Raw genomic sequence first — 57,671 nt, forward strand, 5'->3', positions numbered from 1 at the left:
TCAGGGCAAAAGCAATTTGCTCTTCAGTACAGCGGATCTTTTTCATGGCCGGATTGCCTCTTTTTTAAGGAAAAGAAGGGCAGAAAACTCCAGTTTAGCCTGGTCCTGTTTAATGGGAAGAGATCAGGATACAAACGTATTCAACTTTAACTTCATGATTAGAATAAGCAGGAAAAAAATCCCGACACAGACAATAAATAAAGGCATATCAGTAACTCCGGGTTTTTATATTATTAAAGGTAAGATAGTTTTCTATTACTTATGATTTTCCCTGATAATTAACCCTACGACTCCTGCAATAACATTTATTTCTTACAAACCTATCCCATTTATTTAAAGTTGCAGAAAGACGACCAACATCCCGGCAACTTTAAAATTAAATATATAAAAATAAATCGCATGAAAAATAGAAGACAACACCTACCCGATGGCTATTACCGCTTGTTTAATTAAACCAAGCGGTAATGCACCACATTATTTCCAGTCAGATAATTATCTTTTTTATTTTTGGCTATTCGATATTATTTATTTAATGCTTTTACACCTGCCTGTAATACTTCGATAATTTTATCGGTATCATAAATACAGCCTTTCCAGGTTCCGCCGCTGGCCGCCTGTAGCGCCGCCCATAAACGCGTGTCATCAGGCAGTTCCGGATGGGGGCTCAAATCAGGATGGGCCTCGCGTTTCGCCAGCACCTCAGCCGCTTCATCCGGCGTCAGAGGGTGTTCCTCGCTGCCGATAAAATTAATCGATCCCGACAATTCCCGACGATCGATGATAATTTCAATCATATCGCCATCGCGCAGCTTGCCAATCGGCCCACCGACCAACGCTTCCGGCCCGACATGCCCGACGCAGGCGCCGGTAGAGACGCCGGAAAAGCGGGCATCGGTAATCAGCGAAACATATTTGCCGTAAGGTAAGTGCTTCAGCGCCGACGTCACCTGATACGTCTCCTCCATACCGGTTCCCGACGGCCCGCCGCCGATGATCACCATGATGTCGCCCTTGTGCACATGGCCTTGTTTAATGGCTTTAATCGCCAACTCTTCCGATGTAAAAACGCTGGCTTTACCGGTATGCCGGTAGATACCATCCTCCCCGACCACCGAGTCGTCTATTGCCGTCGATTTAATGACCGATCCTTCCGGGGCGATATTGCCCACCGGAAAGGTGATCGTCGACGTCAGGCCTCGGGTACGAGCCTGCGCCGGGCTCATGATCACCTCATCAGGGTGAATGCCGTCCAGCTCTTGCAAACGTTCGCGGAATATTTGCCGCCGCGCCGAATTTTCCCACCATGCCAGGTTATCACCCAAGGTTTCCCCGGTAACGGTCAGCACATCTTCATGCAACAGCCCTAATGCACGCAGGTGCAGCATCACTTCGGGTACGCCGCCGGCAAGAAACGCGCGCACGGTCGGATGATAAACCGGGCCGTTAGGCAACACGCTGACCAGCCGCGGTACTCGGCGATTGATGGCGGTCCATTGATCGACGCCAGGGATCTGACACCCCGCGGCATGTGCAATGGCGGGAATATGCAGCAGTAGATTGGTTGACCCGCCAAAAGCGGCGTGCACCGTCATCGCATTCTCAATCGCCTTGTCGGTCAGAATATCCCGGGTCGTCAACCCCTTACGTTCCAGCGTCAGTACCGCGCGCGACGACTGACGCGCAATTTCCAGCCAGACCTCCTGCCCAGAAGGCGCCAGCGCGGAATGCGGCAGCGCCAGCCCCAGTCCTTCGGCCACCACCTGTGACGTACCGGCCGTACCGAGGAACTGGCATCCGCCGCCCGGGGAAGCACATGCCCGGCAGCCGAGCATCGCGGCTTCTTCCAGCGTCAGATCGTGATTGGCAAACCGCGCGCCAATCGTCTGCACTTTGCCCGCGTCCTCACCGTGCGTCGGCGGCAGCGTGGCGCCGCCGGGAACGATGATCGTCGGCAGAGAGTGCATGGATGCCAGCGCAATCATCATCGCCGGTAGTCCTTTATCGCAGGTCGCGACGCCAATTACCGCCTTACGGGTGGGGAGGGAACGGATCAGACGACGAAAAACCACCGCCGCATCATTGCGGTATGGCAGAGAGTCAAACATCCCGGTGGTGCCCTGAGAGCGCCCGTCGCACGGGTCGCTGATATAGCCGGCAAACGGTACGCCGCGATGAAGCGCAATTTCCTCGGCGGCGGCGCGCATTTGCAAACCAATTTCCCAGTGACCGGTATGGTAACCCAGCGCCACCGGCGTGCCATCCGCATCGCGGATGCCGCCCTGCGTGCCAAGAATCAACACTTCACTACCCAATAACTTGTTCGGATCCCACCCCATGCCGGCGTTGAGCGTCAGACCAAAAATATGGCCGCTCGGCGAATCGATCAGCATTTCCGGCGTCAACGGCAGCGCCCCCTGTGGCCCCGCCGCGTGGGTATGAATGTCATAGACCTGCGCATTGTCTTGATTAAAAATAGTATTAATAGACATGGCTTCTTCACTTATTCAGTAGAATTAAAATCACTGTATCCCTTGGGGAACAGCGGTAACCTATTCTATCCGTAGCGTGCGTTATTCCTGTGGAAATAGAGCGGCGTCAATCAGCGTTTGCCTGACCTGCGCTTTCTGCCTGTCGTTCAGAGGCTGAGTGGGCGGCAGACAGACAGTCGAAATATCCAACCCCATCAACTTCATCGCCTCTTTCACCACATTGACGAATGGGCTGTCGATTTGATAAAGCCTCGGCAATTGCAGAATAGTTTTATGCAGCGCGGCGGCCTGCGCCAAATCGCCGGCGGATACCGACTGATACAGGCCGACAGACAACGCCGGCGCAAAGTTGGCACTGGCGGAAATCGCGCCATCCCCTCCCAGCAGTAGTGTATTCAGCAAATGATCATCAAACCCGCAGAACACGCTGAAATCAGGATGGGCAGACTTCACGGTGGTAATCATGTCGCGTAAATGGGCGACCGAGTCGATGGTGTCTTTAATCCCCACAATATTGGCATGTGCATCGACGAGGCGTTTCACCAATTCAGGATAGAGATCCTGCCCGGTCAGTTTTGGGAAGTTGTACAAAATCACGGGTAGCGCGACCGCCTGTGCAATGGCGCCGTAGTAGCCGAACAGATTTTCTTCGGTGATTTGCCAGTAATACGGGTTAATGGCCACCACCGCATCCGCGCCTGCCGATTGCGCATGCTGGCTTAGCGCCACCGCTTCCCGTGTATTGGTGCTGCCAACCCCGATCAATACAGGAACGCGCCCGTCCACCAGGCGAATAGCCGTTTCGGTCAACCGCATCCGCTCTGTCGCCGACATTTGCGAAAACTCGCCGCCCGTACCGAGGAAAAACAAACCATTCACGCCAGCCGTAATCAGATAGTCGATCACACGCCGCATTCCGGTCTCATCCAACGAACCATCGGCAGCAAAGATCGAAGATACCGGAGGAATGATCCCGGAAAATTTTGTGCAAAACCCCATGAACGTCTCCTTACAACACCAAGAGAGGAAGGCCCTTGTCTTTCGACGACGTTAATCGCGATGATTGAGAACCTATCGATAATTTGTTTTACATTATAGAACTAAGTTCTACATTGCATAACAGGATGCTAGCACCGTTGTTTATGGCGAGTAAATAACCGGCTTAGGACATCCTTTAGAAATGGTTTGTGGATCACAAAATCAACGGCAGGAGATAAAAATCTGAATAAAGTAAGGCGGCATTCCTGCGAGGGAAAGCAGTCAGAGCGGGCAGTCTTTGAATATGCGGGGCGGATGACTCACGTGCAGTGGTGCGATGCCGCACCGCTCCACAGATAAAACATTTATAAAGCGGAGATGCCTTGTTACACCAACGTCAAATTAAACGGCTGCGCCTTAAGCTGAGCCTGAGCTTCCGGCGGTAATCCGCCGTCGGTGACGATATCCGAAAGATCGGATAAGGGCGTGACGCAAAATAGTGAATAAGCGCCGTACTTACTGCTGTCCGCCAGCAAAACCCGGCGGCTGGCGTTGAGGCCGAGATCCTGCTTCACGCCGGCTTTTTCCTCGGTCGGCGTGGTGATGCCTTTTTCCAGACTCCACGAGTTGCAACTGATGAACGCGATATCCGGGTAGATGCTGCGTAATAAACGCCGGCCGTGTTCGCCGATGCATGACTGGCTGCTGTCATCAATCCGCCCGCCGATAATCGTCACTTCAATCTGTTTGAATTCGGACAAAAACAGGGCGATTTGCAGATCGGCGGTGATCACCCGCAATGGCAGGTGCGTCAGATTGCGCGCCAGCTCCAACATGGTAGTGCCCGCATCCAGCACCACCGCGCTGCCCGGTTTCACCAGCGTCGCGGCATAGCGGGCGATGGCCTGTTTTTCCTGTAAATTACGTTGAAGCTTTTCATTAGTGGTCGGCTGGGAGGGAATAAACCGGTTAAGCGTGACGCCGCCGTGGCTGCGGCTGATAACGCCCTGCTCATCCAGTTTGATCAGATCGCGGCGAATCGTCGCCGGGGAAGCATCAATGACAGTAACAAGTTCATCCACCGTCACCAGATTATGGCTTTTCAGATAATCCATAATCTGATCAAGACGGCTTTGACCTCTCACTTTATCCCCGCTTACGCGGAAAGCATCACTCAATGTTTGCCCCACGACGATATCCATTTATTTAATTAAAAACTCCCGTCAGCCATAGAAAATCTCCCGATATTACGCAAGCTGCATGGCCAACTTGATTGAGATCGCCATGCTCTCAGACTTCGCTTTTCCTGTCCAGGCAATATCAAACGCGGTGCCATGATCGGCGGAGGTACGAATAAAAGGTAATCCGGCGGTAATATTGACGCCATCATAAAAGCCCAGCAGCTTCAGCGGAATATGACCCTGATCGTGATACATCGCCACCACCATATCATACTGCCCTTCATACGCCTGTAAGTAGACGGTATCGGGCGGGCATGGGCCGTATACGTCAATCCCTTTGGCTTTCATCGCTTCAACCGACGGCGAAACAATCTTGATTTCTTCATCGCCAAACAGGCCGTTTTCTCCGGCGTGCGGGTTTACCCCGGCAACGGCAATGCGCGGATGGGTGAAACCAACCCGTTTAAGGAAAGTATCCGCCATCGCAATCACCGTTTCAACGCGGTCGCGGTTAAGCGTATCCAGGAATTTACGCAGCGCGATATGCGTTGAAACATGGATCACTTTCAGTTTATCGGTATACAGCACCATGGCGTAGTCGCGGCTGTGGGTGAGCTTCGCCAGTAATTCCGTATGCCCCGGATAGAGATGTCCCGCTGAATAGAGCGCTTCCTTGTTCAGTGGCGCGGTGGCGATGGCATGAACCTCTTCCGCCATCGCCAGCTCCGTGGCCCGTTTAACGCAGCGGTAGGCCAGATCGCCCGCCTGAGCCTGAACGATGCCCGGCTTAAGCGTCAGCGGATCGGCCAGCGGTTCGTCGATGATATTCACCACGCCGGGGGTAAAAACCGCGTCGGCGGGCTTATTGATAACCTTTAATTCAACCGCCGGCACCGCATTCAGCGCCTGAATACGGCGCAGCGTCTGCACACAACCAATCACCACTGCCGGGGCGCCAGAGAGTTCTCCCTCAGCCAGCGACTTGATAATAATTTCCGGACCAATACCTGCCGGGTCGCCCATGGTTACCGCAATAATTTTACTCACTGACTTTCTCCTCAATAAAACGCAAAACGTCCAGCAAAGTGGTTTCGTTACCAAATCCCCCCGCTTTAGTCATAACGGGGATATCGCCGACCACGCTGTCCAGCAATCGCCCCCAGGGCACGCACGCGGCGATTTGCCCCTTGATCTGAAAACCGCTGGCGCCCAGCGCGGTCGCCACCGCAATCGCAATATCACCGCCGGATAAATACAGCCCTCCCGGCAACGGACGCTTAGCCATGCTGTTCGCCATGACGATATTGCGCGTCAGCTCCCCCAGCGCATGGCTGATGGTGTCGCCAAGCTGTTGCCGACTCAGCCTATGCTGTTGACACAAGTTGTTGATTTCAAAACGTTGGTTATCGTGATGACAGGTTCGAATGATGCAATGGCGTCCCTGTTCCAGCGCGGTGAGCGCTTCATCGCGCCAGCGGGTCATCGCCGTCAGAACAGACTGAGAAAGTAATTCATTGATATTGATATCAACGATCTGCACATTACGCCGCTGACTGATGGCGATAATCTGTTTTTGAGCGATATCGCTCATCGAACCCACCACCGCCAGCAGCGGTTTACTGGTTTCCGGCTGAAAATTCAGGGTCTGCGCCAGTGCTTCACTCAACCCGGCCGAGCCCACCAGCAAGGGACGGAAAGCCAATGTATCGGCGGCGTTGACGATGTTTTCCAGGTCGTCCTGATGCTCGGCATCCAGAATCACCAGACGCACGCCCGACTCGGCCAAATGATGAAAACGTGCGCCCAGATCGGCCCGACGGATGTCGGCTAAATGAATTTCCGCCATCGGCAGCGTCGTCTGTTCCGCCAGGCGGCTGGCAATCGACGCCGAGCTAACCGGGGTTTTCGGATCGCTGGCAAACTCGGTGTCCGTCAGCAAACGCCCATGCACCCAGACCTGACCGGCACGGGTAACCCGGCCCTGCGCCGGTGAGGCGGGAGCAACCAGCGCCAATGGCGCCTGCATGGCCGCCAACGCCGCCTCAATTTCCGCCCCTATATTTCCCCGCAAGGTGGAATCGATCTTTTTAACTACCCATCCCTGCCCGCCGGCGTCATACCACGCGTTCACCGCTTGTGTGGTGCGATGGGCCGCCGCCTCCGCGTTCACGGCGCGGCTACCGGTATTGATCACCACGGCGTCACCCAGCAGATCCATATGCAGCTTATCGACTTCGAACATCACGCTAACCTGAGCGCCATTTCGCGACAGGCCGACGCCGGCATCATTTGCCCCAGTGAAATCATCCGCAACGACCAATACCCGATCCGCTGTCTGCTGCTCTTTCGGCATACTCCATCTCCGGCTTATCGATTACCTGATAATGATTATATTAAATCATATTTGATTATATGTGAGCAATCTCAAATTATTTGAAATGAATTTAACCTATAAATTGTCCCTACAATGTGGCAAATGGCTTTTTACATTGATTGACCTCAAGCCATTTGACTGAAACAAATCATCGGCATTGGCTGGATTCTGGAAGAAAAGGCAAGGTAATAGCATGAACATCAATAGCACCATCATCAGCGGCTATCGGGTACTACAGGACATTCGCCATCTTATGGCAGGCAAACAGCACGTATTGTTTGTCACTGATAAGAACATCGTCGGCCTGTCCGATGTACAGGCGCTGATCGAGCAAGTCAGGCAGACAGTCTCTCAGGTAGTCGTGGTGGACAATGTTCCCGCCGAGCCCAGCCAGCATGATGTGGCGGGAATATTGGCGCACTTGCCTCACACCTATACCGATATGGTGATTGGGATTGGCGGCGGCAGCGTGCTGGACGTCGCTAAGCTGCTTTCCGTACTGTGCGCCGGCGATGATGCCGTCACGCTCGACACGTTGCTGGCCGGTGAAAAGCCGACGCGGCGAACACCGTCGCTGTTAATTCCGACCACTGCGGGCACCGGCTCGGAAGCCACGCCCAATGCGATTCTGGCTATTCCTGAAAAAGAGACCAAGGTCGGCATCATTACGCCGGTGATGCTGCCGGACTATGTGGCGCTGGTTCCCGAATTGACCACCAGCATGCCCGCTCACATCGCCGCCTCCACCGGTATTGATGCGTTATGCCATCTGATTGAGTGTTTCACCTCCACCGCGGCAAACCCGGTCAGTGATAACTACGCCTTAATCGGTCTGAAAAAACTGTTCGCCAATATTGAGACCTCGGTGAGTGAGCCGGGCAATCTGGAAGCCAGGCTGAATATGCTGTGGGCGTCTTACTACGGCGGCGCGGCCATTGCCCATTCCGGGACCCATCTGGTGCATGCCATGTCCTATCCGCTGGGCGGCAAATACCACATCCCGCATGGGGTGGCGAACGCCATTCTGCTCGCCCCCTGTATGCGGTTTGTACAGACGGCCGCGCAGGAGAAGTTCGCACAAGCCTACGATCTGCTGCCGGATGCCGAGCTGACGCTCGGTCGCGCGGAGAAAGCCCAGGCGCTGGTAACGTATTTCACCGCGCTGGTGAAGCGGCTCAACCTGCCCGATACGCTGCAACAGCTTGGGGTTGAAAAAGCGCATCTGCCTTATCTGGTCGATGGCGCGTTACAGGTTCAGCGTCTGATGAAAAACGTGCCGGCCCCGGTGAGTGCCGATGACGTACGCAAAATTTATTTAACGCTGTTTTAAGTTTTCATCTTTTGATAACGAATCCACGAGGAAATGATGAGTAAAAACATTACCGGCGTACTGACAGCCATCGTGACGCCCTTTGACACCCAGGGTGAATTTAATCCAGTCGCTATGCGTCGACAGGTACAGCGCCAGATGAAATATGGCAACGGTATTTTCTGCAACGGCACCAACGGCGAGTTTTTTGTTCTGCATACCGATGAAAAAATTGCCGTAACGGAAGTCTGCGTCGATGAAGCCGCAGGCAAGGTGCCGGTGGTCGGTCACATCGGCGAAATCTCCACTCGCGAAACCATCAAACTCGGTAAACGTATCGCTGCGCTGGGGGTCGATGCAGTCTCCGTGATCACCCCCTATTTTGTGCCGCTGAAACAGAAAGAGCTTATCGCACACTATTGGGCCATCGCCGATGCGCTGACCGTACCGGTATTTCTGTATAACATTCCGGCGCGCACGGGCAACACGCTGGAGCCAGAAACCGTACGTATTTTGGCCGAACATCCCAACATCATCGGTATTAAAGACAGCGCAGGCAGTTATGAAAGCCTGAGCGGCTATTTACAAGCGGTGAAAGGCTTGCCGAACTTTGATGTTCTGAACGGACCGGATTCGCTCATCCATCAGGGATTTGTTGACGGCTGTTCAGCCTGTATCTCCGGGCTGGCCAACGTCGCGCCCGAGGCCGTCAGCCAGATCTGGCATCGCTTCCATGCCGGCGATATCGAGGGGTCGCGGCTTGCTCAGGAACAGGTCAGCGAATTGCGTAATACCTTATATGCCATTGCTTTCTCACCAGCCGCAGTGAAAAAAACCATGACCCTGATGGGAGAAGACGTTGGCGTAAGCCGATATCCTGTTGAATTTGACGATAACATGAACGCTTCCATTAAAAATATTATTCAACATCATCGTTTATGCTAATTCATTTTTCGTCAGATAATCGTCAAGCAATAGAAGGGATATACAATGAATATTTCCTCTGTGATTAAAAACGGTTCTCCGTACAGTGCATTATTAACAACCCGGGTGACGGCTGCCACGGTGAAAATTATTCCCCAGGAGCCAGGAGGTAGCAGGTATCCCTATAATTCAGCATTTGGAAAAATAATCACTGATTAAACCAATAAAGAAATATCGTCTAATGTAAATTTACCAAAGCTGTTACACGATAAAAAATAAAGAAAAACTTATCTTTCAAAAATGATACGGGGGAATAAAAATGGCTACAAAATTACCGAGTGTAAGACAATCAGAACCAAATGGCGTCGTGTATCGTGATGAATTTTTAAATGTGGATTTTGCTTTAATTCCAACAGGTGGAAATAACACGGCCCATGCGCCGGCATTAATCGAAACGCAAGACGGCGGTCTATTATGTGCTTGGTTTGCCGGAAGTTTTGAAGGAAGCGGCGATATTTCCATTGCGGTATCTAAATTAGTCCCGGAAACGCAACTCTGGTCAGTTCCGGAAATAGTATCTAAAGGCGTTGATCGCAGTGAACAAAACCCTGCATTTTTTAGAGCGCCTGATAGTCAAATTTGGCTAATTTATACTTCGCAATTAAGCCGGCAAGAAGGCAAGGACAACATGCAGTTTACTTCGATCATTATGGTTCAAAAATCCAATGACGAAGGTAAAACCTGGGAAGAACCTGAAGTATTGTTTGCCCGTGAAGGGACTTTCTCAAGACAAGCGATTCAAATTTTAAGCAATGGACGCTGGATTTTCAGTACTTGGTTATGTGAGGACTCACCGGAGGGCTTGAAAAATGATCCAACCGAATTTCAACTCTCTGATGATAAAGGAAAAACGTGGAAATCTGTACGTATGCCAGAAAGTAGTGGCCGCGTTCATGCGAATGTTATTGAAGTACAAACCGGTCATTTAGTTGCTTTCATGCGCAGCCGTTTTGCCGATCGTGTGTATACAAGCGAATCTCATGACTTTGGGGATACGTGGAGTGTTCCAGAAGCCAATGTGTTACCAAATAACAACGCTAGTATTAGTGCTATCAAATTGCAATCTGGAGAAATCGCTTTAGCTTACAATGTTAATTCAGCCAATAATGCTGAATTTGGGAAAGTAGCTTGGCCAGGTCTGCGTAATCCTGTCGCTGTTTCTGTAACAGAAGATGTTGGCAAAACATGGCCAATCGGTAGAGTTTTTGAACCCGCAGAAGGCTATATTGGAATCGAAAACAAAACAAATAATTCACAATATGAATATCCGACGATTTATCAAGACAGCAATGGCGTGTTGCACTTGGTGTATGCCTACAAGAATAGACTTTGTGTTAAATACCTCCGCTTTACCGTAGAAGATTTATTTGGTGAAAAACGCGAAACAGAAGGCCTGTACAATCCAACGTCAGGTGAAGGAATAGATAAATAATCAGCGAATTGGATTTTCGCTAAACGGGGTAACAGGTTTTATAACGAGAAATAAATGTTGATTTAATTCAGCATCACGTCAGGCATTTTATAACGCGGTGCTAATGTGAGCAAAATTCAGTATGGATAGGTCAGATGGGAATGGTCAAACCATACAGAATATCTAATGTAATCGTATTCAAAGGTATTTTTTGAATACCAGAAAGAATCAACATAAACCTGTTAATTATGTTATGAAAGAAAGCGGAGAAACAACAATGACAATGGAAATGATTCACGCTCTTGTTATTTTGATTCTAATGATTGTAATGATTATGTGCGACAAGTTTGCATTTGGCGCACCGCCCATTATGGCTTGCCTTTTACTTGTAGTCACTGGTTTATCTACTGTTCAGGAAGCATTCGCCGGATTTATCAATTCAAGTGTGATTATGGTTGCAGGCTTCATGGTGGTGATGGCGGGGCTAATGAAGACGAGTTTAATTGGCAGGGTTCAGTCGGCTATGGTTACTTTAGTAAACAGGGGCGGATATAAAAGCTATGCCCTTTTACTAATCGTAGTCATGCTTGGCGCCAGTTTAACCGGTTCTGGTTCCACGGGTTATTATGTCCTTATTTTATCTTTAGTATCGACGATTCCTTATAATAAAAAAATGCCGACCTCTAAGCTGATGATGCCTTTAGGTTTTGCAACTAACCATCCGCTGGTTCCTTTTAATGTCGCACTTTTCTACGGAGTGACCGTCAGTGTTCTGGAAACAGCCGGTCACCATGTTTCACTATCGATGCCAAGATTCGCTATAGTAAATTTTATTTTGGCGCTGGGTTTCTTAATATGGGCTTTAGTTGCTTACCGTCTTTTACCGGATCATGCAATTAATGAAAATTCCGGAGACGATGAAATAGTAGAAAAAAGCGCAACGTCGACCCTGCCTAGATGGAAAGAAAATTGTACGATCGCATTATTTGCTATTAGCGTAATAGGAATGATGCTTATGAGCACCATTGGCGAGCCGGCTTATGTCATCCCGGGCATCGCCGGAGCAATCATGATGATCATCAATGTGATTGATTTCAAAGAAGTTCGCGATAATATGGGAGCCCCTGTAATTCTGATGATGGCTGGCGTCATTGGTGTAGCAGATGCGTTGGCTAATTCTGGCTTCACAGTGATGATCGGTGATGTTGTGGCTGATGCATTAGGGGCTAATATCCATCCATTTATCCTTATTTTCATTTTCGCACTTTTAACCAGTACCTGTGCTACCTTCACGGGATCAAATATGGGTTCTGTTTACATTTTTGCACCCATTGCCATCATGACTTTCTTAAGCCTGGGACTTAATCCTGTTGCTGCTGCAACCGCAGTAGTTATCTCTGGATGGAACGGTGGCTACATGCCGGTTGATGGTATGCCTGCCATGATCTTAGGGATGGGTAAATATAAGCTTCCAGAGTTCTGGAAATTCACTGTACCGATGTACTTGATTCGTATTTTCGCCCTGTGTGTCGGAGCGGTGATTATGTTCCCGTTACATTCATGATGGGATCGGGAAAAAAGACTATCAAAGCACGACCGGCATTTTTTAACTGTTCAGAATGTTAAACCTGAAGAAGCGGATCATTGACGGTCAAAAACGTTTAAAGTTTATATGAGAAGTTTGTTCTGGGTATTATCTCATTGAATGGCCTATGGTCAACTTTCGAAATTTTCAGGAACTTCGCCTCTCAGGCATTGAATGTTAATTAACAGCTCTTAAATGGGGTAAATAAATTACCCCATTTTTATAAACCATCAACTGTTTCACACTGACGAAAAAGAAACAAAGAGGAAAAAAGATGTTTATGTGGATGGCAGATCCCAATGCCTGGCTGACACTGAGTACATTAACGATCCTCGAGATTGTACTGGGTATTGATAACATTATATTTTTATCATTGGTGGTGGCGAAACTCCCTAAAGAGAAACAGAATATCGCCAGAATAACCGGATTAACGGCGGCCATGCTGATGAGGCTCTCATTACTGGCCTCGATTTCCTGGCTAATGCACCTGAACCACCCTTTATTAACGATTTTCAATCATAGTATTTCCGTCAGAGATCTGATTCTCTTTTCCGGTGGGCTTTTTCTTATTATTAAGTCAATGAAGGAAATAAAAGCATCGCTAATAACAGAAGAACATCAAGTCCATAGTCGTGTGACTTCTTTTTTCGGCGCAATCATTCAAATTATGTTACTCGATATTATTTTCAGTCTTGATTCCGTTATCACTGCCGTGGGACTGTCAGAGCATCTGGCGATTATGATGTTGGCCGTCATTATTGCAGTTCTGGTTATGATGCTGGCCGCAAAGCCGATAGGAAACTTCGTTGAAAATCATCCGTCAGTGAAAATGCTGGCGTTGGCTTTTTTAATTTTAGTCGGGTTCACCCTGGTTCTCGATGGTATTCATATCCATGTCCCTAAAGGATATATCTATTTCGCCATGTTTTTCTCTATTTCCGTCGAGACATTAAATCTAATAAGAAATAAGAGTGAATATCAACTTTCAAGGAGAATATAATGATCGCAGGTAATCTCAGCCATCTGAAACTGGCCACTTTGCCCATACCATTATGGAATATTCTGTCTGCGCCGGGCATGACGCTGACGGAACTGAACGCATTGCCGGAAGGCCGCTATCAACCTGAAGGCGCTGACTGGTTCTACAGCATCGGCACCGTGAGTACCGCGCCGCAGACGGAGCGGCACACCGAATTTCATAGCAACTATCTCGATATCCAGTTGATTTTGGCAGGAGAGGAAATCATCGGCTATGGCCTGAACGACGTACACGGCCAGGCGGCGACGGAGCGCAAACCGGATTTGTACATTCTTGATAACCCAACCGTTCCCCACAAAATACATCTCCGTGCGGGTGATTTTGCGATCTTTTACCCCGGGGAAGCGCATCAGGCCTTGTGCGCCGTTAATGACCGCCCCGCTCCGGTAAAGAAAGCGGTGTTTAAAATCCCGGTAGCCCGGTTAAATACGCACTAAGAAGATAATCGCATTCCAGTAACAATACCAAAGCATGCGCTGATTACCGGAAGCCGTTCGGGCATTGGCGCGGCGATCGCTCAGACATGACTAACATCATGCTGTGTTAATCAATGGGGAACAGGTCACAACCAAAACCCGGCTCAGCGTTGCTGTACAAATTCCCGGTATTTCGCCGCCAGATCGAGAAAATCTTCCAGGCCGCAGAGGGACAAACTTTCTTCGTCGTAATAGCTCATTCCTTCTTCCATCTCATCGACCATAAATTCAAGCTGGTTCGCCTGGATCATCACTTCCTCACCGTCCAGCAACAGCGTGTATTCATGTCCGACTTTTCGCCACTGGCGCTCACTGCCGATCACCGAACGGGCCGCCTCCACGACCTCATCCAACACCGCCAGTTGGCCCTTTACTTCTTCATTTAACCAGTGGCCCACTGCTTCATGTCCCATCGACATCCGTACAATTACCTGACCGGTAACGTCGCGCAAGAATTCATAGTCCATGATGCCATCCTCTGTGATAGTGCTTAACGCTCAGTTTAACTGCCCTCCTGCAATACCACCGTGATAGTTCGCATAATTGGAAGCAAAAAAGGTCTGCCGGTCTGATAGAGGTCACGTAATCTTACTGCCGGATGAAACGCGGGGATAAGGTTTTCGCTTCGCCACGCTCACCCCGTGCTTTCGAGGGGCGGCACGGGGAAATTAATTTTCAGTATCTTGCGCTATTAAAAGCGATAATTGCGCCATCTCTTGATCGGAAAGCTGAGTCACCTGCTGCACCATGGTTTTATCCAGCCCATTGAGCAACAACTGGCGAGCTATCTGTCGCGCGCTGGTTTTCATACCCTGTTCCATTCCTTGTTCTAAACCTTGTATTACCCCGGCCTGCATGCCCTCTTCAAATCCCATTTGTTTCAGTTGCTGAGCAATGGTCATAATCTCCTCCCGATCCACTGACAACGGCGCTGCCACTGCCTCGATAAAGTCGGCTGGTTTGGATGTATTGCCGGTCTGGGCAATATAGTGCAGCAATGCCCGTTTCTGCATTAGCGGCACCTGCCAGCGCTCAAATAATACCCCGATATCTTGCGCCAGTTCCAGCATATCCCGTGTGCGGATATGTTTTTGCACCAGTGACAGCAGCGCCGCTCGCCGATGCGTTTTGATTTCCTCATCTGGAATAACAGTGAGATCTATCAATGGAAAAGCATTACTGTATATTTGCGCCGCCAAATCCGGATCATCAAAGCCGTCCAGCCAGCGCATACTGTACGGATACGGACAGCGTTCCCCCTGATAGAACAATAACGGCACGACCAGCGGCAGTTGCTTATTCCCCTGCTCAAGATGTTGCTGCATCGCCGCCAGGCAGTAGCGCATCAGTCGGAATGCCATCATTTTGTCCGGCTTGCTCTGGTGCTCAATTAAACAGTAGATATAGCCCGTTCCGCTGAGGGTATGCAGCGAATAGAGCATATCGGAAATCCGGGCGCGCAGCGCTTCATCGACAAATGAAGCGGATTGAAGTTGCAGTGTGCTGAAATCGCAGCGTTCACGAATATCCGACGGCAGGTGGATAGTGAGAAAATCCCGAGCCACATCGATATCGCTGAGGAATATTTTGAATACATTATCGTGTGATTGCATGTCATCCCTGACGGTCATGTTCCTTTGACCTAAGGGTAATCAGTCGTGATAGCGCGTAAACATAATTTCACGCGGTCTGCAAACAGGCTCGAAAGAAAAAAACCTAAGAACGGCGGAAAAACATTTTCCTGTGCGCGATGCCGCACGGTAGGCATCGGCGTGATGGGTCTCCCATATTGAACGGCCCCATAGCCATAGTCTGAGGCCGTCCCCTTACCGGGAAACAGGAAGGTTATTTATTTGTCAGCCAGCGCCGGGTAGTCGGTATACCCTGTACCGTCAGAGCTGTAGATGGTATCGCTATTCAGCGCATTTAACGGCGCCTGGCGGCGGAAGCGCTCCACCAGATCCGGATTGGCGATATACAGTCGGCCGAAAGATACCGCATCGGCTTCCCCCTCGGCAATCAGCTGCTCGGCGGATACCTGCGTCAGGCCGTCATTGGCAATGATCGCACCGGTGAAACGTTGGCGGATCAGCGGCAGAATGCGATTCGGCGTCGTCAGCGCCTCACGGACGAAAATAAACGCCAGATGACGCTTATCCAATTGTTCGGCTACGTAACTGAACAACGCCTGCGGATCGGAGTCCTGCATCGAGTGGGTATCAGACATGGTATTCAGGTGAACGCCCACCCGATCCGCCGGCCACACGTCCAGAATGGCATCCACCGTTTCCAGCAGGAAACGCGTCCGGTTGGCGATGGAGCCGCCATATTGGTCGGTACGTTTATTGGATCCGTCATGCAGGAACTGATCGAACAGATAACCGTTGGCGGCATGGATTTCCACCCCGTCAAAACCGGCGCGCTTTGCGTTTTCCGCCGCCTGGCGGAAATCCGCCACCAGCCCGGCCACTTCCTCCGTTGTCAGCGCCCGCGGCACGACATAAGGTTTATACGGACGGATGGTGGCGATATGGCCTTCCGGCGCAATCGCGCTGGGCGCCACCGGCAGTTCGCCATCCAGATAAACCGGGTCGGAAATACGCCCGACGTGCCATAGCTGGATCACTACTTTTCCCCCAGCTTGATGCACCGCGTCATTAATCTTTTTCCAGCTTGCAATCTGCTCTTCCGACCAGATGCCCGGGGTATTGGGGTAACCCACCGCTTTCGGCGTGACGGCGGTGGCTTCAGTCAAAATCAAACCGGCGCCGGCCCGCTGGACGTAATATTCCAGCGACAAGGCGCTGGGAATGCGTTGTTCAAAAGCATGCATACGGGTAAGCGGAGCCATCACAATACGATTGGATAATGGGATCGCGCCAATCTTGATAGGATCAAACAAACTAGGCATAGCATTTTCCTTAAGACTTAACACCCTATGAATTACAGGAAGCCTATCGATAATTTTTATCGATAACCCAATGATATCATGCGCGAATCAACGCAGCGTTATAGCGCATTATGTGTGATTGCGTCATACGATTAGATACTAAGTCGGTAGCAGAAAGTTATATGCCGATGCGCCGGCACAGCGGCAACCTGCAAGAAGAAAAATGAAGAAGGAGGCCAATACCTCTGTATCGGATTTGTGAATGGTTCCGTTATTGAATTACCCATAAAAAATGCACAAAATCCGCCCTGAGGTTCAGTGAAAATGTCATACGGCACTCACCCTGAATATCATCATGGTGTATTGATAATAAAGGGGGCGTCAGATCTGACGCCCCCTTTCCGGCAAAAAACAAACTATTTTAAACCGTGGTCTGGAAGATCACGCCGTCCGCTTTATCTGTATATTGATCCAGACGATCAAAGTTCAGATAGCGGTAGGTATCCAGCGCGGTTTTATCCACCTGCTCCATATAGGCCTGATATTCATTCGGCGTCGGCAGACGACCCAGCAGCGAAGCCACCGCCGCCAGTTCAGCGGAAGCCAGATAAACGTTGGCGCCGGTCCCCAAACGGTTCGGGAAGTTACGGGTAGAGGTTGATACCACCGTCGCGCCGTCGGCCACCCGCGCCTGGTTGCCCATGCACAGTGAACAGCCGGGGATCTCAATGCGCGCACCGCTCTTGCCGAACACGCTGTAGTAACCTTCTTCGGTCAGCTGGGCCGCGTCCATTTTGGTCGGCGGCGCAACCCACAGGCGGGTCGGCAGTTGCCCTTTGTGGCTATCCAGCAGTTTACCCGCCGCGCGGAAGTGACCGATATTGGTCATACAGGAACCGATAAACACTTCATCGATCTTCTCGCCCTGCACATCGGACAACCAGCGCGCATCATCCGGATCGTTCGGCGCGCACAGGATCGGCTCTTTGATTTCAGCCAGATCGATATCGATCACCGCGGCGTATTCCGCATCGGCATCGGCTTCAAGCAGTTGCGGATCGGCCAGCCATTTTTCCATACCCTGAATACGGCGTTCCAGCGTACGGCGATCGCCGTAACCTTCCGAGATCATCCACTTCAGCAGCACGATGTTGGAATTCAGGTATTCGATAATCGGCGCTTTATCCAGCTTGATGGTGCAACCCGCGGCCGAACGTTCCGCCGAGGCGTCGGTCAGTTCAAAAGCCTGCTCCACTTTCAGATCCGGCAGACCTTCGATTTCCAGAATACGACCGGAGAAAATGTTCTTTTTGCCTTTCTTCTCAACGGTCAGCAGACCTTGTTTAATGGCGTACAGCGGAATGGCGTGAACCAGATCGCGCAGCGTGATGCCCGGCTGCATTTTGCCTTTGAAACGAACCAGCACCGATTCCGGCATATCCAGCGGCATGACGCCCGTGGCGGCGGCAAACGCCACCAGCCCGGACCCCGCCGGGAACGAGATGCCGATCGGGAACCGGGTATGGGAGTCCCCTCCGGTGCCCACGGTATCCGGCAGCAGCATACGGTTCAGCCAGGAGTGAATAACCCCATCGCCCGGACGCAGGGAAACTCCGCCGCGGTTCATGATGAAATCAGGCAGCGTATGGTGAGTCGTGACGTCAACCGGCTTCGGATAGGCCGCGGTATGGCAGAACGATTGCATCACCAGATCGGCGGAGAAGCCCAGACAGGCCAAATCTTTCAGCTCATCGCGAGTCATCGGCCCGGTGGTGTCCTGAGAGCCGACAGAGGTCATCTTCGGCTCGCAGTATTCGTTCGGACGAATACCGGCGACGCCGCAGGCGCGGCCGACCATTTTCTGCGCCAGTGAGAAACCTTTGGCGCTGGCCTCCACGGCTTTGGAAATACGGAACACTTCGCTGTGCGGCAGCCCCAGCGACTCGCGGGCCTTGGCGGTCAGTCCGCGGCCGATGATCAGCGGAATACGGCCTCCGGCGCGAACCTCATCCAGCAGCACATCGGTTTTCAGCGCAAAGGTCGCCAGCAATTCGTTGGTATCATGACGGCGAACCTCCCCTTGGTAGGGGTAGATATCAATCACATCGCCCATGTTCAGGTCGTTGACATCCACCTCGATCGGCAGCGCGCCGGCATCTTCCATAGTGTTGAAGAAGATTGGCGCAATCTTGCCGCCCAGCACCACACCGCCGCCGCGCTTGTTCGGCACATGGGGAATATCATCCCCCATAAACCATAACACGGAGTTGGTGGCGGATTTACGGGAGGAACCGGTTCCGACCACATCGCCGACATAGGCCAGCGGGAAACCTTTCTTGTTCAGTTGTTCAATCTGTTTGATTGGCCCAACCACGCCGGGCTGATCGGGCTCAATACCTTCACGGGCGTTTTTCAGCATCGCCAGCGCATGCAAGGGGATATCAGGACGCGACCAGGCATCAGGCGCGGGAGACAGGTCATCGGTGTTGGTTTCACCGGTGACTTTAAATACGGTGACGGTAATCTTTTCCGCCAGTTTAGGACGAGACAGGAACCACTCGGCGTCAGCCCAGGATTGAATGACCTGTTTGGCGTAGGTATTGCCTGCCTTCGCCTTTTCTTCCACGTCGTAAAAGTTATCAAACATCAGCAGCGTGTGCGACAACGCTTTTACGGCAATCGGCGCCAGCAAATCACTGTCCAGCGCGTCAATCAGCGGATGAATATTATAACCGCCCTGCATGGTGCCCAGCAGTTCGACCGCTTTTTCGGGGCTGACCAGCGGGGAAGAAGCCTCGCCTTTCGCGATGGCGGCCAGAAAACCGGCCTTAACGTAGGCGGCTTCATCAACACCCGGCGGGACACGGTTAATCAGCAGATCCAGTAAAACGGCCTCTTCGCCAGCCGGCGGATTTTTTAATGACTCAACCAGCGCCGCCATCTGCGTGGCGTCCAACGGCTTAGGAACAATCCCCTGTGCAGCCCGCTCGGCCACGTGCTTACGATATTCTTCTAGCACGACTTTCTCCTCGCTCTCATTGTCTTCGTTATGCCCGGCGCTCTTGTTCCTGATTATAATGTCCATGCCGGCATGTCAGCATGTGGGGGTAAGGTAAGAGAGTGCCCGGTCCAGCCTCGTCAGCATATCAGGATTTGAATCGATTGTTAATTCGTTCACATAATAGCAACATTAAAACGCAGTTAACCCACAGCTAACGTTTCTATCCAATAGCGGCCAACGCCGGAAGATTAACATGTTAGCGGCAAAATCGACCACAGATTATGATCCCGCCGCGGTTAAGGATAGCGCCGCCCCCCCGTCTCCGTCTGACGCCTCCCCGCGGCTATCTTTATGAGATCCATAATAAATCAATATGCAAGCAACCCTCAGGATTGCCGATAGGCTATTAATAGTTAGGATGATCTTGATGCCATCTGGAGTCGCTATGTCTTTTTTGCGGAATATTACAATCAGGAAAGTGTTGTTGACGATTCTAAGTCTTTTCCTGCTGTTATGGGGTGGAGTTTCGTGGTTTACGCTGTCCTCGCTCAATCAGGCGACCAACGTCCTTACGCTCGGTAATACACAAATAGAGGGATTGAATACCCTAACGGATGGCAACAACCAGGCGCTGCGTGCGGCGATCCGGCTCAATCAGGCGATGACGTTGATGCAAAGCGGGAAACTGGACGATATCGATACGACCATCTCGTCCGCCGTCGATGCGCTGCAAAGCAGCCGGGATAATCTGGAAAAATTCAAAAATCAGCCGCATCCGCAGATCGATCGACCCACTGTCGATAATGTGATTACTACCTGGAGTCAGCTTATTGATCGCGGATTACAACCGATGCTGACCGCCTTGCAAGAGAAAAGATTCGCCGAGTATCGCCGCCTGTTCCGCGATGAATTCCAAACGTTGAATGAGACATCCATAACAGCATTAAATCATTACCAAACGCTATCGGCGGATAACCCTACGCTGCAACAAATATATACGCTGGTTGACTGGTGCAAAAGGATCCTGATTGCCGCCATGGCGGCGGGCGCGATCATTTTACTGCTGACCGACCGCTATCTGGCGGGCTATGTGGTAAAACCGCTAACCATCATCAAAGCGCACTTTCGAACCCTGGCGGCGGGAAAGCTCGATCATTCACTGGATGAGTTCGGCCGTAACGACGCCGGTCAGTTGATCCCTTATCTGAAGGAAATGCAGGAAAGCCTGAAAGCAACGGTGATAGCCATTCGCAGCAGTGCGGATTCTATCTATCAGGGAACGGCGGAGATCAGCGCCGGCAACAACGATCTCTCTTCACGTACCGAACAGCAGGCGGCGGCGCTGCAACAGACAGCCGCCAGCATGGAGCAGTTGGGCACCACGGTAAAACATAACACCGATAATGTTCATCAGGCCACCAGGCTGTCGGAAAAAGCGGCGACGGTCGCCAGGCAGGGTTGGGAGATGGGGCGTGAGGTCGGTGCGATCATGGACAGCATTGCGGCCAGTTCGCGTAAAATCAACGAGATCACCGGAATGATCAACAGTATCGCCTTCCAGACCAATATCCTGGCCCTGAACGCCGCGGTCGAAGCCGCGCGCGCCGGCGAGCAGGGACGCGGCTTTGCCGTCGTGGCGGGCGAAGTTCGTAATCTGGCGCAGAAAAGCGCCCAGGCGGCCAAAGAAATTGAAGTGCTGATTGCAGAATCGGTCGATCACGTTGATGCAGGCTCCAGACAGGTGGTTCGCACCAGCGAAGTCATGGATGGCGTTATTGCCTCCATCGGTCAGGTTAACGATCTGATGGAGGAAATCGCCTCAGCCTCCGATGAGCAAAGCCAGGGGATCAGTCAGGTGAGTCAGGCCGTGACGGAAATGGACAGCGTCACCCAACAGAATGCGGCGCTGGTGGAACAGTCGGCGGCGGCGGCAACCTCGCTGGAAGAGCAGGCTCGCCAACTCACCCAGGCCGTCGCCATTTTTCAACTGGCCCAGGATCAGGACATCGCCGCAACGTTTTCCGCCGAACCGCCGGTGCCGCAACTGGCGGCGGCATTCTGAGCTGCGAATAACAACCGGAACCTATTTTAAAACGCCAGACCGGGTGGTCTTATCGCCCGGCTCCGGCAGGAACCTGCCGGAAATGGCTACGCAACGCCTGCTGTAAGGCGAACAGCGGCACCGACTGATGCGACTGTTGCGGATAGATATCCAGCGTAACCTGCAAATTCGGCGCCCGGTTTTGCAACAGCCACGCCAGTTCCCGAACGCCGTCGACCATCCGCCGCTGATTACGATGTTGCCGCAGCGTCAGACGCTGTTCGTCGGGCAAATCCAATTCCCACGGCTCCAGAGACTGTTCATATTCCCCCACCGACAGGGCCAAACCGGCTGTTTGCGGCTGGGCGCGCGCAAGAAACCGTTCGGCCTGCCGGATAAGATACCCCCCATTCCACCAGACTGACGGACTGGCGGCATAAAAATGCTGAAAAGCATCGGCGGAGGAAAACAGCGTATCGACGGTAAATAAACCGCCGTAGGAATGACCAAATAATGCCGCGCGCTGACTATCGACCGGATACAACCGCGCGACAAATGGCTTGAGTTCATGCTGAATAAAGCGCCGAAATCCGGCGGCATTCCCCGCCATGCCGGACGGATAATACCCGCCCTGTGGGTTGGCTTCCGGCACAATGCGCTCAACCGCGGGACGATAGTCCCGTTCACGCCGGGTAGGGCCGTCGTAATCCAGCGCCACAATAACCCCCGGCGCCATACCGCAGCGCGGATGGGCCAACGCCTCCATCAATGACACCGCGACCGGGAAATAGCGGGCGCCATCCAAAATATAGATAATCGGCCAGCCCTGCGGCGGCGGCGCGATGGCGGGGCAAAAGGACATAATGCGGTAACGCCCGCAGGTTGCCGAATCAAACCTTTCATCACGAGTATTGCGTAACTGATACACCCATCCTCCCTTACTCAGAACCTGCTCCCAAAGCGATCCGTCATGCCAAATAAAAAATCCGGTGAAGGAAACCCGCACCGGAAACAATAGCGTAATAACGCCTTGCCTGTAGGTCTTTTCCAACCGACGCCGATACGCAGCGCCGGTTGCCCGTCACCGCTTAAAAGCGGGTATTCAGACTGACAAAAAAGGTTCTGCCCGGCTCGTTGTAGGTGGCGGCGCCGGCGCCGTACATATACGACTCGACCCCGGCTCTGGTATTGCCCGTAGTTTGAGCATTCCCCTCACGATACAAACGCTTATCGAATAGATTATCCACCCCCACCGTGACGCTGGCATACTTATTCACGTCATAAGTACCGCTCAAACCGAAAATGGCATACGGGCTGACTTCATTCGTTCCGCTATCGGTCACCCGGTTGCCTTGATAATCATATTTTTTCGGTTTCTGACGTCCGTACCAGGTCAAATCCGCCAGGAAGGAAAGATCTTCCGTTGCCTGCCAGTTGACCGATGAATTCAGGGTGAATTCAGGCGTAATCGACAAATATTCGCCGGTTTCTTTATTCTCGCTTTCAAGCATATAGGTAATGTTGTTATTCCAACTGACCGTTTCACTGACGGGAATATTCAATGTCCCCTCCAGTCCCTGCACGACGGCCTTCGGTATATTATCCCACTGGAAAATCCGGGTATCGCTCGCCGTCGTGCCTATCACCGAGGTTCCCGCCTCGATTTTATTACGGTAATCATTACGGAAATAGGTCACGCCGGCCTGAAATCCGTCGCGATGAAATTCAATGCCGATTTCTTTGTTAATACTGGTTTCGGCCTTCAAATCCTCGTTGCCTAACAGATAACAAGGCGTTCTGGTGCCGCTGCATCCCTGACCATTGCTGTAGAGCAAATAATCGCTGTTAAGCTGGTAAAGGTTTGGCGCTTTATAAGCACGGGCTATCCCCATTTTCAGCGTAAAGTCTTCACCCAGTTCCTGGGACAAATTCAGCGACGGACTCCAGTTCGTTCCGGCCATACTATGATGATCCAAACGCAGCGCCGGCGTCAGCATGGTGCTGGGCGTCAGTTCCAGGTTATCCTCCACGAATACCGAGGCAATGCGCGCCGATATGCGGTCACTGCGCGTACCGGTGGCATAACCGTCGATCGCGCCGCCGGAAAGCGCCTGTGATGTCGAAACAGGATCTTTCATTTTTTGCTCTGTCCACTCAACGCCAACGGTGGCGGTCTGATTGAACAGCGCTTCAAACGGGATATTGACCTCGCTATGCGCCGTTACGCTGTCCAGTTTGACGGTGCCATAAGTATCCGCAGCAGAAAATATCCCTTCCGTCCCCCCCGCCAGTCCTTCGGTTATCCGGGTATTCTGGGTACGTTCATATTGCAGATATGACATCGAATTGACGCCGCTGTCCCAGTAACCGCGATGGGTAACGGCAAAGTTCTGACGGTACATACGGTTGGTTTCACGGCCATAATTGCTGATGACATAGGCGTTGCTGTTGGTATTCTGCGTATCGCCGGCATAGATATTGCCCTGACGGCTCGCTCCCGCCTCAAACTCCAGAGATTGCTGCCGGGTGATATCCCAGCGCAGCAGACCGTTAATATCTTTATTGCGCACCCCTTCCCGTCCGGCAGCCAGCGTATCGGCATACGATCCCGTCCGTTCCGACTGGTGGCCTTGATTGATATCCCTGGCATCGGCCTGCGTTTTATTGATATTACCGTACAGGCGGAAACTCAGGTTATCGGTCAGGCCGCCCATCAGGCTGAAGTCGGTACGTTTGGTCGCCCCTTCGGACTTATGCTCCGGCATATTCAGGTAGGTATTCCAGCTACCGTGCAATTCTTGTGCGGGCTGTTTGGTAATAATGTTAATCACCCCGCCCGCCGCGCCGTTGCCGTAACGCGCCGCCGCCGGCCCGCGCAACACTTCGATACGCTCCACCAAATCAGATGGCACCCAGTTGGTATCGCCGCGGCTGTCACGCTCGCCGCGCCAGCCGTAACGCACGGCATTGCGGCTGGAAACCGGTTTGCCATCCACCAGAATCAGCGTATTTTCCGGCCCCATACCGCGAATATCAATCTGACGATTATTCCCACGCTGGCCGCTGGAGGAATTACCGGAAAGATTTACCCCGGGCATGGTACGAATAATTTCCGACAGATCGTTGGCCGGTGGACGTTTGCTGATATCCTCTGCGGTGATCACCGACACGCCCGGCGCCTGTCGGGTTTGCTCGGCGGCGGTCACCACCATCGTATCCGAGACGTCTGACGTAGCGTTCGTCTGAGTTTGCTGGGTCGTGGCTGGATCGGCCGCCGTCGTGTCGGCCCAGGTAAGGAAAGGGGCCGTCGAACAACTCAGTCCGATAAGGGTCGCCAGATAGTGACGTGGTGGTAGTCTCATTATTAAAATCGCCCTGTAGAATCGTAATTTGAAAAACGCGAAAGCTGACTGGCTCAGGCACGGACAGGCTTCATTGATTACCGTAAACGGCCTCCATACGTTGTGGAGAAAAAACCTGTGTATTATCGGGCGGTTATCGGACAGGCGTACCTTATTGAGGATGTGCCTGCCTGTTCCGATCCTGGCCCGGGCGGACAGACCTGCCCATCCGCGTTTTACCGGCCGTCAGCGAAAAATGCTATTGAGAAGTATTTGCATTACCAATTCGGCGCAGTCATTGTTACATTTGTTTTTCAGGACTGGGTTTGTGCAAACGGCAAATTGCTTTGCGAAAGCGGCAAAATGATCGGCGATAACCAGACAAAATAAGGGGAAATGATGCAGAATCCTATTCCATCGCTAAAATCCATTTATAAAAATCACATCGTCGAGCAGTCCAGTCTGGTCTCAAATAACTATCGTTTGCTGGGATCGAAATTGATCGACGATACGCCGGTACTGTTTGGCAGTTTCGATGTGATACGACTGAACCGCGATCTGATTCTGCATACGGCTGATGTGATCAATCTGCACAATATGAAAACGCAGAGCATTCTGAATGGCGCGGTAAAACTGGCTATCGTGGTAAACGGTATCGCGCATATTACCTATGATGAAAAGCGGTTGCATTTGGGCAATCATCAGCCGGCTTCGCTAATTTCACTGACCGAACCCACATCCTTTAGCCGCAACGGTAAACGGGATGAATACGAGCGCACCGTTTCGCTGACCTTTAGCCGGGAATGGCTGTACGGCAATTTACTGGACACCGTCAGCGACTGGCAGGCGATTTATGACTTCACGCAAACCCATCTTGCCACGCACTTATGGATCCCCTCGCGTCAGGCGTTGGCCATTGCCTGGCAGATCCTGAATGCGGGGCCTTGCCATACCCCTCTGCAACGTCTGTATCTGGAAACGCAGTGTATGTCGCTGATAATAGAAGCATTCAGCTCGCTTACCAGCCATGCGTTACAGGGTGCGATCCCACCCGGCGTCACCCTGCGCAATCATCACCGCGTCCATCAGGTGAGGGATATGCTGGAAAGCGGCGCCGCCGACCAGCTATCGATGAGCGACATCGCCAAAAACGTCAATATGAGTGAAAGCACGCTGCAACGGCATTTTCGCCAGACATTCAACATGACGGTATTTGAATACCTGCGTAATTGTCGTTTACAACGCGCCATGCTGGCATTGCAAAAAGACGGAATCGGCATTCCGCAGGCCGCCAGTATCGCCGGCTATAACAGCCCGGCCAACTTTGCCACCGCCATGCGCCGCGCATTCGGTATTACGCCGGGGCAGCTTAAAGATCGTTTCTGATCCAGCGACCTCAACGTCACATATAACCAAAATAGATAACTCATTCCATTTAGTTATTAATAACCCATCAACAGAGCGCAGTAGATTAGAACAACGTTACCGATGACTTTCTGCCGTTTATGACTAATCACACCGATTTAACCGTCGCGCTCGCTCATGCGATTACACACAGTTTGCCAGACCAGGCGGCCATTGATGCGGCGCGTCTTGGGGTCACCGATTTCATTGCCACCGCGCTGCCGATCACCCAGGGGGCTATCGCCGACAGCGGTCTGACGCCGTTAAAGCAGGTTTTCAGCGCCACAGACAGCCTGACGAACAGCCTGATATTGGGTTATGTCGGTCATGCGCTGGACTTTGATGATTATCACCCGGCATTTCGTGGTCATCCCAGCACGGTGATTTTGCCTGCGTTGTTCGCACTGGCGGCGGAAAACCCACAGATAACGGAAAAGGCGTTTTTGACAGCCTATGTCATCGGCGTGGAAGTTGCGGGCAGAAGCGGTCTGGCAAGCGGATCGCGGCACTACAGCCTCGGCTACCACACCACGGCCACGCTGGGCGCCATTGCCGCCGCCGCGGCAGCAGCGCGTCTGTCCGGGGCATCGGTTGAACAGACGCAAACGATTCTCGGTCTGGCCGCCACGCAGGCGGCGGGCTTGCGCGCGCAGTTTGGTTCGGCGGTAAAACCGCTACATGCCGGGCTGGCGGCCAGAGCGGGCCTCACCGCCGTTAAACTCGGATTGGCTGGTTTTAACGGGAATACGCAACAGGTTCTGGACGCGTTTCTGGCCGCGCACGGCGATCAAAAGCAGCAGCCCGAATTGCTGATCCAATCCTGGGGAGCCCCCTGGCGGATCCTATCCCCGGGTCTGGAATTCAAACGTTATCCGACCTGCGGCGGAACGCACAGCGCAGCGGAAGCCGCTTTCGCCCTACGGGAACAATGGGCTGAACAACATGACGCGAACGCCTCGCTCGCTGACAGTATCGAAAGCATCACCGTTACTTTCCCGCCCGGCGGCGATATCGCCCCCTTTATCTGTAGAGCCGCCACCGGCGTCGAAGCCCGTTTCAGTCTGGAATATGTGATTGCCGCTGCTCTACTGGAAGGCGAACTGCAACTGACGCGCTTTGCGGAAGGGCCGGTCGATCCGAAAATCGCCTCGCTGGCCGACAAAGTTCAACGGATCGCCGACGAAACCGCACCGCCGGACGAGCTGGATCCCGATGCCCGTTTTCATGAGGTCACCCTCTTCCTGCGCGACGGCGCCATGCTGACAAGCCGCGTCACCCGACAGGAAACCGCCGCAAAACCGACCGACCTTGGCGCGAAGCTAAAACAGAACATCAACGCCCTGCCGCATCTGGACGCTGAACAGATTCTGGCGCGCTGCCAATTGAATACCTCCGGCGATCTGGGCGTACTCCTGCGGCTGCTGCTGCCATAAGAAAAAATCATTTTCTATCAGTTCATTAACTATAAGCCACTACGCCAATTAGCCTTTCCTCATTTCCCTATTCCGCGCCCTGCTCTCCTTAAACGAAAGACGGTTTAAGGAGGGTATGCGCATCAATAAACGCGGCAAAACGTTACCCAGGTCAAATAATGAACGCAAAGGTATTGAAAAGGTATTATCCAGTGATACCGTCACGCTTGTTGCAAAGGTTTTATCCCGCTCGATACCCTACACACTGGTGAAGGAAGGCAATCAATGAATAAAACAAAATCCAAACTCTCATTCATGATGTTTCTTGAATGGTTTATCTGGGGAGCATGGTTTGTTCCTCTTTGGCCTTTTCTACACAATAATGGTTTTACCCCGACACAAATCGCCTGGTGCTATGCCTGTACTTCTATCGCCGCCATTTTATCGCCGATTCTGGTGGGTTCTCTGACAGACCGTTTCTTTGCCGCCCAAAAGATGCTGGCGGGGTTGATGATTGTCGGCGCAGCGTTGATGTATCTGGTCGCCCAGCAAACCCAGTTCAGTACCTTCTTCCCGCTGCTACTGTTGTACTCCCTCACCTACATGCCGACCATCGCGCTGACCAACAGCATTTCATTTTCCAATGTGCCTGATGTGGAACGGGATTTTCCCCGCATCCGGGTGATGGGAACCATCGGTTGGATCGTTTCCGGCATAGCCTGCGGTTTCCTGCCTCCCATGCTGGGTTTCGGCGATATTTCCGCCACCAAATTCCCGCTGGAGTTGGCCGCCGCCAGTTCTTTGCTGCTCGGCCTCTTCGCCTTTATCCTGCCGCATACCGAACCAAAAGGAACGGGTAAACTGAGCCTTAAAGTGATGCTGGGTCTGGATGCGTTGGTGCTATTGAAAGACCGTAATTTCCTGGTGTTTTTTATTTGCTCGTTCATGTTCAGTATGCCGCTGGCGTTTTACTACATCTTTGCCAATGGCTTTCTGAGCGAGGTCGGTATGACCAATGCGACCGGATGGATGACGCTGGGTCAGTTTTCGGAAATCTTCTTTATGCTGGCGTTGCCGTTTTTCACCAAGCGCTTTGGCATCAAGAAAGTGCTGATACTCGGTCTGGTCACCGCCGCTATCCGCTATGTTTTCTTCGTTTACGGCGGAGCGGAACATCTGTTCACCTACGCGCTGCTATTTATGGGGATTCTGTTGCATGGCGTCAGCTACGATTTTTATTTTGTTACCGCCTACGTTTATGTGGATAAAAAAGCGCCGATACAGATGCGCAACGCCGCGCAGGGACTGATCACGCTGGGGTGTCAGGGTATCGGCAGCCTGCTTGGCTACCGTTTGGGGGGCTGGTTGATGGAAAAACTGTTCGCATATCCCGAGCCGCAAAACGGCCTGACGTTTAACTGGTCGGGAATGTGGGCTTTCGGCGGCGTGACCATCGCCATCATCACGGTGATTTTCCTGATTCTGTTCCGTGAGTCCGATCGGGAAATCAACGCCATAAAAATCCATAACAACCGCTCATCTTCCGCCTCGTCATAAACGCGGGAGCGGGTATTCATTTCAGGGTTAACGCCGACGCCATGCTTTCTTCACCACCGGGAAGGCGTGGCCGTTCGGCCCACAATATAAGGATGATGTCATGTCATACAGTAAAGAAAGCCGGATTGCAGGCGCGTTATACGGACAAATATTAGGCGACGCCATGGGCATGCCGTCCGAATTGTGGCCGCGTTCGCGCGTCAAGGCGCATTTTGGCTGGATCGATCGCTTCCTCCCCGGGCCGGCGGAAAATAGCGCCGCCTGTTACTTCAAGGCGGCGGAGTTTACCGATGATACGTCGATGGCCATCGCTCTGGCTGATGCCATTATTGAATGCGAAGGACAGATCGACGCAGACGTTATTGGCCGGCATATCCTTGATTGGGTCATACGCTTTGACGCCTTCAATAAAAACATACTGGGCCCGACCTCAAAGATTGCGCTGCGCGCCATTGAACAAGGTCAGGATATCGCCTCGCTGGAAAACAACGGCGTCACCAATGGCGCGGCAATGCGGGTTTCTCCGCTAGGTTGCCTGCTGCCGCCTCGTTCTCTGGGCGATTTTATCGCCGAGGTCGAGCGGGCCTCCAGCCCGACCCACAAATCCGATGTCGCCATCGCGGGCGCCACCGCGATCGCCTGGGCGATATCCAAAGCCATTGACGGCGCCAGTTGGTCATCGATCGGCGATCAGTTGCCCGCCATCGCCAAATTTGCTCAGGAGAAGCATGTCACCACCTTTAGCGCTTCCATCGCCGCGCGTATCGAACTGGCGCTACAGATTGCGAGAAACAACCATGGCGTGGAACAAACGATGGAGCAGATTTATCAGCTGATAGGCGCAGGCACCTCAACCATCGAGTCCGTCCCTGCGGCGATTGCCATGGTGGAACTGGCGCAGACGGATGCCAATCGTTGTGCGATTTTGTGCGCCAATCTGGGAGGCGATACCGATACCATTGGCGCGATGGCAACCGCCATCTGCGGCGCGCTCAACGGCGTAGAGAGTCTTGACCCGGCGCTGAAACAGCAATTGGACGACGCAAACCGGATTGATGTCGGTCGTTATAGCCATGAACTGCTGCGCCTACGCTTGCTCAGAGAGGCAGACTATGCCGACAAATAATCTTCTTCAGCACCTGCATACGCTGAAAAATCAGCGTCAGATTTGTGTCATCGGCGCCGCGGTCATTGATGTCATCGCCGATGCCTATTCGCTGCCGCACCGTGGCAGCGACATCGAACTTCATCAGCAAGGGGTGAATATTGGCGGCTGCGCCCTGAATATCGCCGTCACGCTGAAACAACTGGGAATGTCATCGCTTAACGCGCTGCCTGTCGGGCAGGGGATCTGGGCCGATATTATTCGCCACGCGCTGAAAGAAAAAGATATCAACAGCGTGATACAAACCGAAAAAGGCGATAATGGCTGGTGCCTGGCGCTGATAGAGCCAGACGGCGAACGCACGTTTCTGTCGGTGAGCGGCGTCGAAAATCAATGGACGACGGATATGCTGTCGCAACTGACGATAGATCCACACGCCCTGGTCTATCTGTCCGGTTATCAGCTAACCAGCGCATGCGGCGATGTGCTGATTCGCTGGCTGGAGACATTGCCGCACAGCACCACGCTGTTTATCGATTTCGGCCCGCGGATTGCCGATATCGCGCCAGACCGGCTGGCGCGAGTGCTCGCCCGCAACCCGATAATATCGCTGAACCGCGAAGAGGCCGGCCATTTACTCAAAACCGACTCTGACGCCGAGCTGACCGCTCAGGAAGTCGAAATTCTGGTCGCAAACTGGAGTCAGCGCCATCGCTGTCCGCTGATCGTCCGACTGGATAAAGAAGGCGCCTACTATCGCCATGCGCAACAGGCCGGCTGGGTTTCTCCCGTTCAGGCTCAAGTCGTTGACACCATCGGCGCGGGCGACAGTCACGCCGGCGGCGTGCTCGCCGGGCTGGCCTCCGGCTGGTCGCTGCAACAGGCGGTTATGCTGGGCAATGCCGTCGCGTCGTTTGTGGTGAGCCATCGCGGCGGCGACTGCGCCCCGTCGCGCCGGCAGCTCAGCGAATATTTACAGGCCCGGGAAACATAAAAATATTTTATAGCCTGCCGCCAATTGCCTGCCCCCGGATAATTGGCGCTATTCTTCAGACACAAACACATAGGTATCAGCACGGCAATAGCTGATACTGTACTCAATAGGAATGTTGCGCCGATCAAAAGCAAGCTGTTTCACCACGAGTACGGCCGCGCCGCTGTTCAATTTCAGCGATTCGTGCATGGACTTATCCGCAAGCTGAGCCGACACCCAACTACGCGTGCGCACCGGACTCCGGTTCTGACTGCGAAAATAAGCGTACAGCGACAGGGTAATGTCATCCACATCATGGATAAATGCCACCGGCACATAGGACTCGGCGATGGACAACGGCTCATCATCAATATAGCGAATGCGTTTTAAGCAGAAAACTTCACTGCCTACCGGCAGCTTAAGCCGTTTGGCAATCTCCTCACGACAGTTCACCACCGATTTGCACAGCCATTCCGTACCCGGTTTTTTCCCCTGCTGCTGAACCTGTTGAGTAAATCCCTGAGCTTCCTTGAGATAATATTCCATTTGATCGCTGATATAGGTGCCATAGCCGCGCGTTCGAATAACAACCTGCAACGACTCCAGCTCAGACAACGCCTTACGCACCGTAATACGCGAGATCCCAAGCCATTCGCTCAGTTCGCGTTCGCTGGGTAAAAAATCCCCCTGGCGAATTTCGCCCGCTTGTAACGCCTGCTGTACCGTTTGTACAAATCGAACATACAACGGAGATTTATTCGGCAACGCCAAACTCTCGCGTAGCCGTTCCATCAATATGGCGTCACTCTCCATTTAACCCCACCCGAACAGTAAAATTACGTTCAAATATCATCACGTTTTCCGTTTTATCGATCGGTTACACCCTCCATAAAACCTAATACCATCCGGTGTTTCAATAAACCATAGGCATCACTTTATTTTTTGATGTCCATCGGGTATCAGCCAGCGATCCAGCCAGAGAAAAACCGCTTCCTGCTGTTGCTGATAGAAAACGTGCCCCAGTTCCGGCCAGATTCGGGTTTCCAGTTGGCTGCCCGCCCGCTGCGACTGCCAGACCCGGTGCATTTTCGCATACGCGTCCGTCACCGAGCGGCCAGGAAACAAAGCGTCTTTGCCGCCGTTGAACAACAACATCGGCTTCGGCGCCGCAAGGCTGGCCACATCCGGGAAATCCATACGTGCCGGCAAACCGGGATGCAGCATGTAAAACGCCGACTGCCCGCGCAGCACGTTATTGCCCGGCGTCATCAAGCCCTCATAAGTCCCAATCCAGGAAACCGCCGCTGTGGCGGCGATACGATCGGATAGCGCCGCCAACTGCCAGGCCCGGTAAGCCCCCATCGAAAAACCGACGGCGCCAATGCGACGCGCATCGACCTGCTGGAGCGAGGCTAAAAAGTCCGTCGCCCGCATATCTTCATAGGCCATCAACCCTGCCAGCGAGCGCCCCAAATTAAAGAAGTTGCTGGCCAGCGCCTGCTGCTGCTCATAGTTGATGGGGCCGCGTTCGCCCCATCCCAGCGCATCGACCGCCAGCACCACGTAACCCCGTTTCGCCAGTTCATCGCCCACAAAACGCCCGCTGAAAAACTTGTCGGCCCAGGCCTGCGCTGAAGCCGACTGCTCATCGTTCCCCCACGGCTTGATCATCTTCTCTTTGCCGATATCAAATTTCGATCCGTGATCGTGCAGCAGAACCACCGCGGAATGCGGCCCTGGCGTTTTGGGCGTCAGCAACAGCCCGTTGACGCGGCTTTCATCCGTCAGATTAAACGCCACTTTCTCCGCGACGTAGTCTCCACGATCCTGTTGCGCCAGGGTTTTCGGGGCAAAATCCTTACTGGCCTCCGGCGTCAATAGCAGCCTATGCAACGTCTGCCGCGCCGCCGATTTCCACAGAGTAAAATCGGCATAGTTACCGGAAAGCCAGGAATCGGGATAGGTCATCTGCTGTTTAAGCTGGGGATAAAACGAGGGCAGTCCTTCATCCGTGACCGCCGGCGTATGAGTGTTCATATCATTGGCCATAAGCGAGGTACTGGACAATAACGCCGCCAGCAACCAGACAGGAAAACGTAGGATAGTCATTTTCATAAATAATCTCAAAAATAAAACATCGTTTCTTTTTTGAAACTTGATTGTAAATGACGCGGATAAAAATAGAGCGAGGAAAGTACAATTTTGCGAAGCCGGTAGTAAAAAAACGTCGGGAGCGTTTTTTAACGTTGCGCAGCAACGGCCCGAAGGGAGGCGGGCAGGGATAGCCCGCCATAAAAAAACGTCGGGAACGTTTTTTAACGTTGCGCAGCAACGGCCCGAAGGGAGGCGGGCAGGGATAGCCCGCCATAAAAAAACGTCGGGAACGTTTTTTAACGTTGCGCAGCGACGGCCCGAAGGGAGGCGGGCAAAACGCCCGGCCATAAAAAATCCGGCCTCTTACGAGACCGGATCAGCAATGATTAACCACCAGCTAAAACGAAATTATTTCTTTTTCGCTTTCGGGTTCGGCAGATCGGTGATGCTGCCTTCATAAATTTCAGCCGCCAGACCGACAGACTCATGCAGCGTCGGGTGAGCATGGATGGTCAACGCGATATCTTCCGCATCGCAACCCATCTCGATCGCCAGACCGATTTCGCCTAACAGTTCGCCCCCGTTAGTCCCGACAATCGCGCCGCCGATAACCCGGTGCGTTTCTTTGTCGAAAATCAGTTTGGTCATACCGTCCGAACAATCGGAAGCGATGGCGCGGCCGGACGCCGCCCACGGGAACGTAGCCGTTTCATAGCTGATGCCTTTCTCTTTCGCTTCTTTCTCGGTCAGACCAACCCAGGCGACTTCCGGCTCGGTGTAAGCAATTGAAGGAATGACTTTCGGATCGAAGTAATGTTTTTTGCCGGCGATAACTTCCGCGGCCACGTGACCTTCATGAACGCCTTTATGCGCCAGCATCGGCTGCCCGACGATGTCGCCGATTGCATAAATGTGCGGCACGTTGGTGCGCATTTGCTTATCCACGCGGATAAAACCGCGATCGTCAACCTCAACCCCGGCCTGACCGGCATCCAGCTGTTTGCCGTTCGGCACACGTCCGATGGCCACCAGCACCGCATCATAACGCTGTGGTTCAGCCGGCGCTTTTTTGCCTTCCATCGTGACGTAGATACCGTCTTTTTTAGCTTCTACCGCGGTCACTTTGGTTTCCAGCATTAGCGTGAACTGCTTGCTGATACGTTTAGTGAACACTTTGACGATGTCTTTATCGGCAGCCGGGATCACCTGATCGAACATTTCGACCACGTCGATCTGAGAACCCAGAGCATGATACACGGTGCCCATTTCCAGACCGATAATGCCGCCGCCCATAATCAACAGGCGTTCCGGTACGTCTTTCAGCTCCAGCGCAGCGGTGGAATCCCATACGCGCGGATCATCATGCGGAATAAACGGCAGTTGGATCGGACGGGAACCCGCCGCGATAATCGCGTTTTCAAAATTGATTGTCGTCTTGCCGTTTTCACCGTCAACCACCAGCGTGTTGGCGCCGGTGAATTTGCCCAGGCCGTTAACCACTTTAACCTTACGGGCCTTCGCCATACCGGACAGGCCGCCGGTCAGTTGGTTAATCACTTTTTCTTTCCACAGGCGAATTTTATCAATGTCGGTTTTAGGTTCGCCGAATACGATGCCGTGTTCCGCCAGCGCTTTGGCCTCTTCAATCACTTTGGCAACGTGCAATAATGCTTTGGAAGGGATACAGCCAACGTTCAGACACACGCCACCCAGCGTGGCATAGCGCTCAACCAGTACGGTTTCCAGGCCTAAATCCGCGCAACGGAAGGCAGCAGAATACCCTGCGGGGCCGGCACCAAGTACCACCACCTGAGCTTTAATTTCAGTACTCATCATGACCTCTTAATTAATTTCCGGCGGGTCTGTGACGTCATTGTTATTGAGTCTTAACGCCCTCTTCCACCGGGACGTGTCCTTGTCGCTGTAGTGTACAAAATCGTTAACAATTTTGAAACAACAAGCGACTAACGATTTGTCCTTAATCACTGATAGCTGTAGCAAACGACAGCTTACCAGAAAAAAGCCGGCCGTCAGGCCGGCTTTTTCGATTACATCACCAGACGGCGAATGTCAGACAACATATTGTTGATGATGGTAATAAAGCGCGCACCATCAGCACCGTCAATGACACGGTGGTCGAAAGACAGAGAGATCGGCATCATCAGACGCGGCGTAAACTCTTTACCATTCCAGACCGGTTCCATCGCCGACTTAGACACCCCCAGGATAGCCACTTCCGGCGCGTTGACAATCGGCGCGAAATGCGTCGTACCCAGGCCGCCGATGCTGGAGATGGTGAAGCATCCGCCCTGCATTTCGCCCGCGGTCAACTTACCGTCACGCGCTTTCTTAGAGATAGTCATCAGTTCGCGGGACAGCTCGATGATGCCTTTCTTGTTCACGTCTTTGAACACCGGAACCACCAGCCCATTAGGCGTATCCACCGCCACGCCGATATTGATGTATTTCTTCAGCGTCAGTTTCTGAGCATCTTCAGACAGCGAACTGTTGAAACGCGGCATCTGCTCCAGCGCATAGGCAACGGCTTTCATGATGAAAACCACCGGGGTGATCTTCACATCCAGTTTTTTCTTCTCTGCTTCCACGTTCTGCTGTTTACGGAACGCTTCCAGATCGGTGATATCCGTTTTGTCGAAATGCGTAACGTGCGGGATCATCACCCAGTTACGGCTGAGGTTGGCACCGGAGATTTTCTGGATACGTCCCAGCTCGACTTCTTCAATTTCACCGAATTTGCTGAAGTCCACTTTCGGCCACGGCAGCATGCCTGGCAGACCGCCGCCGGTAGCGGCAGGCGCGGACTCGGCGCGTTTCACCGCGTCTTTCACGTAAGCCTGAACGTCTTCGCGCAGGATCCGCCCTTTACGCCCGGTTCCCTTCACTTTCGCCAGATTCACGCCGAATTCACGCGCCAGACGACGGATAACCGGCGTCGCGTGAACATAGGCGTCATTTTCGGCAAACTCGCCCTTGCCTTCCGCTTTGGCGGCTGGCGCAGGAGCAGCGGCGGCTGGTTCTTCTTTCTTCGCCGGGGCGGCATCCTGCTGACTGGCCGCCGGAGCGGAAGCCGGGGCGGCGCCTTCAACTTCAAACACCATGATCGGCGAGCCGGTTTTCACTTTGTCGCCGGTGTTGATTTTGATTTCTTTCACCACGCCGGCGAACGGCGCCGGCACTTCCATCGACGCCTTGTCGCCTTCAACGGTGATCAAAGACTGCTCGGCTTCAACGCTGTCGCCGACTTTAACCAGCACTTCGGTGACTTCGACTTCGTCATCGCCAATGTCCGGTACGGCAACATCTTTACTGGCGCTGGCGGCGGCGGCGGCCGGTTTGGCCTCTTCTTTCGGCTCTTCTTTCTTCTCTTCAGCCTTGGCGGGCGCGGCATCGGCCGCGCCGTCGGCGGAATCGAAAATCATAATCAGCTTGCCGGTTTCCACTTTATCGCCGACGGAAACTTTGATCTCTTTTACTACACCGGCCTGCGGAGAAGGCACTTCCATAGAAGCCTTATCGCCTTCTACGGTGATCAGCGACTGTTCAACTTCAACCTTGTCGCCTACCTTCACCAACACTTCGGTGACTTCAACTTCATCTGCACCGATGTCCGGTACCTTGATTTCGATAGCCATGTAATCTTTACCTCTTATGCCAGACGCGGGTTGACTTTATCTGCATCGATATCGAATTTGACGATAGCGTCAGCAACCACTTTCTTATCGATTTCACCGCGTTTAGCCAGTTCACCCAGAGCCGCAACCACGACGTAAGACGCATCCACTTCAAAGTGGTGACGCAGGTTCTCACGGCTGTCGGAACGGCCGAAACCGTCAGTGCCCAGAACGCGATAATCGCTGGCCGGGATGAAGTTACGAATTTGCTCGGCAAACAGCTTCATGTAGTCGGTTGAGGCTACGGCCGGCGCATCGCTCAATACCTGCGCCACATAAGGCACGCGAGGTTCGTCGGCCGGGTGCAGCATATTCCAACGCTCGCAATCCTGACCATCACGCGCCAGCTCGGTGAAGGAGGTGACGCTGAATACATCGGAACCGATGCCGTAATCTTTCGCCAGAATCTGCGCGGCTTCACGCACGTGGCGCAGGATAGAACCGGAACCCAGCAGTTGGACCTTACCTTTGCCGCCTTCGACCGTTTCCAGCTTATAGATACCCTTACGGATACCCTCTTCCGCACCCTGCGGCATCGCCGGCATGTGGTAGTTTTCATTCAGCGTGGTGATGTAGTAGTAGATGTTTTCCTGCGCTTCGCCATACATACGATGCAAACCGTCATGCATGATGACAGCGACTTCGTAAGCATAGGCCGGATCGTAGGAAATACAGTTCGGGATCGTCAGCGACTGAATGTGGCTGTGGCCGTCTTCATGCTGCAAGCCTTCGCCGTTCAGCGTGGTGCGGCCCGACGTACCGCCGATCAGGAAGCCGCGCGCCTGTTGGTCGCCTGCCGCCCAGCACAGATCGCCGATACGCTGGAAGCCGAACATCGAGTAGTAGATGTAGAACGGGATCATCGGCAGGTCGTTAGTGCTGTAAGACGTCGCCGCCGCCAGCCAGGATGAACCGGCGCCCAGTTCGTTGATCCCTTCTTGCAGAATCTGGCCTTTTTCGTCTTCTTTGTAGTAAGCAACCTGCTCACGGTCCTGCGGGGTGTACTGCTGACCGTTCGGGCTGTAGATACCGATCTGACGGAACAGACCTTCCATACCGAAGGTACGCGCTTCATCGGCGATGATCGGAACCAGACGATCTTTGATCGACTTGTTTTTCAACATCACGTTCAGGACGCGGACGAAAGCGATAGTGGTGGAAATTTCTTTGTTCTGCTCTTCCAGCAGCGTGCTGAAATCTTCCAGCGTCGGCAGTTCCAGTTTTTCACTGAATTTCGGCAAACGGGTCGGCAGGTAGCCTTCCAACGCCTGACGGCGTTCGTGCAGGTATTTGTACTCTTCGGAGTCTTTATCGAAAGTGATAAGCGGCAGTTTTTCGATGTTATCGTCGCTAACCGGCACATTGAAACGATCGCGGAAGTAACGTACGCCTTCCATGTTGATTTTCTTGACCTGGTGAGCGATGTTTTTACCTTCAGCCGCATCACCCATACCATAGCCTTTAATGGTATGCGCCAGAATAACGATCGGTTTGCCTTTGGTTTCCTGCGCTCTTTTCAGAGCGGCGTAGACTTTCTTCGGATCGTGACCGCCACGGTTCAACGCCCAAATCTGGTCGTCGGTCCAGTCTTTGACCAGCGCCGCCGTTTCAGGATATTTACCGAAGAAGTGCTCACGCACATAAGCGCCGTTTTTGGATTTGAAAGTCTGGTAGTCGCCGTCAACGGTTTCGTTCATCAGTTGGACCAGTTTACCGCTGGTGTCTTTACGCAGCAGTTCGTCCCAACGCGCGCCCCAGATAACCTTGATCACTTCCCAGCCGGCGCCGCCGAAAATGCCTTCCAGTTCGTTAATGATTTTACCATTACCGGTAACCGGGCCATCCAGACGTTGCAGGTTACAGTTGATAACGAACACCAGATTGTCCAGTTTTTCGCGGGTGGCGATAGTGATCGCCCCTTTGGATTCCGGCTCGTCCATTTCACCGTCGCCCAGAAACGCGTAAACGGTTTGCTTAGACGTATCTTTCAGACCGCGATGTTCCAGATACTTCAGGAACTTAGCCTGATAGATGGCGCCGATCGGCCCCAACCCCATCGAAACGGTCGGGAACTGCCAGAATTCCGGCATCAGTTTGGGATGCGGGTAAGAAGACAGACCTTTACCGTGAACTTCCTGACGGAAGTTGTTCATCTGCTCTTCGGTCAGACGGCCTTCAAGGAAAGCGCGGGCATAAATGCCGGGAGAAATGTGGCCCTGGAAGTAAACCAGATCGCCGCCGTCCTGCGCGTTACGCGCGCGGAAGAAGTGGTTGAAGCACACTTCATAGAAGGTTGCGGAAGACTGGAAAGACGCCATGTGGCCGCCCAGATCCAGATCTTTTTTCGACGCGCGCAGCACGGTCATGATCGCGTTCCAGCGGATCGCGGAGCGAATACGTCTCTCCAGATCCTGATTACCTGGATAGTCCGGCTCGTCTTCCACTGCGATGGTATTGACGTATTGGCGAGCGGCACTGCCAGCGGCAACGCTCACTCCGCCTTTGCGCGCTTCGCTCAATACCTGATCAATCAGGAACTGAGCGCGCTCAACACCCTCTTCACGGATGACCGATTCGATCGCCTGCAGCCAGTCGCGGGTTTCGATCGGATCCACGTCATTATTTAAACGATCTGACATGGTTATTCCTTATCTTCTCTAATAAGTTAGTTTGTTGGAGCCTGTCTTCTTGCGCTCTGCCGTATAGCTATAAGTAAAGCACATGAAGACAGGCTCATCGTCGTAGTCGCCGCATTCAGCGTCCCAACCAGGTAGGACGCTCAATCCTTGCGCTGCTGGAGCCGACGCAGCGATCTTTCGCGCCGACTATTTTCCCGGTTAAGATCCAGCAATACTTCCTCAATAAACGCCAGATGGCGGTGTGATGCCTCGCGCGCCTTCTCGGGCTCACGGGCAACAATCGCCTCAAAAATTCCAGCGCGATGAATGCTCACCTGCGCCAGCACTTCCCGGCTTAGATAAAGCAATTCAAAATTCTGTCTCACGTTCTGTTCCAGCATCGGCCCCATGCAGCGCAGCAGATGCAGCAGCACCACATTATGCGTGGCCTCGGTGACCGCAATCTGATACTGCATAACCGCTTCCGACTCGGATGCTAAATCCCCCGCATCTCTGGCCTGCTGAATGGCCTCATGACAATCCCGGATACGTTGCAAATCTGACTCTGTGCCACGTAACGCGGCATAATAGGCCGCAATACCTTCCAGCGCGTGGCGGGTTTCCAGCAGATCAAATTGTGATTCGGGATGATTACTCAGTAATTCCGCCAGCGGATCGCTGACGCTTTGCCAGAGATTGGCCTGAACGAAGGTGCCGCCGCCCTGACGGCGCAAAAGTAATCCTTTGGCTTCCAGACGTTGAATGGCTTCTCTCAGAGAGGGGCGGGAAACATCGAACTGTTTGGCCAGTTCGCGCTCCGGAGGGAGCTTCTCGCCGGGGCGCAGAGTGCCCTCAAGGATCAGAAATTCCAGTTGCTGCTCAATCACATCTGACAGTTTGGGCTGACGGATTTTGCTGTATGCCATGGTGGATTCATCTCTGCGAATAGCGCGGAGTCAATTGGTAATACCAATTTCAAAAACGTGACGCTAAAGTAACAAAGTATTCACCTTCTGTCCATAAGGACGTGGGGTAAAATCACCAATCCCACCATATTTTAACAAATGCACGAAAGATATACGGCAAAGTGATAGGGCGCCAGTGGTATTACCATTAATCCTCTTGCGTATGTTTTAACTTTTATGAAACCTAAAGCAGGCAATGCTGAACCGTTTAAATAACCAATAATTGAATTTAAATTCAAAATAAATGAATTTTTATGAAAATATGCATTTGAGGATAATGCTGTGGCCTGGTGCAATTCGTGCACAGAATTGGGCAAGTTCACCGGATGGTAAGAAAAGACATCGTGAAAGAGTAAAGGTAAAAAAAGAACGCCCGACGTTATCAGGCCATCGGCTGAGGATTTATGGGCGAGACATTGATGTCGTTATAATTATTCTTTACTGACCCGTAAGAAATCAGTGCAATCTTGTTTGCTTGCCACTATTCTCTGACCAACGATAGATGTCGGATAATATTAGCCAGCATCTCATCGTAAAAATAAAATTACACCAACGTAAAAGAGTTAATACAACTGAGCTTATGATCGGCTCACAATGGCAGAGGGTAAAATTGATGGATGATCAACAACAGGATGGAGCACTCAAGCGTGGCTTGAAAAACCGTCATATTCAGTTGATTGCCCTGGGTGGCGCGGTCGGTACCGGGCTTTTTCTCGGGATCGCTCAAACAATCAAAATGGCTGGGCCGTCAGTCATTTTAGGGTACGCCATCGGCGGGCTGATCGCCTTTCTTATCATGCGTCAACTGGGGGAAATGGTGGTAGAGGAACCGGTGGCAGGTTCTTTCAGCCACTTTGCTTATAAGTACTGGGGAAATTTCGCCGGTTTCGCCTCCGGCTGGAACTACTGGGTGTTGTACGTGCTGGTTGCCATGGCGGAACTGAGCGCGGTGGGTATTTATGTCCAGTATTGGTGGCCCGATATTCCCACCTGGGTTTCCGCCGCCGTTTTCTTTCTGGTGATTAACGCCATTAATCTGGCGAACGTCAAAATTTACGGTGAAATGGAATTCTGGTTTGCCATCATTAAGGTGGCGGCCATTATCGGTATGATCGTCTTTGGCGGCTGGCTGTTGATCAGCGGCACAGGCGGCCCGGAAGCGACGGTCACCAACCTGTGGGCGCAGGGAGGGTTCTTCCCGAACGGCACCACCGGCCTGGTGATGGCAATGGCGGTCATCATGTTCTCATTCGGCGGACTGGAGCTGGTCGGCATCACCGCCGCTGAAGCTGATGACCCGCAAAAAAGCATTCCACGGGCAACCAATCAGGTTATCTACCGTATTCTGATCTTCTATATCGGTTCTCTGACCATTCTGCTGTCGCTGTACCCATGGGGTAAAGTGGTCGAAGGCGGCAGCCCGTTTGTGATGATCTTCCATGAACTGAACAGCAATGTGGTGGCGACCGTACTGAACATCGTGGTGCTGACCGCCGCGCTGTCGGTGTACAACAGCTGTGTGTACTGTAATAGCCGCATGTTGTACGGTCTGGCAAAACAGGGCAACGGCCCTAAAGTGCTGAAAACGGTCGACAGCCGCGGCGTACCGGTGGTTGCCATTGGCCTTTCGGCTCTGGCTACCGCGCTCTGCGTACTGATCAACTACCTGATCCCAGGCAAGGCCTTTGCGTTGTTGATGGCGCTGGTGGTTTCCGCCCTGGTGATCAACTGGGCGATGATCAGCCTTGCCCACCTGAAGTTCCGGGCGAAAAAAGACAGCGAAGGCACCGTAACCAAGTTTAAAGCGCTGTTTTATCCGCTGGGCAACTATCTCTGCTTGTTATTCCTGGCGGGGATTCTGGTCATCATGTACCTGACGCCGGAGATTCAGATTTCCGTGCTGTTGATCCCGGTATGGCTGGTTATTCTCGGCATCGGTTACTTTATCAAACAGAAAAATCAACGCCGTTAAGGTTTCATCCGACTGTTACAATGGCCGATGTTTTATCGGCCACTCAGACCGTTGACAAAGCCCGTTATTAGGGAGAGCGTGGCGAGGGGCCGTAGCGGCGTAAGCCGCCGGAGCGCCCCTCGGTACGGTAGGCCCGGGTATCTCAGGCTTACAGACGACTTTGTCAGCAACCTCAATGGCCGATATCTATCCGCCATTTTTCATTTCTGCCGCAGTAAGATTTATACCAGCGCGCCGTAAATCGTCAGTAAAGCCACCACCACCACCAGCGCCAGCGTCACCTTTTTCGCCAACGTCACCGCCGCCTTCGGCGTTTCGACCGGATCGATATGCGGTTCTCGCGCCAGCGAAAATTGCGCCAGTTGAGTCAACACCCAATATTGTGAATTGCGATAGTCTCCCAGAGAAGCAAACCAGGCCGGTAATGCCTTCTCGCCGTGTCCCAGCAGCGCGTAGACCACGCCGGCCAAACGTACCGGGATCCAGTCAAGCCAGTGCAACAGGCTATCAACCCCCGACTGCGCGCGCGCCAGCGGCGTATGATGACGCGCCAGCCAGGTCTGCCGGGCACGCAAAAAAGCATAGCCGGCCACGGCGACAGGACCATAAGGGCCTGCCACGGTAAACCAAAACAGCGGAGCTAAATAAAACCGGAAATTAATCCATAACAAGGCATTTTGTAGCTCTTTCAAGCGTTCACTTTCTCCGGTGCCGACCGGTAAACCGTGGATCAAGGCTAACTCCGCCGCCATTTCCTGACTCGCGTCCTGTTCGCCGCGCTGGGCCGACTGAAGATAGCGGCGATAGTGCTGACGAACATTCCCCGCGCCAATACACATCATGCCGATCAAAATCCACAGCAGTAACAGAATAAGACCGAATAAAATCCCCTCCGCCAGCCACAACACGGCGGCCACAGCCCCCATACAGCACAATGTCAGAAACAGGGTCTGAAATAAGGACGGAGAAGGCAGATGACGAAACACGACTTCAAGACGGTGATCCAACTGCCAATGCTCGCCTTGTTTAAACAGACGTTCCCACGCCAATACCAGCAACAATGTAAACAGCGTCATCGGGTTATGCTCCCTTTGTTCTTTATCCGGCCATCCTGTATCAGGCGGAGATATAAATTCCAGTCAAAAACCGGCCCGGGATCGGTTTTCCGCCCCGGCGCAATATTGCTGTGTCCGGTAATTCGGGACGGTGTAATCGGGTAAGCGCTGACCAACAGCCGGGTTATCGCCGCCAACTGATGATATTGTTCAGTAGTAAAAGGTAGCGTATCCGTTCCTTCCAACTCGATGCCTATCGAAAAATCGTTACACCGCTCACGGCCCTCAAAACAGGAAACGCCCGCATGCCAGGCGCGCTGATTAAAGGAAACGTATTGAATAATCTCTCCATCCCGGCGAATTAGACAGTGTGCGGAAACCCGCAAATGGCTGATGTCGGCGAAATAGGGATGAGCGGAAGGATCGAGCGTCGCGGTAAATAATTGGTCAATATACGGGCCGCCAAATTCGCCAGGCGGCAGACTGATGTTATGGATCACCAGTAATGAAGGCGCTTCACTGTCCGGGCGGCTATCGCAATGGGGGGAAGAAAGGTGTTTTATCTCAGATAACCAGCCATTTTCCAAAAGCATCGGCGGTAACCTCGCATTGTGTCGTTTGCCGGCTGAATAAGGTGCAATTCATCAGAGCTGTTTTTAACAAAAATGCCTCTGCCACCAGAGTAGCATGTTTCTCAACATCATAACTAACCAATTGGATATAAAAAGGTTTATTGTTTTCCTGCTCATTAATGCCACGACCAGCGCATCCTGAATGCGGCGATCGTTTAATGCCCCCCGCCCGCATGACCTCTTTTTTCTTCCTCAATAAAATTGAGATCCATATCACAATATCAATGCAAGATTACGAGCTTATTAAGTAATTTACGTGCACTGAATCACTTTTTATTTAAAATAACAATTTGCAACAATCACTAAATTTTTAGTTATTACAAAAACTTATTTTACTCGTTCCAACATCACAACACATTTCGCCAACTCGGTAATTAACATGAAGAAAACTCTCGCCGCAGGCGCTTTGCTCGCCTTGTCCTACAGCGTTCCGGCTCTCGCCGACGAAAATAAAGCAGAATATCTTTCTGACTGGTGGCACCAGAGCGTCAACGTCGTGGGCAGTTATCACACGCGCTTCGGGCCACAGTTGAACAACGATGTCTATCTGGAATATGAGGCGTTTGCCCGTAAAGACTGGTTCGACTTTTACGGCTATGTCGACGTGCCGAAATTTTTCGGCACGGGAAATTCAACCAACAGCGGCGCCTGGGACGATGGCTCGCCGTTGTTTATGGAAATTGAACCGCGCTTTTCCATTGATAAACTGACGGGCGCCGACCTCGGCGTCGGCCCGTTCAAAGAGTGGTACGTCGCCAACAATATCATTTACGACCACGGCCGCAGCAGTGATTCCCGGCAAAGCACCTGGTATATGGGATTAGGCACCGATATCGATACCGGTACTGACTTATCGCTTTCTGCCAATATCTATGCCAAATACCAGTGGAAAAACTATGGCGCGGGCAATGAGAACGAATGGGACGGCTACCGGGTTAAAGTGAAATACTTTTATCCGTTAGGAACGATGTGGGGCGGCAACGTTACCTATATCGGCTTCACTAACTTTGACTTCGGTTCGGATCTGCGCAATCAGGATGGCCGCGCCCGTACCGGTAACGCGATCGCCTCCAGCCACGTTCTGGCGTTGGGTTACGACCACTGGCACTATTCCGTCGTCGCCCGTTATTTTCACAATGGCGGACAATGGGCGGACGGCGCTGAACTGGATTTTGGCAAAGGCCCGTTTGAAGTGAAATCAACCGGCTGGGGCTATTATCTGGTCGTGGGTTACAACTTTTAAGGGTAACATATAACCCCGAATCCCCTTTCGGAGTTTTTGTGATGACAACGCGCCGCTACAGTCAGGAACAGCGCCAAACCGACCTGCTCGATCGTATTGCGCAGGATATTCCCGCCAGCGTCAGGTTGGCGTTAAGTGAAGATTTGGGCGGCGTTGTCGATGCCGCCCGGGACATTACCGCACACCTGTTGCCGGATAATAATCAGGCGCAGGCCCGGATTATCACCCGCGAGGCTGGGATCTTCTGCGGCAAACGCTGGCTTGAGGAAGTATTTTCCCAGCTTGGCGATGCAACATCCATTCGCTGGCAGGTTGCCGACGGCGATGCCATCGCCCCAAACCAAACGCTGTGTGAAATTACCGGGCCGGCAAGACAGCTTCTGACCGGAGAGCGTACGGCGCTGAATTTCCTGCAAACTCTTTCCGGCGTGGCAACCGAAGTCGGCCGTTACGTCGCATTATTGGCAGGAACCGGCACGCGTCTTCTCGACACCCGAAAAACCCTTCCCGGGCTGCGAACCGCGCTGAAATATGCCGTTTCTTGCGGCGGGGGCGGCAACCACCGGCTCGGCCTGTCCGATGCGTTCCTGATTAAAGAAAACCATATCATCGCGGCAGGCTCCATCCGGCAGGCGGTGGAAAACGCTTTTTTGCTGCGCAGCGACGTGCCGGTGGAAGTCGAAGTGGAATCGCTTGATGAACTGCAACAGGCGCTGGACGCCGGCGCCGACATCATCATGCTGGACAACTTCAGTCTGGAAAAGATCCGTGATGCGGTAAGCCTCACGCGCGGCCGGGCGCTGTTGGAAGTATCGGGCAACGTGACGATAGAGACCTTACGCGGCTACGCAGAAACCGGCGTGGACTATATTTCTGTCGGCGCATTGACCAAGCATGTCCGGGCGCTGGATTTATCGATGCGTTTTCTCTGAATCGCTCTGTCGGCCCGGGGAAACTCGGGGCCGATTCCCCTCTTCCTTTCATTTCCCGCACCGACAGAGATTGCCAAACCGCTCGCAAAAACCCCTGAACAAACGGCAAATTATAAAACCTTTTCCGAGACGCTTTCCTGTTTTAACCCATTCCTGTCGCCAGCCATCATCAGGTTTTCTATCCTGCCGGCATGCATCACAACAGGGGGAAAGCACATGCAAAAACAACAGGGATTTACGCTCATTGAGCTGATGATCGTCATTGCGATTGTCGCCATCCTCAGCGCCATTGGCGTGCCGGCGTATCAGGGGTATCTGCAAAAAGCGGCCTTGACCGATATGCTGCAAACGTTGGCGTCCTATAAAACAGCGGTAGACCTGTGCGGATTGGAGAACGCGGCGTTCTCCTCCTGCAACGCCGGAAGTCAGGGAATACCCGCCAGCCAAACCTCACGCTATGTCAGCGCGGTCAGCGTTAAGCAAGGCACGATCGCTTTAACAGGCCAATCTACGTTGCAAGGTTTGAGCGTGGTGCTGACGCCGGTATGGAATGCGCAAACCGGCTCATCACGCTGGACAAAAAACTGCGTCACCGAGAACCAGGCAGACAGTCTGCAATCCGCCTGTCAGGATGTTTTCCGCTTTGATAACACGGCGGATTAATCATGTCGAACGCAGAACATCTGGCCGACGAACTACAAATACTGTGCCGCCGTTATCATGCTTTACTGCTGAGCATGGATGAACAGACCCTGTCGGTGGCGATCACCGGCGCGCCCTCGGCGGAAATGATCGCCGCACTGCGTTTTGCCGGCAACCGCCAGATTCTGATAGAACAATGGCCTCAGGCAAGGATGGAACAACGGCTCAATCTCAACCCGGTAAACACCGTTGAGGAACCCGCAGAGATTTACCAGGCGGAACCAGAAAACCCTGTCAGTGACGAAGATAGCCCTGCGGTTCATTTTATTAATCAAACACTGCGGTTAGCCGTTCAACGTCGCGCTTCGGATATCCATTTTGAACCCTTGCAGGATCGCTATCGCGTTCGCTTACGCATTGACGGCGTATTGCAGGAAATATCGGCCCCGCCGAACGCGTTGACCGCGCGGATTACCGCCCGGCTGAAAATTATGGGCAAACTGAATATTGCCGAACGTCGTCTGCCGCAAGACGGACAATTCAGCGCCACGCTGGATCGGCAAACCTATTCATTGCGCATTGCAACCTTGCCGGTACAGCATGGCGAGAAAGCGGTACTGCGTATTCTGCAAACCCAACGGCAGGAACTCACGCTGGATAAACTCGGGCTTTCAGACGCCGATCTGGATCAATTCACCCGGGCGCTTAATGCGCCGCAAGGGATGATTTTAGTGACCGGGCCAACCGGCAGCGGCAAAACCGTCACGCTGTATAGCGCCATCCGCTGGCTGAACAATGTCAGCCGGAATATCTGTAGCGTGGAAGATCCCATTGAAATTCCCTTGCCGGGCATCAATCAGACGGCGATCAATCCGAAAGCCGATCTGGATTTCAGTCGGATATTACGGGCGCTGCTGCGTCAGGATCCGGACGTTATTATGGTGGGTGAGATCCGCGATGCCGAAACGGCTGAAATCGCCGTCAAAGCCGCGCAAACCGGGCATTTGGTGATGTCCACGCTGCATACCAACTCGGCGGTGGAAACCCTGACCCGGCTGAGCCATCTTGGCATACCGGGCTACCTGATCGCCGCTGCGCTGAAACTGGTGATTGCGCAACGTCTGGTTCGACGCTTATGCCCTCATTGTAAAACCCAGGACGCCCCGCTCTCTCATTTACCGACAACGCTGTGGCGCGGCACGCTGAATAACTGGCAAGCCCACGGCTGCGGCCACTGTCTATCGGGCTATTACGACCGTATTGCGATTTATGAATTGCTGGTCATTACGCCCGAGCTACAGCAGGCGCTGGCGAATAACGCCAACAGCAACCACCTGGCGCAACTCTCACGCCAGTCGGGCTTCCCCACGCTACTCACCGCCGGGTTATCGCTGGTTCATGAAGGCGTAACGTCGATTTCAGAGATTTATCGCATTGTTGGCGAAAGCATCCGGCATCAGGACGCGGCCTTATGAAACTGGAACGTTTATATCACTGGCAGGCCATCACCCCGGAAGGGACGCTCACCCACGGAGAAATAATCGGTTCCCATCGGCAACAGGCCCATGTCCGTTTAATTGCCCGGGGATACCAGCCTTTAGCGCTGAAAACGGGGCAATATCTGCCACAACGTTATTGGAAAGGCGATTGGCTCAGTGAAATCATCAAACAATTGGCCGCGCTGTTACAGGCGGGACTTCCCTTGCTGGAAGCCCTTCAGTTGATCACCGAACAGCATGAACGTCCGGGCTGGCGCTGCGTTCTTAGGGAAATCAGCACCCAGATTGCACAGGGGAAATCGCTGTCGGAAGCGCTGACGGAATATCCCCATATCTTTCCCGTCATCTATCGCTCGCTGATCGCGGTGGGCGAACTGACGGGGAAACTGGATGAATGCTGCTTACAGCTGGCGCAGCATCAGCAAGCGCAATCACAGCTACACCGGAAAGTCGTTAAGGCGCTGCGCTATCCGTGCTTTGTGTTAATCATCGCCACGCTGGTCAGCATATTGATGCTGACATGGGTGTTACCGGAATTCTCCGGCTTGTACGCCTCTTTTGACGCGCCGCTGCCGTGGTTTACTCAACAATTACTTCATCTGGCGGAGTGGATAGCCGACAATGGTTTAGCGGGTTTGATCATCACCTTGAGCGCGCTATTGAGTTATCTCAATCTGCGGCAGCACCGACCGATATGGCGGGAAAAGGAACAGAGCGGGTTACTGAGGTTGCCGGTGATTTCGCACCTGATACGCGGTCACTGTCTAAGCCAGATATTTAACGTACTGGCGATGACGCAACATGCGGGGCTGACATTACCCGCAGGATTAGACGCCGCCGCTACGATCCATCACCCGGTGTACCAAGCCGCTATTCAGCAAATACAGAAGCAAATCCAGCAAGGCATTACCTTGCACCAGGCGATTCAGCAATATAGCCGGCTGTTTCCCGCGCCTTGTCAGCAACTTATTCGAGTGGGCGAGGAAACCGGGGCCTTAGATACCTTGTTCGCTCAACTGGCGCAGTGGCATGAGAGAAAAACACGACAGCAGGCAGAAGCTCTGACGCAAACGCTGGAGCCGATGCTGATGTTGATTGTCGGAGGGATGGTGGGCGCATTGGTGATTGGTATGTATTTGCCTATTTTCCAACTGGGTAACGTATTGGCTGGCGCCTGAACCAGCCAATACCCACCTCGCTTAACATCACGACGGGCAGAGGTTATCCGTTAAAAACGCGGTTTTCCTGCTCGGCGACGCGAATGAACGTGGTGCGCTTGGTCAGCTCTTTCAACCGGGAAGCGCCGACATAGGTGCAGGCGGAACGTAACCCGCCGAGAATGTCGCGCACGGTGTTATCCACCGGTCCGCGCAGCGGTAATTTGACCGTTTTACCTTCAGCCGCGCGGTATTGTGCGACGCCGCCCACGTGACGTTCCATGGCTGAAGCGGAACTCATGCCATAGAACAGCATCATTTTTTCGCCATTCTCTTCAACGATAGTGCCTTCGCATTCATCATGCCCGGCCAGCATGCCGCCCAGCATGACAAAATCCGCGCCGCCGCCGAAAGCCTTTGCCACATCGCCCGGCACGGAACAGCCGCCATCGCTGACGATCTGCCCACCCAGGCCATGAGCCGCATCGGCACATTCGATTACCGCAGAAAGCTGGGGATAGCCGACACCGGTCTTCACCCGGGTGGTACAGACCGAACCGGGGCCAATACCGACTTTCACGATATCCGCGCCAGAGAGGATCAGTTCTTCGACCATTTCACCGGTCACGACGTTGCCCGCGCAAATCACTTTGTCCGGGCAGGCTTCGCGCGCTTTTTGCAGGAAAGTGACAAAATGCTCGGAATAGCCATTGGCGACATCGATACAGATAAACTTCAGCTCCGGCGACAACGCCAGAATTTGCTTCAGTTTGATGAAGTCTGCCTCCGACGTGCCGGTTGATACCATGACGTGGCGTAAAACGGATTCGGATGAACGTTGCACAAACTGCGTCCATTGTTCCAGCGAATAATGTTTGTGCACCGCCGTTAATACATCAAATGACGCCAGCGTCTCCGCCATGCGAAACGTACCTACCGTATCCATATTGGCGGCGATAATCGGAATACCTGACCAGTCGCACCCGGCGTGGAGAAAAGCGAACTGACGCTCAAGCTCAACATCGGAGCGGCTTTTGAGAGTAGAGCGTTTGGGGCGGATGAGAACGTCTTTAAAGCCTAACTTCAAGTCTTCTTCAATACGCATGAGGTTTGCATTCCTGGTTAGTGGCGACGATTCGCAAAAGTTGTGATCGACGTAATTAATACCATTCCCAGTGACGTTATCATACGCGGGAATAATCCTACGACAAGACTGCGAATTTACCTTTATTTGGGATAAAATCGGACTAATTTATCCATTAACTTTCAAAGTCGGCACATGACCTATATCGTAGCCTTAACCGGCGGCATCGGCAGTGGGAAAAGCACGGTGGCCGATGAGTTTGCTAAACTCGGGGTAACCATCATTGATGCGGATATCATCGCGCGTCAGATGGTTGAGCCGGGGAAACCGGCGCTGGAAGCGATCAAACGCCGGTTTGGCGACACTATCCTTAACGCCGATGGTTCGTTGAATCGCGCAGCGTTACGACAACGAATTTTTTCCTCCCCGGAGGATAAACGATGGGTGAACAATCTGTTGCACCCATTGATTCATGCGGAGACACAGGCTCAGATTCAGGCGGCCGCCGTCCCTTATGTATTGTGGGTGGTGCCCTTACTGGTAGAGAATGGTTTACAACAACGCGCCCAACGTGTTCTGGTTGTCGATGTAAACCGGAATACCCAGCTTGAACGCACCCTTGCCCGAGACGGGGTCAGTCGTCAACAAGCAGAAAACATACTGGCAGCTCAGGCCACCCGCGAACAGCGGCTAGCCTATGCCGATGATATTATTGATAATAACCGTAGCCAAAAAGAGCTTGCTTCGCGCGTGGCGCAATTGCATCGTCGCTACCTAGAGCTTGCCGCTTCAGCCGCTGACAGGATTACTAATGATGAGTGACGTTTCCTCAACCATTTTATTTGAATATCCCTTGAACGAGAAAACGCGTACCTGGTTGCGTATCGAATCACTGTTGCAGCAGTTACATAAAAACCATGCCCTCACGGATATGGGCAGCGCCCTGACATTTTTCCGCGCCATTTCCGATCTGATGGATGTATTGGAACGAGGGGATGTACGCACCGAACTATTAAAAGAACTGGAACGCCAGCAGCAAAAGCTGCTGCAATGGAGCGATGTCCCCGGCGTCGATATGGATCGCATCCACTCGCTGCGTCGCCAGTTAAAAGAACAGTCAACCGCGCTGATGGCCGCCCCGCGGATGGGACAACACTTGCGGGAAGATCGTCTGATCGCCATGGTGCGTCAGCGTCTGAGTATTCCGGGCGGATGTTGCAGTTTCGATTTGCCTACGCTGCACATCTGGCTTTATCAACCTCAGGATCAACGCGAAAAGCTGGTCTCAGGCTGGCTAACCTCACTCGCGCCCTTAAAAAAATCACTGGATATGATACTGGAACTGATCCGTCATTCCGGTATGTTTCGTCCTCAGATTAGCCTGAACGGCTTCTTTCAGGATAATGCGTCCGAAGCCGACCTATTACGCTTGCGCATCGATTTAGCTTATCAGCTCTACCCGCAAATCTCTGGTCATAAGACGCGCTATGCTATTCGTTTTTTGTCTCTGGATAGCGAGAGCGGACAAATTCCCCCTCGTTTAACGTTTGATTTAGCCTGTTGCTAAACCGCACATGAACCATAAGACGCGTTAAGCGGGAATAAAGTAAGGAGAAATCATATGGCTACAGATATCACCACGGTAAAATGTCCGACCTGCAAGAAAGCGGTTATCTGGAATGAAACCAGCGTTTATCGCCCTTTTTGCAGCAAACGCTGTCAACTTATCGATTTGGGGGAATGGGCTGACGAGGAAAAACGTATCCCCAGCGATGATATCGTTTCAGACACCGAAGACTGGAGCGAACCGCGGCACTAAAAGATATTGCCACGGTATTTCAGGCGACTGATGTCAAAGGCGATGGTTTAAAAAACCGTTAATGGGATTTCAACCAGCGGATCATCTCCGCATTCGCTGGTGGAAATTCATCCTCCTGCAACTCCTCCGCACGCAGCCAGCGGGAATCCTGTCCTTCACGGCCGTATGGCTCGCCCTGCCAGTGCTCCACCAGAAAAAAATGCAGCGTGATTGTTCGCTCCGGCGTAGAGAAGGTTTTTGTAGTCAGCGGCTGAGGGTTTTCCGCCTCAATCCCCGTTTCTTCACGCAACTCACGAATCAGCGCCTGCGCCGGCGTTTCTCCCGCCTCAACTTTCCCGCCGGGGAACTCCCACATCCCCGCCATATGAACGCCTGCGGGCCGGAGAGCAATAAAAAACCGCTGTTCGGCATTGCGAATAATCCCTACCGCAACGGATAACTGTTTTTGCACCATGATACGTCCTATCAAGTAAAAGGCGGTCGGTGACCGACCGCCTTAACAGTATGACTCAATTCAACAGTCGGTTACTTCTGTATACGACCGTGGCATTGCTTATACTTTTTCCCGGAACCGCAAGGACAGGGATCGTTGCGACCGATTTTACGATCCGCATGAACCGGCATGCCGCTGTTCTGGCTCGCTTCTTCCTGATGACTGAGCTGCTGCTGACGCGCCAGACGTTCGGCCTCTTCACGACGCTGTTGCTCCAGCGCCTCGATCTCTTCCGGCATACGAACCTGTACTTTGCTCAGCGTACTGATCACTTCATATTTCAGTGATTCCAGCATGGCCGCAAACATGGCGAAAGATTCACGCTTATATTCCTGCTTAGGATCCTTCTGGGCGTAGCCACGCAGATGAATACCCTGGCGCAGGTAGTCCATGGCCGCCAGATGTTCTTTCCACAGCGAATCCAGCGTCTGCAACATCACGCCTTTTTCGAAGTTGCGCATCACTTCAACGCCCACAACCTCTTCTTTACGCTGATAAACTTCAATCGCCTGTTGGAAAATGCGCTCGCGCAACGTTTCTTCGTGCAGTTCCGGCTCTTTATCCAACCACTCTTTAATCGGCATTTCCAGATCGAAGTCGTTTTTCAGCCGCTGTTCCAGACCGTCGACATCCCACATTTCTTCCAGCGATTGCGGCGGAATATAGTTATCGATGGTCACTTTAAACACATCTTCACGAATACTGGTGATGGTTTCGCTGATATCGGAAACATCCAGCAGTTCGTTACGCTGAGTATAAATCGCCCGACGCTGATCGTTGGCGACATCATCATATTCAAGCAGTTGCTTACGAATATCAAAGTTGCGGCTTTCAACTTTACGCTGCGCGTTGGCAATCGCTTTCGTCACCCACGGGTGCTCAATCGCTTCACCCGGTTTCATACCCAGTTTACGCATCATGTTGGACACGCGATCGGAGGCGAAGATACGCATCAGCGCATCTTCCATCGACAGGTAGAAACGGGAAGAACCGGGATCCCCCTGACGACCGGAACGGCCGCGTAACTGGTTATCGATACGGCGCGACTCATGACGCTCAGTACCGATAATATGCAAGCCGCCGGCTGCCAGCACTGCGTCATGACGTACCTGCCAGGCCGCTTTAATCTCGGCTATCTGCGCTTCATCCGGGTTTTCCAACTTGGCGATTTCCGTCTGCCAGCTTCCGCCCAGCACGATATCCGTACCACGACCGGCCATGTTGGTGGCGATGGTCACCGAACCGCTTTGGCCCGCCTGCGCGATGATATCCGCTTCCATCGCATGGAACTTGGCGTTCAACACATTGTGCTTAATGCCTGCTTTATCCAGCGCCAGGGAGACAACCTCCGACTTCTCAATGGAAATCGTCCCCACCAGTACCGGCTGGCCTTTTACGGAACGCTCTTTGATATCTTCAATAATCGCATCAATCTTTTCGTGCTCGGTCATGTAGACCAGATCGGGCAGATCTTTACGGATCATCGGACGGTTAGTCGGCACAACGATGGTGTCCAACTTATAAATCGAGCTGAATTCAAACGCTTCCGTATCCGCCGTACCGGTCATCCCGGCCAGTTTTTCATACAGGCGGAAATAGTTCTGGAAAGTGATAGACGCTAATGTCTGGTTCTCATTCTGAATAGCGACATTCTCTTTCGCTTCCACCGCCTGATGTAAACCATCCGACCAGCGACGTCCTTGCATGGTACGCCCGGTGTGCTCATCCACAATGATGACTTCACCGTCTTTCACAATATAATCCACATCGCGGGTAAACAGCACATGAGCGCGCAATGCCGCGGTTACGTGGTGCATCAGCATGATATTGGCCGGGGAGTACAGCGACTCGCCCTCTTCCATGATGCCTTCTCTCACCAGCAGCTCTTCGACCAACACCAGACCGCGCTCGGTCAGGTTGACCTGACGGGCTTTCTCATCCACCGAGAAGTGACCTTCGCCGTGGAAGGTGTCCGAATCCTCTTTCTCCTGACGAATCAGGTGCGGAATAATTTTGTTAACCCGGATATAAAGTTCCGAACTGTCTTCCGCTGGCCCGGAAATAATCAACGGGGTACGGGCTTCATCGATCAGGATGGAGTCAACCTCATCCACCAGCGCGTAATACAGTTTACGCTGTACCCGCTCTTCCGGGCTGAAGGCCATGTTGTCACGCAGATAGTCGAAACCGTATTCGTTGTTGGTGCCGTAAGTAATATCCGCGGCATAGGCTTCACGCTTGGCCGGCGCCGGCATGCCCGGCAGGTTGATACCCACGCTTAATCCCAGAAATTCAAACAGCGGACGGTTATTTTCCGCGTCACGCTGCGCCAGATAGTCGTTCACCGTCACCACATGAACGCCGCGGCCGGTCAGCGCATTGAGATAGGCCGGCAGCGTCGCCGTCAGGGTTTTACCTTCACCGGTACGCATCTCGGCGATACAGCGCTCGTTCAATACCATGCCGCCGATCAACTGGACGTCAAAATGGCGCATACCGAACACGCGTTTACTGGATTCGCGCACCACGGCGAAAGCTTCCGGCAGCAGGCTTTCCAAAGATGCGCCTTTTTCCAGACGCGCCCGGAACTCAAGCGTTTTGCCTTTCAACTCGTCGTCTGAAAGCTTTTCCATATCCGCTTCCAAACGATTAATCACCTCAACGTTCTTACGCATACGGCGCAATGTACGATCGTTACGGCTACCAAAAATTTTAGTTAATATATTCAAGGCCATAATAATTTTAATCTCACAAATGCCGCTCATCCAGCGGCTGCACAACATCAAAAAAACTGGGGACGCATCCTACAGCTGTTTGGCGATAATTCTTTTTTCAGCTTGGGAAATGCGGGCCGGCGCGAATACCGCGAACCTGGGCCAGCCAGATGCCCGTCTGATGATGTGTTGGGGGAAAAGAAGAGACTCGCCCTGTTTGGCGAATGATGGTTGGCAGCTTTGCTTCACGCGTTAATAACGCACTCAGCGTATCCAGCAACACCAAAGAATGTGAAGGTAAATCGTCAACCTGCCGCGCAGTTATCGGCTGCGGCGCCGTGAGCGCAAAAGAGAGGTGACGAATGACGGTGCGAATGGCATGCTGATGCCAGTAATCCACGCCAAAAGACGAGCGACGATGCGCGTCTTTCAACGCCACTAAATCGGTAAGGCTGAGTGATGTGCTGTTCTGACGGCTGACGCTGGAAGCGGAATTAGCTAGCGGAGTCAGCTCCTGTGACTCATTCAGACTGGTCGGCAAGCCAAGACTCGCCGCGACCATCCCCAATAAGAGATGCGGCCAGAAATAACGTCTGCCAAATTGTCGCCAACGATTTAGAATACCGATCACTAGTTTAACGTCCGTCGGAGCCTGATATATGCGTGATAGCCGCCCACAATCACTGGAATCCCTGTTTGATAGCGCGTCAGGCGCGGGTACCGGCCCACTGCGTGACGTGCAGCAACGCGCTATCGCTTTATTAAAACTCAACCGGGCCGTACGCGGAATTCTTCCGGCACAGTTGCACCCCTGGTGCCGTGTCGCCAACTATCGACAAGGGCTGCTGGTGCTGGAAACCGCCAACGCTAACTGGTTGATGCGGTTACGTTATGAACAGCCGGCGCTGCTCTCTGCATTACGCGCCCAAATATTACCATCATTGGCCTCAATCGACATCAGGATTAATCCGGCGCTCGCCGCAAAAGGGCATGAAATGATGAAAAAAGGCGCTATCGACACACCGGACAAGGCAGAGACACAGCCATTTCGGCAGTTAAGCGAACAAAGCGCGGAAGCATTGAGAAGTCTGGCGAGTCACAGCCCGGAGAAATTACGTAAGATATTAGAACGACTGGCCTCACTGGCCGGAGAGAGTACCAGTAAAACCAGTCGTAATAAAAAATGACTACATCAAGCGTTAAGCCAATACCGTCGACGGCGCTTTAAATGCCAATGGCACTTCGGCTTCGTCTTCAAAGGTAACGAATTCCCACGCTTCCTGCTTAGCCAGCACAGCCTGCAACAGTTTATTATTCAAGGCATGGCCGGACTTAAAGGCAGTAAAGGCGCCGATGATGTTGTGACCGCACATAAACAGATCGCCGATGGCATCCAGCATTTTATGGCGCACAAACTCATCTTCAAAACGCAGTCCGTCTTCATTCAGCACGCGGTAATCATCTACGACTATCGCGCAATCGAAACTGCCGCCCAGGCACAACCCGCGAG

General features: G+C 52.8%; 50 protein-coding genes (1 of these 50 running past the window's edge). 24 read left to right on the forward strand and 26 right to left on the reverse strand.

Annotated features, from left to right (window positions below):
* Positions 1-521: 521 nt before the first annotated feature.
* From HOY33_RS13115 to HOY33_RS13135, 5 genes are all read right to left on the reverse strand, one after another.
* Complete coding sequence (locus tag HOY33_RS13115; RefSeq protein WP_172290668.1) at positions 522-2,489, reverse strand: YjhG/YagF family D-xylonate dehydratase; 1,968 nt, start codon at positions 2,487-2,489, stop codon at positions 522-524.
* An 81-nt stretch (positions 2,490-2,570) separates the two neighbouring features.
* Positions 2,571-3,488 (reverse strand): dihydrodipicolinate synthase family protein, encoded by a 918-nt coding sequence (locus tag HOY33_RS13120; RefSeq protein ID WP_172290669.1) that lies wholly within the window; start codon positions 3,486-3,488, stop codon positions 2,571-2,573.
* A 365-nt stretch (positions 3,489-3,853) separates the two neighbouring features.
* Entirely contained in the window at positions 3,854-4,669 is an 816-nt protein-coding gene (locus HOY33_RS13125) for a DeoR/GlpR family DNA-binding transcription regulator (RefSeq protein WP_172290670.1), read from the reverse strand.
* A 45-nt stretch (positions 4,670-4,714) separates the two neighbouring features.
* Positions 4,715-5,695 (reverse strand): D-threonate 4-phosphate dehydrogenase, encoded by a 981-nt coding sequence (locus HOY33_RS13130; protein WP_172290671.1) that lies wholly within the window; start codon positions 5,693-5,695, stop codon positions 4,715-4,717.
* Complete coding sequence (locus HOY33_RS13135) at positions 5,688-7,001, reverse strand: four-carbon acid sugar kinase family protein (protein ID WP_172290672.1); 1,314 nt, start codon at positions 6,999-7,001, stop codon at positions 5,688-5,690. The genes HOY33_RS13130 and HOY33_RS13135 overlap by 8 nt, the downstream gene beginning before the upstream one ends.
* A 214-nt stretch (positions 7,002-7,215) precedes the next feature.
* Between HOY33_RS13135 and HOY33_RS13140 the strand changes: the two genes are divergently transcribed.
* The 6 genes from HOY33_RS13140 to HOY33_RS13165 all read left to right on the forward strand — a co-directional run bounded on the left by HOY33_RS13140 (position 7,216) and on the right by HOY33_RS13165 (position 13,787).
* Positions 7,216-8,352: an iron-containing alcohol dehydrogenase gene (locus HOY33_RS13140; protein ID WP_172290673.1), complete on the forward strand. Its 1,137-nt coding sequence runs from the start codon at positions 7,216-7,218 to the stop codon at positions 8,350-8,352.
* 36 nt (positions 8,353-8,388) lie between these two features.
* Positions 8,389-9,276 (forward strand): dihydrodipicolinate synthase family protein, encoded by an 888-nt coding sequence (locus HOY33_RS13145; RefSeq protein WP_172290674.1) that lies wholly within the window; start codon positions 8,389-8,391, stop codon positions 9,274-9,276.
* Positions 9,277-9,574: 298 nt separating this feature from the next.
* Positions 9,575-10,747 carry an exo-alpha-sialidase gene (locus HOY33_RS13150; protein ID WP_172290675.1) on the forward strand — a complete coding sequence of 391 codons (1,173 nt, stop codon included), beginning with the start codon at positions 9,575-9,577 and terminating at the stop codon, positions 10,745-10,747.
* Positions 10,748-11,003: 256 nt separating this feature from the next.
* Positions 11,004-12,290 carry an SLC13 family permease gene (locus tag HOY33_RS13155; RefSeq protein ID WP_172290676.1) on the forward strand — a complete coding sequence of 429 codons (1,287 nt, stop codon included), beginning with the start codon at positions 11,004-11,006 and terminating at the stop codon, positions 12,288-12,290.
* Positions 12,291-12,585: 295 nt separating this feature from the next.
* Positions 12,586-13,311: a TerC family protein gene (locus HOY33_RS13160; RefSeq protein ID WP_172290677.1), complete on the forward strand. Its 726-nt coding sequence runs from the start codon at positions 12,586-12,588 to the stop codon at positions 13,309-13,311.
* Positions 13,311-13,787, forward strand: a complete 477-nt coding sequence (locus HOY33_RS13165) for a YhcH/YjgK/YiaL family protein (RefSeq protein WP_172290678.1) — start codon at positions 13,311-13,313, stop codon at positions 13,785-13,787. The genes HOY33_RS13160 and HOY33_RS13165 overlap by 1 nt, the downstream gene beginning before the upstream one ends.
* 143 nt (positions 13,788-13,930) lie before the next feature.
* Here the strand turns inward: HOY33_RS13165 and yacL are convergent, their stop codons facing one another.
* The 4 genes from yacL to acnB form a co-directional block, all read right to left on the reverse strand.
* Positions 13,931-14,293 carry a protein YacL gene (gene yacL / locus HOY33_RS13170; RefSeq protein WP_172290679.1) on the reverse strand — a complete coding sequence of 121 codons (363 nt, stop codon included), beginning with the start codon at positions 14,291-14,293 and terminating at the stop codon, positions 13,931-13,933.
* Between the two features lie 201 nt (positions 14,294-14,494).
* Entirely contained in the window at positions 14,495-15,457 is a 963-nt protein-coding gene (locus HOY33_RS13175; protein WP_370541747.1) for an Rpn family recombination-promoting nuclease/putative transposase, read from the reverse strand.
* A 218-nt stretch (positions 15,458-15,675) separates the two neighbouring features.
* On the reverse strand, positions 15,676-16,737 hold the full coding sequence (locus tag HOY33_RS13180) for an alkene reductase (RefSeq protein WP_172290681.1): 1,062 nt from the start codon (positions 16,735-16,737) through the stop codon (positions 15,676-15,678).
* Positions 16,738-17,137: 400 nt separating this feature from the next.
* Positions 17,138-19,735 (reverse strand): bifunctional aconitate hydratase 2/2-methylisocitrate dehydratase, encoded by a 2,598-nt coding sequence (acnB, locus tag HOY33_RS13185; protein ID WP_172290682.1) that lies wholly within the window; start codon positions 19,733-19,735, stop codon positions 17,138-17,140.
* 427 nt (positions 19,736-20,162) lie between these two features.
* On the opposite strand from acnB, the gene HOY33_RS13190 reads away from it, so the two are divergent.
* A complete protein-coding gene (locus tag HOY33_RS13190) occupies positions 20,163-21,779 on the forward strand; it encodes a methyl-accepting chemotaxis protein (protein ID WP_172290683.1) in 1,617 nt (538 codons plus the stop codon).
* A 49-nt stretch (positions 21,780-21,828) separates the two neighbouring features.
* Here the strand turns inward: HOY33_RS13190 and HOY33_RS13195 are convergent, their stop codons facing one another.
* Together HOY33_RS13195 and HOY33_RS13200 are read right to left on the reverse strand one after the other, a co-directional pair.
* Complete coding sequence (locus HOY33_RS13195; protein ID WP_172290852.1) at positions 21,829-22,686, reverse strand: alpha/beta hydrolase-fold protein; 858 nt, start codon at positions 22,684-22,686, stop codon at positions 21,829-21,831.
* A 160-nt stretch (positions 22,687-22,846) separates the two neighbouring features.
* Positions 22,847-25,120, reverse strand: coding sequence for a TonB-dependent siderophore receptor (locus HOY33_RS13200; protein WP_172290684.1), 2,274 nt, complete (start codon positions 25,118-25,120; stop codon positions 22,847-22,849).
* A gap of 102 nt (positions 25,121-25,222) precedes the next feature.
* Between HOY33_RS13200 and HOY33_RS13205 the strand changes: the two genes are divergently transcribed.
* The 7 genes from HOY33_RS13205 to HOY33_RS13235 all read left to right on the forward strand — a co-directional run bounded on the left by HOY33_RS13205 (position 25,223) and on the right by HOY33_RS13235 (position 31,571).
* Entirely contained in the window at positions 25,223-25,489 is a 267-nt protein-coding gene (locus tag HOY33_RS13205) for a hypothetical protein (protein WP_216660509.1), read from the forward strand.
* Positions 25,490-25,498: 9 nt separating this feature from the next.
* On the forward strand, positions 25,499-26,485 hold the full coding sequence (locus HOY33_RS13210; protein WP_172290686.1) for an AraC family transcriptional regulator: 987 nt from the start codon (positions 25,499-25,501) through the stop codon (positions 26,483-26,485).
* Between the two features lie 119 nt (positions 26,486-26,604).
* Positions 26,605-27,936: an MmgE/PrpD family protein gene (locus tag HOY33_RS13215; RefSeq protein ID WP_172290687.1), complete on the forward strand. Its 1,332-nt coding sequence runs from the start codon at positions 26,605-26,607 to the stop codon at positions 27,934-27,936.
* A 115-nt stretch (positions 27,937-28,051) separates the two neighbouring features.
* Complete coding sequence (locus HOY33_RS13220; RefSeq protein WP_172290688.1) at positions 28,052-28,204, forward strand: hypothetical protein; 153 nt, start codon at positions 28,052-28,054, stop codon at positions 28,202-28,204.
* Positions 28,201-29,472, forward strand: coding sequence for a nucleoside permease (locus HOY33_RS13225; protein WP_172290689.1), 1,272 nt, complete (start codon positions 28,201-28,203; stop codon positions 29,470-29,472). The genes HOY33_RS13220 and HOY33_RS13225 overlap by 4 nt, the downstream gene beginning before the upstream one ends.
* Positions 29,473-29,572: 100 nt before the next feature.
* Positions 29,573-30,598 (forward strand): ADP-ribosylglycohydrolase family protein, encoded by a 1,026-nt coding sequence (locus HOY33_RS13230; RefSeq protein WP_172290690.1) that lies wholly within the window; start codon positions 29,573-29,575, stop codon positions 30,596-30,598.
* The gene (locus HOY33_RS13235) at positions 30,585-31,571 is read left to right on the forward strand and encodes a PfkB family carbohydrate kinase (protein ID WP_172290691.1); all 987 of its coding nucleotides are present in this window, start codon (positions 30,585-30,587) and stop codon (positions 31,569-31,571) included. The genes HOY33_RS13230 and HOY33_RS13235 overlap by 14 nt, the downstream gene beginning before the upstream one ends.
* 48 nt (positions 31,572-31,619) lie before the next feature.
* On the opposite strand, the gene HOY33_RS13240 is transcribed toward HOY33_RS13235, so the two are convergent.
* The 7 genes from HOY33_RS13240 to pdhR all read right to left on the reverse strand — a co-directional run bounded on the left by HOY33_RS13240 (position 31,620) and on the right by pdhR (position 40,880).
* Positions 31,620-32,363 carry a GntR family transcriptional regulator gene (locus HOY33_RS13240; protein WP_172290692.1) on the reverse strand — a complete coding sequence of 248 codons (744 nt, stop codon included), beginning with the start codon at positions 32,361-32,363 and terminating at the stop codon, positions 31,620-31,622.
* Between the two features lie 117 nt (positions 32,364-32,480).
* Complete coding sequence (locus HOY33_RS13245) at positions 32,481-33,665, reverse strand: dienelactone hydrolase family protein (RefSeq protein WP_172290693.1); 1,185 nt, start codon at positions 33,663-33,665, stop codon at positions 32,481-32,483.
* Positions 33,589-33,918, reverse strand: a complete 330-nt coding sequence (locus HOY33_RS13250) for a hypothetical protein (protein WP_172290694.1) — start codon at positions 33,916-33,918, stop codon at positions 33,589-33,591. The genes HOY33_RS13245 and HOY33_RS13250 overlap by 77 nt, the downstream gene beginning before the upstream one ends.
* 134 nt (positions 33,919-34,052) lie before the next feature.
* On the reverse strand, positions 34,053-35,477 hold the full coding sequence (gene lpdA, locus HOY33_RS13255) for a dihydrolipoyl dehydrogenase (protein WP_172290695.1): 1,425 nt from the start codon (positions 35,475-35,477) through the stop codon (positions 34,053-34,055).
* Between the two features lie 215 nt (positions 35,478-35,692).
* Positions 35,693-37,297, reverse strand: coding sequence for a pyruvate dehydrogenase complex dihydrolipoyllysine-residue acetyltransferase (gene aceF, locus HOY33_RS13260; RefSeq protein ID WP_172290696.1), 1,605 nt, complete (start codon positions 37,295-37,297; stop codon positions 35,693-35,695).
* Between the two features lie 14 nt (positions 37,298-37,311).
* Positions 37,312-39,975: a pyruvate dehydrogenase (acetyl-transferring), homodimeric type gene (aceE, locus tag HOY33_RS13265; protein WP_172290697.1), complete on the reverse strand. Its 2,664-nt coding sequence runs from the start codon at positions 39,973-39,975 to the stop codon at positions 37,312-37,314.
* A 140-nt stretch (positions 39,976-40,115) separates the two neighbouring features.
* Positions 40,116-40,880: a pyruvate dehydrogenase complex transcriptional repressor PdhR gene (pdhR, locus tag HOY33_RS13270; RefSeq protein ID WP_172290698.1), complete on the reverse strand. Its 765-nt coding sequence runs from the start codon at positions 40,878-40,880 to the stop codon at positions 40,116-40,118.
* Positions 40,881-41,532: 652 nt separating this feature from the next.
* Between pdhR and HOY33_RS13275 the strand changes: the two genes are divergently transcribed.
* A complete protein-coding gene (locus tag HOY33_RS13275; protein ID WP_172290699.1) occupies positions 41,533-42,891 on the forward strand; it encodes an amino acid permease in 1,359 nt (452 codons plus the stop codon).
* 221 nt (positions 42,892-43,112) lie between these two features.
* Here the strand turns inward: HOY33_RS13275 and ampE are convergent, their stop codons facing one another.
* The 3 genes from ampE to HOY33_RS13290 are packed head-to-tail and all read right to left on the reverse strand — an operon-like array spanning position 43,113 to position 44,774.
* Positions 43,113-43,967, reverse strand: coding sequence for a beta-lactamase regulator AmpE (gene ampE / locus HOY33_RS13280; protein WP_172290700.1), 855 nt, complete (start codon positions 43,965-43,967; stop codon positions 43,113-43,115).
* The gene (ampD, locus tag HOY33_RS13285; protein WP_172290701.1) at positions 43,964-44,539 is read right to left on the reverse strand and encodes a 1,6-anhydro-N-acetylmuramyl-L-alanine amidase AmpD; all 576 of its coding nucleotides are present in this window, start codon (positions 44,537-44,539) and stop codon (positions 43,964-43,966) included. The genes ampE and ampD overlap by 4 nt, the downstream gene beginning before the upstream one ends.
* Positions 44,511-44,774, reverse strand: coding sequence for a hypothetical protein (locus HOY33_RS13290; protein WP_172290702.1), 264 nt, complete (start codon positions 44,772-44,774; stop codon positions 44,511-44,513). The genes ampD and HOY33_RS13290 overlap by 29 nt, the downstream gene beginning before the upstream one ends.
* A 183-nt stretch (positions 44,775-44,957) precedes the next feature.
* On the opposite strand from HOY33_RS13290, the gene HOY33_RS13295 reads away from it, so the two are divergent.
* The 5 genes from HOY33_RS13295 to hofC all read left to right on the forward strand — a co-directional run bounded on the left by HOY33_RS13295 (position 44,958) and on the right by hofC (position 50,072).
* On the forward strand, positions 44,958-45,821 hold the full coding sequence (locus HOY33_RS13295) for a nucleoside-specific channel-forming protein Tsx (RefSeq protein WP_172290703.1): 864 nt from the start codon (positions 44,958-44,960) through the stop codon (positions 45,819-45,821).
* Positions 45,822-45,862: 41 nt separating this feature from the next.
* Positions 45,863-46,753 carry a carboxylating nicotinate-nucleotide diphosphorylase gene (gene nadC, locus HOY33_RS13300; protein ID WP_172290853.1) on the forward strand — a complete coding sequence of 297 codons (891 nt, stop codon included), beginning with the start codon at positions 45,863-45,865 and terminating at the stop codon, positions 46,751-46,753.
* A gap of 216 nt (positions 46,754-46,969) precedes the next feature.
* Entirely contained in the window at positions 46,970-47,416 is a 447-nt protein-coding gene (gene ppdD / locus HOY33_RS13305; protein ID WP_172290704.1) for a prepilin peptidase-dependent pilin, read from the forward strand.
* A gap of 2 nt (positions 47,417-47,418) precedes the next feature.
* Positions 47,419-48,870, forward strand: a complete 1,452-nt coding sequence (gene gspE, locus HOY33_RS13310) for a type II secretion system protein GspE (RefSeq protein WP_172290705.1) — start codon at positions 47,419-47,421, stop codon at positions 48,868-48,870.
* Complete coding sequence (hofC, locus tag HOY33_RS13315) at positions 48,867-50,072, forward strand: protein transport protein HofC (protein ID WP_172290706.1); 1,206 nt, start codon at positions 48,867-48,869, stop codon at positions 50,070-50,072. Before gspE ends, hofC begins: the two co-directional genes overlap by 4 nt.
* A gap of 43 nt (positions 50,073-50,115) precedes the next feature.
* Here hofC and HOY33_RS13320 read toward each other — a convergent pair whose 3' ends face one another.
* Positions 50,116-51,156 carry a GMP reductase gene (locus HOY33_RS13320; RefSeq protein WP_172290707.1) on the reverse strand — a complete coding sequence of 347 codons (1,041 nt, stop codon included), beginning with the start codon at positions 51,154-51,156 and terminating at the stop codon, positions 50,116-50,118.
* 174 nt (positions 51,157-51,330) lie between these two features.
* On the opposite strand from HOY33_RS13320, the gene coaE reads away from it, so the two are divergent.
* From coaE to yacG, 3 genes are read left to right on the forward strand one after another with little or no spacing between them, the layout of a single operon-like run.
* Positions 51,331-51,957 carry a dephospho-CoA kinase gene (gene coaE / locus HOY33_RS13325; protein WP_172290708.1) on the forward strand — a complete coding sequence of 209 codons (627 nt, stop codon included), beginning with the start codon at positions 51,331-51,333 and terminating at the stop codon, positions 51,955-51,957.
* Positions 51,950-52,702 carry a cell division protein ZapD gene (zapD, locus tag HOY33_RS13330; RefSeq protein ID WP_172290854.1) on the forward strand — a complete coding sequence of 251 codons (753 nt, stop codon included), beginning with the start codon at positions 51,950-51,952 and terminating at the stop codon, positions 52,700-52,702. Before coaE ends, zapD begins: the two co-directional genes overlap by 8 nt.
* Before the next feature lie 54 nt (positions 52,703-52,756).
* The gene (yacG, locus tag HOY33_RS13335) at positions 52,757-52,954 is read left to right on the forward strand and encodes a DNA gyrase inhibitor YacG (RefSeq protein ID WP_172290709.1); all 198 of its coding nucleotides are present in this window, start codon (positions 52,757-52,759) and stop codon (positions 52,952-52,954) included.
* Between the two features lie 58 nt (positions 52,955-53,012).
* Here the strand turns inward: yacG and mutT are convergent, their stop codons facing one another.
* The 3 genes from mutT to secM form a co-directional block, all read right to left on the reverse strand.
* Positions 53,013-53,408: an 8-oxo-dGTP diphosphatase MutT gene (gene mutT / locus HOY33_RS13340; protein WP_172290710.1), complete on the reverse strand. Its 396-nt coding sequence runs from the start codon at positions 53,406-53,408 to the stop codon at positions 53,013-53,015.
* 71 nt (positions 53,409-53,479) lie between these two features.
* A complete protein-coding gene (gene secA, locus HOY33_RS13345; protein ID WP_172290711.1) occupies positions 53,480-56,182 on the reverse strand; it encodes a preprotein translocase subunit SecA in 2,703 nt (900 codons plus the stop codon).
* A 97-nt stretch (positions 56,183-56,279) separates the two neighbouring features.
* Positions 56,280-56,792 (reverse strand): secA translation cis-regulator SecM, encoded by a 513-nt coding sequence (gene secM, locus HOY33_RS13350; protein ID WP_172290712.1) that lies wholly within the window; start codon positions 56,790-56,792, stop codon positions 56,280-56,282.
* Between the two features lie 28 nt (positions 56,793-56,820).
* Here secM and HOY33_RS13355 point away from each other — a divergent pair, with 28 nt between their 5' ends.
* Complete coding sequence (locus tag HOY33_RS13355) at positions 56,821-57,348, forward strand: DUF721 domain-containing protein (protein WP_172290713.1); 528 nt, start codon at positions 56,821-56,823, stop codon at positions 57,346-57,348.
* A gap of 12 nt (positions 57,349-57,360) precedes the next feature.
* Here HOY33_RS13355 and lpxC read toward each other — a convergent pair whose 3' ends face one another.
* A protein-coding gene (gene lpxC, locus HOY33_RS13360) for a UDP-3-O-acyl-N-acetylglucosamine deacetylase (RefSeq protein WP_172290855.1) crosses the window boundary here: on the reverse strand, positions 57,361-57,671 show its final stretch. Its footprint extends 607 nt past the window's final position; the window shows 311 of its 918 coding nt (coding positions 608-918); the start codon falls outside the window, past its right edge; its stop codon occupies positions 57,361-57,363.

It is taken from the genome of Brenneria sp. hezel4-2-4 (assembly GCF_013155275.1).
Lineage (GTDB): Bacteria > Pseudomonadota > Gammaproteobacteria > Enterobacterales > Enterobacteriaceae > Brenneria.

Coding starts and splice junctions, on each gene's coding strand:
- HOY33_RS13115 (WP_172290668.1), bottom strand. CDS start 2,489: ATGTCTATTAATACTATTTTTAATCAAGACAATGCGCAGGTCTATGAC.
- HOY33_RS13120 (WP_172290669.1), bottom strand. CDS start 3,488: ATGGGGTTTTGCACAAAATTTTCCGGGATCATTCCTCCGGTATCTTCG.
- HOY33_RS13125 (WP_172290670.1), bottom strand. CDS start 4,669: ATGGATATCGTCGTGGGGCAAACATTGAGTGATGCTTTCCGCGTAAGC.
- HOY33_RS13135 (WP_172290672.1), bottom strand. CDS start 7,001: ATGCCGAAAGAGCAGCAGACAGCGGATCGGGTATTGGTCGTTGCGGAT.
- HOY33_RS13140 (WP_172290673.1), top strand. CDS start 7,216: ATGAACATCAATAGCACCATCATCAGCGGCTATCGGGTACTACAGGAC.
- HOY33_RS13145 (WP_172290674.1), top strand. CDS start 8,389: ATGAGTAAAAACATTACCGGCGTACTGACAGCCATCGTGACGCCCTTT.
- HOY33_RS13150 (WP_172290675.1), top strand. CDS start 9,575: ATGGCTACAAAATTACCGAGTGTAAGACAATCAGAACCAAATGGCGTC.
- HOY33_RS13155 (WP_172290676.1), top strand. CDS start 11,004: ATGACAATGGAAATGATTCACGCTCTTGTTATTTTGATTCTAATGATT.
- HOY33_RS13160 (WP_172290677.1), top strand. CDS start 12,586: ATGTTTATGTGGATGGCAGATCCCAATGCCTGGCTGACACTGAGTACA.
- HOY33_RS13165 (WP_172290678.1), top strand. CDS start 13,311: ATGATCGCAGGTAATCTCAGCCATCTGAAACTGGCCACTTTGCCCATA.
- yacL (WP_172290679.1), bottom strand. CDS start 14,293: ATGGACTATGAATTCTTGCGCGACGTTACCGGTCAGGTAATTGTACGG.
- HOY33_RS13175 (WP_370541747.1), bottom strand. CDS start 15,457: ATGACCGTCAGGGATGACATGCAATCACACGATAATGTATTCAAAATA.
- HOY33_RS13180 (WP_172290681.1), bottom strand. CDS start 16,737: ATGCCTAGTTTGTTTGATCCTATCAAGATTGGCGCGATCCCATTATCC.
- HOY33_RS13190 (WP_172290683.1), top strand. CDS start 20,163: ATGTCTTTTTTGCGGAATATTACAATCAGGAAAGTGTTGTTGACGATT.
- HOY33_RS13200 (WP_172290684.1), bottom strand. CDS start 25,120: ATGAGACTACCACCACGTCACTATCTGGCGACCCTTATCGGACTGAGT.
- HOY33_RS13210 (WP_172290686.1), top strand. CDS start 25,499: ATGCAGAATCCTATTCCATCGCTAAAATCCATTTATAAAAATCACATC.
- HOY33_RS13215 (WP_172290687.1), top strand. CDS start 26,605: ATGACTAATCACACCGATTTAACCGTCGCGCTCGCTCATGCGATTACA.
- HOY33_RS13220 (WP_172290688.1), top strand. CDS start 28,052: ATGCGCATCAATAAACGCGGCAAAACGTTACCCAGGTCAAATAATGAA.
- HOY33_RS13225 (WP_172290689.1), top strand. CDS start 28,201: ATGAATAAAACAAAATCCAAACTCTCATTCATGATGTTTCTTGAATGG.
- HOY33_RS13230 (WP_172290690.1), top strand. CDS start 29,573: ATGTCATACAGTAAAGAAAGCCGGATTGCAGGCGCGTTATACGGACAA.
- HOY33_RS13235 (WP_172290691.1), top strand. CDS start 30,585: ATGCCGACAAATAATCTTCTTCAGCACCTGCATACGCTGAAAAATCAG.
- HOY33_RS13240 (WP_172290692.1), bottom strand. CDS start 32,363: ATGGAGAGTGACGCCATATTGATGGAACGGCTACGCGAGAGTTTGGCG.
- HOY33_RS13245 (WP_172290693.1), bottom strand. CDS start 33,665: ATGAAAATGACTATCCTACGTTTTCCTGTCTGGTTGCTGGCGGCGTTA.
- HOY33_RS13250 (WP_172290694.1), bottom strand. CDS start 33,918: ATGGCGGGCTATCCCTGCCCGCCTCCCTTCGGGCCGTTGCTGCGCAAC.
- lpdA (WP_172290695.1), bottom strand. CDS start 35,477: ATGAGTACTGAAATTAAAGCTCAGGTGGTGGTACTTGGTGCCGGCCCC.
- aceF (WP_172290696.1), bottom strand. CDS start 37,297: ATGGCTATCGAAATCAAGGTACCGGACATCGGTGCAGATGAAGTTGAA.
- aceE (WP_172290697.1), bottom strand. CDS start 39,975: ATGTCAGATCGTTTAAATAATGACGTGGATCCGATCGAAACCCGCGAC.
- pdhR (WP_172290698.1), bottom strand. CDS start 40,880: ATGGCATACAGCAAAATCCGTCAGCCCAAACTGTCAGATGTGATTGAG.
- HOY33_RS13275 (WP_172290699.1), top strand. CDS start 41,533: ATGGATGATCAACAACAGGATGGAGCACTCAAGCGTGGCTTGAAAAAC.
- ampE (WP_172290700.1), bottom strand. CDS start 43,967: ATGACGCTGTTTACATTGTTGCTGGTATTGGCGTGGGAACGTCTGTTT.
- ampD (WP_172290701.1), bottom strand. CDS start 44,539: ATGCTTTTGGAAAATGGCTGGTTATCTGAGATAAAACACCTTTCTTCC.
- HOY33_RS13295 (WP_172290703.1), top strand. CDS start 44,958: ATGAAGAAAACTCTCGCCGCAGGCGCTTTGCTCGCCTTGTCCTACAGC.
- nadC (WP_172290853.1), top strand. CDS start 45,863: ATGACAACGCGCCGCTACAGTCAGGAACAGCGCCAAACCGACCTGCTC.
- ppdD (WP_172290704.1), top strand. CDS start 46,970: ATGCAAAAACAACAGGGATTTACGCTCATTGAGCTGATGATCGTCATT.
- gspE (WP_172290705.1), top strand. CDS start 47,419: ATGTCGAACGCAGAACATCTGGCCGACGAACTACAAATACTGTGCCGC.
- hofC (WP_172290706.1), top strand. CDS start 48,867: ATGAAACTGGAACGTTTATATCACTGGCAGGCCATCACCCCGGAAGGG.
- HOY33_RS13320 (WP_172290707.1), bottom strand. CDS start 51,156: ATGCGTATTGAAGAAGACTTGAAGTTAGGCTTTAAAGACGTTCTCATC.
- coaE (WP_172290708.1), top strand. CDS start 51,331: ATGACCTATATCGTAGCCTTAACCGGCGGCATCGGCAGTGGGAAAAGC.
- zapD (WP_172290854.1), top strand. CDS start 51,950: ATGAGTGACGTTTCCTCAACCATTTTATTTGAATATCCCTTGAACGAG.
- yacG (WP_172290709.1), top strand. CDS start 52,757: ATGGCTACAGATATCACCACGGTAAAATGTCCGACCTGCAAGAAAGCG.
- mutT (WP_172290710.1), bottom strand. CDS start 53,408: ATGGTGCAAAAACAGTTATCCGTTGCGGTAGGGATTATTCGCAATGCC.
- secA (WP_172290711.1), bottom strand. CDS start 56,182: ATGGCCTTGAATATATTAACTAAAATTTTTGGTAGCCGTAACGATCGT.
- HOY33_RS13355 (WP_172290713.1), top strand. CDS start 56,821: ATGCGTGATAGCCGCCCACAATCACTGGAATCCCTGTTTGATAGCGCG.